This window comes from Gemmatimonadota bacterium, from assembly GCA_040882465.1.
GTDB lineage: Bacteria > Gemmatimonadota > Gemmatimonadetes > Longimicrobiales > Gaopeijiaceae > JBBEBG01.
Genome location: JBBEBG010000026.1, coordinates 1 through 46,507 on the forward strand (window position 1 = coordinate 1; position 46,507 = coordinate 46,507).

The following is a 46,507-nucleotide window of genomic DNA, read 5'->3' on the forward strand; positions in this document are numbered from 1 at the left end:
GGGGGTGGGGTCATGCTCGTGAGAACCCTGGGGTCATCCTCGTGAGAAGTGACAGAGCTACGCGACCGCCATCGAACTCAGGCCCTGAATGACCTTCCGTCTAGCTACCTAACCAGCGCGTGAACCTGGCGATGTGAGCATCTGGGAAACACCTTAAGAGCTTCGTACGCAGGTTATGCGCAAAGACGTTACGCCGAAGCGAAGTCGGGAGGGCGTCATGAGTGATGCGCTGGAGGCAGCGAAGCTGAAAGCGGAGAAGACCTACAACGCTGCCGTAGACAAGTTCGACGCTGAGCCGTTGGCTTTCTGGGACCGATATGGCCGTCGGACAGTCGAACGCCTGAAGCTACGAAGCGGTGTCACTTCCTGGACGTGTGTTGCGGAACGGGCGCATCTGCAATGCCCGCTGCGCAAGGCGTGGGTTCAGACGGGTCAGTCATTGCGGTGGATCTCGCCGAGGAGTTACTGAAGCTCGGCCGCGCAAAGGCGCAAGCGGCTGGGCTGGGAAGCTTAGAGTTTCGACGCGCGGATATGACGGCTCTGGGCTTTCCGGATCGGCACTTCGACGCGGTTATCTGCGTATTCGGTATCTTCTTCGTACCAGACATGGAGGCGGAGGTCGCAGAGCTGTGGCGGATGGTGCGGCCGGGCGGGCAACTGGCGATTACGACATGGGGACCGAATATTTTTGCGCCCGCGTACGAGGTCTGGCTATCCACCGTACGTCGGGTGCGTCCCGATCTCTACTCGGCATTCAACCCGTGGGACCGGATTACGACGCCGGACTCAGTCCGCAAGCTGTTCGTCGACGCGGGCGTTCGCCACGCCGAGGTCGTCGCCGAGGAGGGCTATCAGGTTCTACGCACGCCCGAGGACTTCTGGACCATCGCACTGGGCAGCGGCCTGCGATGGACGATCGATCAGATGGGCACCGACGCAGCGCGCGGCGTTAAGCAAGAGACTCTCAACACGCTGTCCGCGAGGGGCGTCGAACGCGTGGAAACGAATGTCATCTACGCAGTCGCACGGAAAGGATCGGGCTCGGTCTAACACTGGCTTGCACCGGACGGCCTTCGGCCGCCGGTGAAGCCAAACGCTAGCCGGCACATGAAAAGGGGGTCGGTGGAGCCGGCAATTCCCTCCGAGCTGTCTCAGGTCGTGCGAGCCGTGGACTGTCTCATACATCTGCGCCCTCATCTCCAAATGGACCTTGTCGCAGTGACGGGTGGCCTAGCGATCCACCTCCATCTGGAAAGGGAAGGCATTCTATCTCCTCGTCCAGTGCTGGACCTCGATCTCGTGGCGGTACGCCCCGACGCCGTTGCCCCGTCCGTGGTGTCGGACTTCTTGGTGAGTCATTACCATCTCCCTACTCAGAAAAAGCCCAAGTTCCTGATCCAGTTGGTAGACCCCACCTCACGTTGCCGAGTTGACGTGTTCCCGGATATGCACGGCAGCCTCACGCGCGCCGTCCCGGAGTCCTTCGGCGGCATCACGATCTGCGTTGTCCAAGCCGCCGACATCCTTGACCACAAGCTCCAGACCCTAAGGACCGCCAGTCGGGAGCGGCCGGTCGATCCCAAACACCATGAGCACGCGGTTGCGTTGGGCCGACTGCTCGGGCGGGACGTGCCGAGCGTTCCCGGCCAGGATCTCTCAATCGACCAGTACAGCTCAGAGTTGGAACAACGTTGTCGCCGCTGCGACGAGAGCCGCTCGACCGCGTTTCCACTGGCATCGAAGCAGGAGATCTTCGAGGTGTTGGGGTACGTGTAGGGTGACCGGTAACCAGTGCTTTCTAACCAGGATTTACTCCTGCAGGCGATACGCGAAGCTCAGGGGCCATGTGTCTTGCAACACATGCCCCCGGGCAGGCATGATTCTCCCGCAGTAGAAACCCAAAGTCGTTATGCCGGGCGCCGTGAGGGGACAGCTCCCAGGGCTAAGGCATTTGGCATCAATGCGGTTTCGAGAGGTGGTCCATGCCGAGAGCGGTCGGGGAGATCGGGTTCTGGTCCGGTGTTGCCGCGGGTGCGTTTGCCCTCGCTTACGACATTGTGCAGATCCTGCAGGTGATGGGTGTCCTCCGATTTCCGCTCGACGACGTTCTGATTTACGGCACATCCCTCTGCATTGTGGTCCCGTTCATTCTCGAGATGCTGGCTTTCCACCACCTAAGCCCGAGGGATCGGCAATTCTGGACGCATGCGGCCCTGATCTTCGCCATCGTCTACGCAGTCTTTGTCACGGCTAACTACGTAGTTCAACTCGCGACGGTAATCCCGGCGAGGTTGGCCGGGACGTCAGAGGCGATCCGAGTCCTGGAGCAAGCACCGCATTCGCTCTTCTGGGATTACGATGCGATCGGTTACATCGCGATGGGGTTGGCGACGCTGCTGGCCCTTCCTGCCTTGGGCAACACCGGGTTTGAGCGGTGGGTGCGGAGATCCTTCATCGCTCACGCTCTCGTCACGATTCCGATCAGCGTCGTGTACTTCTACCCCACGTACTCGCAGAACTTGCTATTCCTGGGTTTTCCATGGGCGCTTACGGCACCGCTCTTCATGCTGTTGCTCGCGATCCTGTTGAGGAAGAAGGGGAATGATGGTGGCGTGGAGGCGCCAAGTAGCGCGGGGGCCTGCCTAACGGGCGCGTGAAGCTGGCGCGGTCGCCATTCCGGTGGGAATCTTCAACCCATCTTCGCGCAGCTTACGCGCCGAAACGCTATGTGCATGTAGAACCGCAGGGGGGACGAAGACCATGAGAAAGCTGGTTGTGGGAACCTTCCTGACTCTGGACGGCGTCATGCAGGCGCCCGGCGGCCCTAACGAGGACCGCGAAGGCGGCTTCCGGCACGGCGGCTGGTTAGTTCCCTATTTTGACGAGAAGTTTGGCGAAATCATGACTGAGTGGACCAAGCGAGCCGGTGCTTTCCTTCTCGGCCGCAAGACCTATGAGATCTTCGCGGGTTCTTGGCCCAAGTCCACCGACCCGGCGGACGAGATCGCTGGGGCCCTCAACACGCGACCGAAGTTCGTTGCTTCGCGCACGCTCGATAAAGTTACCTGGAACAATTCCCACCTGCTCAAAGGCGACGTAGCCGAGGAGGTAGCAAAGCTCAAGGCACAGGAAGGTGGCGAGATTCAGGTCCACGGCAGCAGCGACCTCCTTCAAACCCTGCTCAAGCACAATCTGATCGACACGCTTCGTATTTGGCACTTCCCTGTTGTTGTCGGCACCGGCAAGCGCCTCTTCGGCGACGGCACAATCCCAGGCAGCTTCCGGCTTTTCGACACACAGCAGACCGCTGCCGGTGCTGTCCTGCACGTGTACGAGCGTACTGGCGGCCTCAAGTACGGCGAAGTAGAAGTCGGCCAGGAGACCGTGATCTTCGATTCGGATACGGCACATAAGTAACGCATCACCAGCGCCCAACTGTCGGTTGCAGCGGACGGGCCGCTGAACCGAGGCGTTAGACGGCGGGGAGAAGGGCCGGGATCGACCGGGGCAGTTTCTTTCCTGGAGTCAAGCGATGCGACTCGATCCTATTCTCCGATCCCGCGCATACATAAAAGTTGAGCGACCTCCCGAGTTGTGGAAGGCCGGCACCGAGGACTCTCGGTTCCTGCCGCTGCTGGGCGAGGCCATCGCGGCCGCTCTCGCCAGCGGCGCTCCACTCCGCGAGCTCACTCGGCACGCGTCAGACAGCGTGGTGGAGTTCCCCGAGGACGGCGATGATTTGGTGGCCCCTCAGCCCGCAGAGTACGTCGCCATCACGGTTCGCGCGCCGACCGATCTCGGACCAGACGACAAGTGGCATCCCACGTCACCCTGCCGACGCGGCCTCCTCTTTACCCAGTTCGGAGAGTAACTCGCCGTTCAGCCGACCTACGCGCGGAGCCTCGTGCCCGCCTCTGGATTCACCACTAGCCCAACCGGGAACACGTCATGGACGAGAAAGAGCTCTTCACCAAGTTCTGGACTGACGAAGCGAAGGCCACGCGAAACGTGCTCGCGCGAATTCCTGAGGGATCCGCCACAGATGCCCGCGACCATGCGCGAGATTCTTCAGGCGTATGAAGAACAGGGAGCCACCCTGGCAAGCCGGTGGCACGCGCTGCCGTCCGAGCGCTGGAACGGCATGCTCGAATTCTTCGGAAGCCAACGACCCGCGGCACCCATGGCATGGAGCTTCCTCTTCGATATCGTTCACCACCGTGGTCAGATCACGACGTACCCGCGCCCAATGGGATCCACGGTGCCGCAGATCTACGGGCCCAGCGCTGACGAGCCCTAACCACGAGTCACGCTTCGATGGCGTCTCGCTCTCTTCCCGAATGGACCCGCAGTCATGCTTTCGGATGACCTGAACCGCAGCCTCCCGTCACTCCTCAGTGAGCTTGTGAACGGCGCTCCAGAAGCGGGTTCCTTTGTGCTCAATCGAGGTGATCGGGGATTGTTGGCGTCCCTGGATGGATTGTCTGCTGCCGCGGCGTCCGCGTCACGCGGTGGCGGTGCCACCATCGCGGCGCACGTTGATCACCTCCGCTATGGACTGTCCCTGATGAATCGATGGGCAGCGGGCGAAAACCCGTTCCCCGATGCGGACTGGTCCTTATCCTGGAAAACAGTGTCGGTGTCTGAAGAAGAATGGCTCGACCTGCGTGCGGGATTGCGCGACGAGGCGGAAAGATGGCATTTGGCGCTCCAATCCCAGCGCCAGGTCCGTGGCGTCGAGTTGGACGGTGTGGTGGGAAGCATCGCTCACCTGGCTTACCACCTGGGAGCGATCCGCCAGATCGATGCCACGCTACGAGGCCCCAAGGAATGACGACACTCCTTGGCCCGTTGGGATGCATCGTGCCGACGGAATGAAGCGATGGATGTTCTAAACAGCGTGGCGCTTGGAATCTGCCTCAGTGCTGCCTGTGGGTTTCGCGTTTTTGCGCCGCTTCTGGTTCTGAGCGCCGCGGGGCTCTCGGGCCACTTCACACCGGCTGAGAACCTTGCGTGGATCTCATCGTGGCCCGCACTCACCCTCTTCGGGACGGCCACCTTCGTCGAGATTTTCGCGTACTACATTCCTTGGGCAGACAACGCCCTGGACGCGATCGCAACACCCGCGGCCTTGATCGCCGGTGCTCTCGCTGCCGCCTCCGTCTTCGGCGATCTCCCACCCGCTTTACAGTGGTTCTTGGCTGCCGTGGCGGGCGGCGGTTCAGCTGGCCTGGTGCAAGCCGGCACGGTCATCCTGAGAGGCACATCATCGGTCGCGACCGGAGGCACCGGCAATTTCGCGGTGGCATCTCTCGAGAACACCCTCTCGCTCGTAACGGCCGTCCTCGCCCTGATTATGCCCTTGATCATGGTGGTGGTGCTTGCAGCGAGCGGCCTCTAGGCCTGGCGGTATGTGCTGAGGCAACGGATGAAGCCCAGGCCCGTGGAGGACTGAGGGGCCACCTGTGGGAGTGCGCCGCCTAGGAATCGAACCTAGAACCTACGGATTAAGAGTCCGTTGCTCTGCCAGTTGAGCTAGCGGCGCGGACTTCCGAGGCCTTGGCCCCGGAGCGGTTGAAGCTACCGACCCGACTCCACGCGTCAACCCCCGATCAGAAGGCCGAGAGCCCGGTTACCGTCTGGCCGAGAATCAGGCCATGCACGTCATGCGTTCCCTCATAGGTATACACGGACTCGAGGTTCGCCATGTGACGCATCGCCGCGTATTCGACGAGGATCCCGTTCGCTCCGAGGAGCCGGCGGGCCTCACGCGCGACGTTGCACGCCATGTCCACATTGGCCCGCTTGGCGAGCGACACCTGCTGCGGCGTCATCGTCTTTCTGTCCTTGAGGCGGCCCAGTTGAAGGGTGAGGAGCTGGCCCTGCGTGATCCCCGTGAGCATGTCTGCCAGCCGCACCTGTTGGATCTGCTTTCCACCGATCGGTCCGTCGAAGGCGACGCGTTCCACCGAATACCGCCGCGCCTCCTCGTAACACGCCATCGCCGCCCCCACCGCGCCCCAGGCGATCCCGTAACGAGCCTGCGTCAGGCACATGAGGGGACTCTTGAGCCCGGACGTTCCGGGAAGGAGCGCCGAGGCGGGAACCTCGACGTCTTCCAAGTGAAGCTCGCTCGTGTCCGAAGCGAGAAGGGAGAGCTTCCCCTTTTGATCGCGCGCGGTGAATCCCGGCGTGTTCGTTGGAACGAGAAATCCGCGGATCCCCGACGCATCCCCGGCATCCCCGGTCTGCGCCCAAACGAGGGCCACGTCGGCCATCGAGCCGTTCGTGATCCACATCTTCGTCCCGTTCAGCAGCCATCCCCCCATCGTCTGCTTCGCGGTCGTGATCATCCCGGCAGGATTGGAGCCGTAGTCGGGCTCGGTGAGCCCGAAGCAGCCGATCTTTTCGCCGGAGGCGAGCCTGGGTAGCCACTCGGTGCGATGCGCGTCGCTCCCGAAGGCGAAGATCGGGTACATGACGAGGGCGCCCTGCACCGAAGCGAAAGAGCGGATCCCCGAATCGCCTCGCTCGAGCTCCTGCATGATAAGCCCGTACGCGACGTTGTTCAGTCCCGCGCAGCCGTGATCTTCTGGAAGATTCGCGCCGAGGATTCCGAGCTCGCCCATCTCGGGAATGAGCTCCTTCGGAAAGTACCTCCCAGCATAGGCTTCACGAATGACGGGGAGAACGCGCGATTCCACCCAGTCGCGGATCGTGTCCCGCACCATCCGCTCTTCTTCGGAGAGGAGGGAATCCACGTCATAGAAGTCCACGCCCTCGTAAGCCGACGCCATGAATGATCACTCCTTGGGGGTGGGGGGCACGGCCTCCGCGGCCGGGTGGTTGCGGGCGCGGTCGAGTCCATAGAGCAACTCGCGCGTGACTCGCGCTCCGAGGTAGAAGGCGATGAGGAGAGTCGCCGCCCATGCGGCGGGGATCAGGGAAAGATCCGGCTGAATCACGAACCAGATGTACAGCGCGAGAAGCAGAGTGAACACCCCACCGGCAATCCATCCCCGCGTCGCCGCACGCCGCCGAGCCTTCGTGACGCACTCGTCGCACCAGAGGAGCCGGTCGAGGTTCCGCGCGGGCCTCGGCTGGAGACACCGGACGCAGGTGAAGTCCTCGAGGGAGTCGCGACTGCGATCGGACGGGCGGTTCATGGGCGACCGCTCATGAGAGATTCCGGGTCACCGCCGCCGTGAAGGGAGCCGTCCCGAGTGGGCCCCCTACGTCCCCCGTGCGGAGGGCGGGGTCGGCGAGAGTCTGCCGAAGCGCACCCCGGATACGCTTTGCGGGCTCCGGCTGCCCCACGTGGTCGAGCATCATGGCGCCTGCAAGCATGAGGGCCGTCGGATTCGCGATCCCCCGCCCCGCGATGTCGGGCGCCGAACCGTGCACCGCTTCGAACATCGCCGCGTCTTCTCCGATGTTTCCCGCAGGAGCCATCCCGAGCCCCCCGACAAGCCCGGCCATGAGATCGCTCAGAATGTCCCCGAACATGTTCTCCATCACGAGGACGTCGAAGCCGTAAGGATTCTTGACGAGGTGCATGGCCGTCGCGTCGATGATCCGATCCTCGAACGCCACCCGTCCCTCATACTCTGCGGCGATCTGGCGTCCGACGTCCAGAAAAAGTCCCTGCGTGTATTTCAGAATGTTCGCCTTGTGCGCGAGCGTGACCTTCCTGCGGCCGTTTTTTACGGCGTATTCGAAAGCATATCGGACAATTCGCTCCGACCCGAAGCGTGTGATGATCATCACCGACTCGGCCGCGGCGCGCGCGTCCCCGCCGAGGCCGATGTAGTGCTCCACCCCCACGTAAAGCCCCTCGGTATTTTCACGAATGAGGACGAGATCAATGTCTTCGTACCTCTGGCCCGGGACGAGGGTGAGCGCCGGACGGACATTCGCGTAGAGGTCGAATTCCTTTCGGATCGCGACGTTGATCGAGCGAAACCCGGAGCCGAGCGGCGTGGTGAGAGGACCCTTCAGGGCCACCCCGTTCCTCCGGATCGAGTCGAGTGTGGCCGCAGGGAGAGGATCCTGGACCGCCTCGAGGGCGGCGATCCCGGCCAGCTGGACTTCGAAGTCGAGATCCGCTCCCGCCTCCCGCAGAAGCTGGAGCGTGGCGTTCATCACTTCGGGCCCGATCCCATCCCCCGGGATCACGGTGATCGTTTTTGGCATCGGGCCCCGGTGCGTCTCCGCGGAGCAGGGGTGAAATTCACCCGGAAGGGCTCCGCAACGCGAATGGTGAGGCTACGGAGCTCCGGGAACGTACTCCGGATTATACTGAAAATCCGTATGGTCCTCACCCCAGCTCACCAGATCCCGCATGTACCCGGGGCTCTGCGTTCCCTGGGTCCTCGCGCGCCCCGCCACGTTAAGGGCGCGGTCCCACCCAACGGAGTTGAGGGTGGAGCGCTCCAGGAGCGCCTGTCCCACCATCGCCCCATTGTGATAGTTCACGATGACGCGCACGCCGCCGAGCCCAGCGTGCGTCTCGAAGGCATCCCGTGTCGCCGGAGAGAAGAGAAAGACATGGGGAGCCGCGCGCGCCCAGAGCTCGCCGCCCATGCGGAACTGTTCACGGTCGATCGTCACGCTGATCTGGGCCACGTTCCCCCTCATCTCGACTTCGAGATCACCTTCGAAGGTATAATGCGAAGCGACCTCCTCCGCCGAGGGCGGGTCGGGAGACGCGTCCTCCGGTAAGCACCCCAGGGCGGGAAAGAGCACCGCCGCACCGGTCAGCGCGAATCCCCGCGCAAGAGTGGATGGCATGGTCATCCCGATACCCGCCGGGCCAGCACCTCGGCCGCCGAAGCCGAGGTGGCGAGCGCTCCCGGGCTCCCCGGAGCCCCTTCCACCACTCCGTACCAGACGACGCTCCCGGTTCGAACGTCGAGGAGCGCGGCGGACAGCTCGATCGCTTCGGCGGCCCCCTCCATGCGCGCCTTCGCCTCGACTGGCAATAGGGCCCAGGAGGCCCCCACAAGCGCCCCGAGTCTGTAGAGGTCCCCGAAAAGCGGATCGCCCACGCGGAGAAGCTCCCCCGCGAGGAAGGGCCGGACCGGGAGCTGGTCTATCAGGATTCCCGTACCGGGGCTCCGCGCGAGGACCTGCCGGATCGCCTCGGGCGCCACCCAATCCGTGCCCCCGGGACGCTGGCGGAGGGCGTACTCGAGCTCCCGATCGAAATCGGAGTGCCCCCCGGTCCTCAGCTGAAGCGGGAGGAGGAGAACCCGGGCGCCCCGCAGCTCCGGCATCCCTCCCCGCTCGTATCCGGGGGATGGCGGCGCCGACGACCGTCCCGCGCACGCGGAAAGGAGGAGGAGCAAGAGGGCGGCCACCGCGAGGTCCCGGCGCATCTACTTCGATTCCGGATCGTGCCGAAGGGCCGCCGAGTTGATGCAGTAACGAAGTCCCGTCGGTGCCGGCCCATCCGCGAAGACATGCCCGAGGTGTGCGTCGCAGGCCGCGCAGAGGACCTCCGTGCGGCGCGCGAACAGCGAGTGGTCTTCCTCTTCCTTGATTCCTTGGGGATCCACGGCGCTGTGGAAGGAGGGCCACCCCGTCCCGGAGTCGTATTTGGTCTCGGAGGAAAAGAGGGGAGCATCGCAGCAAACGCACCGGAACATCCCCGGTTCCTTGTTGTCCCAATATTCCCCCGTGAAGGCGCGCTCCGTCCCCTTTTTGCGCGTCACTTCGTACTGCTCGGAGGTGAGCTTCTCCCGCCACTCCGCGTCGCTCTTTTCGACTTTCGCCGGGCCCTTCGCACTCATGAGGGTGCCTCCACCGAGACTTTCTCTATGACGATCTGGGTGACCGGGCGGTCTCCCCGGTCCGTCTTTGTGGCTCCGATCTCCCGGATGACCTCCATTCCCCCTACGACGCTCCCGAAGACGGCGTGTTTTCCGTCGAGCCACCCGGTGGCCGCGAGGGTGATGAAAAACTGCGATCCGCCCGTGTTCGGCCCCGCGTTGGCCATCGAAAGGACGCCCGCTCCGCCGTGACGGAGCTCAGGGTGAATTTCGTCCTTGATTTTGTACCCCGGCCCCCCCCTTCCCGTCCCTTCCGGGCATCCGCCCTGAATCATGAACCCTTCGATGACCCGGTGGAAGATGGTTCCGTCGTAAAACCCCTTCTCCACAAGAGAGAGGAAGTTCGTAGTCGTCCCCGGCGCCTGAGCTTCGAAGAGCTCCACGCGAAAGTCGCCCTGGGTCGTCTGGAAATGGACCACGCGGTTCGCCATGGGTATCCGATGTCGTGAGGAGAAGAGGCGGCCCGACGGCCGGGGTCGGAGTTTTACCGCGAGCGGCCCTCTCGGTTCCAGAACGAGGACGTTACGAGCCGATCCTCGCACCGCACTTCGAAGAAGGGATATATTCGGCGCCATGAGCGACCACATCCTCGTCGTGGACGATGAGCCGGACATCTCCGCCCTCGTGGCGTATCACCTGGCGCGGGAGTCTTACCGGGTTCGTACGGTGTCGGACGGACAGGAGGCACTGGAGGCGGTGGAGCGGGAACGCCCCGACCTCATCGTGCTGGATCTCATGCTCCCGGGAATGCCGGGGCTCGATGTCCTGCGCGAGCTGCGTCGCCGCCCCGAGCTTGAAAACATTCCGGTCATTCTCCTCACTGCCCGGCGAGAGGAAGACGATCGAGTCGAGGGGCTCCGGCTGGGAGCGGATGACTACCTCTCGAAGCCCTTTTCTCCCCAGGAGCTCGTTCTCCGGGTCGGTGCGGTGCTCCGGCGGGTCCGCCAGCATCCGCCCGGGAGCCCCGGCGGCCAGCTCCTCCGGGGCGGTCCGGTCACCATAGATACCGGGGCGGCGCAGGTCGAAGTGAATGGCAAGCCTCTCGTTCTCACGCCGACCGAATACAGGCTCCTGCTCGTCCTCGTGGAGCGTCGCGGAAGAGTTCAGTCGCGGAGGCAGCTCCTCGAAGCCGTGTGGGAGACGACGGCGCGGATCACCACGCGAACCGTGGACATGCATGTGCAGCGCCTTCGGGCCAAGCTCGGCGAGGCGTCCGACTGGCTGGAGACGGTCCGGGGCTTCGGGTATCGCTTCAGGTCGGAATAGCCCATGCGGCTTCGGGCCCACCACAAGCTCTTCCTCAGTTACGCGCTACTGGTCGCGGGAGTCGTTGTCGCCCTGATCCTCGGCGTGGACGCGGCCCTTCGCGAGCCCCTCCTCGAACAGGCGGGCGACGAGCTCGAACGCGAGCTGGCCCTCGGCCGCGAGCTGTACGCACAAAATGCCGGAGCCGAACCGGACTCCCTGGCCCGGTACCTCGGACGGGTCACCGGTCACCGCGTCTCGATCATCGCACCGAACGGTGCCCTCGTCGCCGACTCCCGGCTGGATGCCGGTGAGTTGGCCGAAGCCGAGAGCCATCTGGACCGCCCGGAGGTCATCGCCGCCTTCGCCGAAGCCACGGGGCGGGCCGTTCGTCTTAGCACAACGACGGACGCCGAGATCCTCTACGCCGCGACCCTCACCTCCGACGGCATTGTCCTGCGATTCGGGGTCGGGATCGACGAGATCGAGACCGCCGTGGCGCGGGCCCGCCGTCAGATCATCCAGGCCGGGATCCTCGCCCTCCTCGTCGCCGCAGCCTTTTCCTTTGCGTTCAGCATCTGGTTTACGCGCCCCCTTCGCCGGCTTCGCGACATCGCCGCGTCCATGGGGGGCGAGGCCATCGGTGCGCGACTCCGTGGGTCGCGCGAAGACGAGTTGGGAGAGCTTGGTTCGGCGCTCCAGGGCCTCGCGGAAGAGCTCCAGCAGAGGCTCGCCCAGCTCGAGGGCGAACGGGAGGAGATGAACGCCCTCATCGATTCGATGGCGGAGGGTGTGCTGGCCATCGGCCCGGACGGAGCCCTCCGGCGCGCCAATCCAGCCGCCCGGGTGATGTTCGACCTCGGACGCGAGGTCGGCGGGATCCCGCCCGAGGCGATCGCTCGCCGCAAACCTTTTCTCGAGCTCGTGAGCCGGGTCCTCGACGGCACCTCGGTTCCTCCCACCGAGCTCACCCACGACGAAAAATACCTTGTGGCCACGGCCCAGCCGCTCCCACGCGGAGGAGCGGTCCTCGTCTTCCTCGATACCTCGGAGCTCCGCCGTCTGGAGGGGGTCCGGCGCGACTTCGTGGCGAACGCCTCTCACGAGCTGAAAACACCCCTCACCGTGATCCGAGGGCACGCGGAGACCCTCCTCGACGAGGACCTCCCACCGGCGCTTCGAGCCCAGTTCGGGGACAGTCTCCGCGCGAACGTGGACCGGCTCCAATCCATTCTCGACGATCTTCTCGACCTGTCCAGGATCGAGTCGGGAGGTTGGAAATTGACGCCGGAATCCCTCGACCTGAGGGAGACCATCGAGGAAAGCTGGCGGTCCTTCGCCTCGGCTGCCTCAGAGCGCCGCGTCGCGTTCGGGATGACCCTCGGTGCGGGTGCGGAGGAAGTCGAGGCCGACCCCGAAGCCCTCCATCAAATTTTCACGAATCTCTTCAGCAACGCGCTGCGGTACACGCCGGCGGGGGGTCGGATCGATGTCGTGGCCACTCCCATGCACGAAGGCGGCGTGCAGATCGAGGTCCGGGACACGGGAAGCGGGATTCCCGCTCCGCACCTGAGCCGGATCTTCGAACGGTTCTATCGTGTGGATCCGGCCCGCTCGCGGTCCGAAGGGGGAACCGGCCTCGGCCTTTCGATCGTCCGGCACCTGATCGAGCGGCATGGGGGGCGCGTCGAAGCCGAGAGCGAAGTCGGGCGCGGCACGACGATCCGATTCTCCCTCCCACCCGAGCAGTCACCTATCGCATCCCCGCAGGATCCCGCCTCGACCCCCACTTTGTAACGGCACCGTTACAAAGGCGTTACGCTTCGGCGACCACCCGTCACTAAGGTGAAACATCGCCGGAGGACAGTCCCCCGAAGGACCGCGGATCCCGGCGGTCGGGGAAAGGCCGGGACCCCACCCAGAGTCTCTACATGGCGAGGTGACGATGACGCGTGCGTTGCGAGGGTCGGGAGTGGGTTTAGCCTGTGCCCTATCCGTTCTGGGGGCGGCCACCCCGGCGGAGGCGCTGCAGGAACCGGAAGATCCCCCTTTTACGATGTCGCCCGGCGCGCGTGTTCAGGTCCGTTACACGGGGACCGAACCCGAAGGGCCGGAAGACGGGACGAACACTTTCCGCGTTCAGCGGGCCCGGCTCTCCCTCTCGGGGGAAGCATACGAGCGATTCAGCTACGGAATCCAGGCCGATCTCTCCGGTTCGGGCGGGACCCTCCTCGACGCGTACATCCGCTTGGCTGCGACCGACGCACTCACCGTCTGGTTCGGCCAGGGAAAGGCCTATTTCGGGCGCCAGTGGTTGAATTCCTCTGCCAATCTCCAGTTCGTGGACCGCACGATCGTACACAGTCGCTTTAATGCGGACCGCCAGCAGGGCGTCGCTCTCCTCGGGCGGGCCGCCGAGAACCGAGTCGAGGTGAACCTGGGTCTTTACAACGGTGAAGGAATCGGACGGTCCGTAAACTCGGACAACCGCTTCATGACCGTGGGACGAATCGTGTTCACGCCGTGGGGTTCTTACTCACCCGTGGAGAGCGCGCACGACTACCCCGAGGACCCACGCCTCGCCATTGGCGTCGCCGGGCTGCGAAACACCACCGGCGGGGAGGAGGAAGAAGAGGTCCAGATCACCCGGTTCAATACGGAGATCGCCTTCAAGCTGCGAGGTTTCAGCGCCACGGCCGAAGTCTTCGGGGAGTGGGTGGATCCCGTGGGAGGGGTGGAGGAGACCGCGAGCGGGTGGTACGTCCAGGGCGGGATCCTCTTCCCGGGCCTCCACCACGAGGTGGCGGCGCGCGTGGCGGGAGTCCAACCCGACGCCCCGAACGCCGACCGGACCGAGCTCGGGCTCGCTTACAGCTATTACATCCGCGCCCACAACGCCAAGATCCAGGCCGACATCCGGAACATCCACGAAGACGGGACCGATTTGGACACTCGTGAGCTCCGCGTTCAGTTTCAGCTCGCCCTGTAAGCGGCCCCGTTGAACGGGAAATCCGATCGTTACGAGAGGAAGATGCGTTCGTTACCTGAACCTGATCGAACCCACCAACTTTAGATGCACTTTAGAGAGCTTGAAACCACGGGAGAGGGTCAATGAACCGAGCGAACGGACGTATCATGCGGTCCCTGTTAGGCGTGGTTTTCCTCTTGGGAGTCGCGGGGTGTGGAGGCGGGAGCGGCACGGAGGGACGAGCGCCGACGCTCACGGGCGCGGGTGCCACCTTCCCGATGCCCCTCATCACCCTCTGGAGCAGCGAATACGAGACGGCCACGGGCGGCCGGGTGAACTACAATTCGATCGGCTCCGGCGGCGGGATCCGCGCGCACACCGACAAGACGGTGGACTTCGGTGCCTCCGAGGCACCGCTCACGGCGGAGCAGTTCGCGACGGCGGCCGGCACGTTGACGCTCCCCTTCACGATCGGGACCGTGACCGTCGCCTACAACCTTCCCGGAAACCCTGAGCTCCGGCTCACCCCGGACGTTCTGGCTGACATCTATCTCGGCCGAGTCACGCGGTGGAACGACCCGCGGCTCCTCGAGGTCAACCCGGGCGCCACTCTCCCCGACGAAGCCATCGTGGTCGTGCACCGATCCGACGGCTCCGGGACGACCTACGTCTTCACGGATTACCTGAGCAAGGTGAGCCCCGCCTGGAGCGAATCGGTGGGATTCGCGACCTCGGTCGCCTGGCCTCTCGGAATTGGAGGAAATGGGAACGAGGGTGTGGCGGGCGCGATCCAGAACAACCCTCACTCGCTCGGCTACATCGAGCTCTCCTACGCGAGCAGCCTCGGCCTCCCGACCGCCGCGATCCGCAATCAGGCGGGGAACTTCATCAAGCCCTCGCTCGAAGCCGGAACCGCCGCCGCGGCCTCGGCGGTAAACATCCTTCCCGCCGGCCATGAGGCCTGGAGCGAGGTGTCTTTCACGGATGCGGTGGGGCCCGATTCCTATCCGATTTCCTCCTTTTCATACTTCCTGGTCTACGAGGACCTCGGGGTCATGGGAAACCAGATGACTCCGGCGCGAGCCGAGGCGATCGTCCGCTGGCTGGAGTGGGCGGTGACCGAGGGACAGGCGTACAATAATGACGTGAACAACGCCACTCTCCCCGAAAACGTACGGGCGCTCAATCTCGAGACGCTCGACCGGATCCACCTGAATGGCGAACGCGTGAGAAGCTGGTGACGGAAGCGGGAGGCGGAGGGTTCCGCAGGCATTGGTTCCGTTATGTGACGGGTGCCCTCGCGGCGCTCGTCGTTCTCGTGACGATCCTCATCGTTTTCCGACTCGTGCTGGATTCGCGTCCCACCTGGAGCGAGTGGGGACTTGCCTTCGTCACGCGAACGGAGTGGGATCCGGTCCGGGGGGACTTCGGAGCGCTTCCCTTCATCGTGGGCACGCTTCTCACGAGCCTGATGGCGCTGGTCATTGCACTCCCGATCAGCCTCGGCATCGCGATCCTCCTGTCCGAATACGCGCCGCGGCAGCTCCGCGACCCGCTGATCTTCGTGGTCGAGCTCCTCGCGGCGGTCCCGTCCGTCGTTTTCGGCCTCTGGGGGATCTTCGTCCTAGCCCCCCTCGTCCAGCAGCATGTCGTGCCCCTCATCGCCTCGAGCCCACTCGGCTTCTTCCCCTTCTTCGGGGAACCCGGCCCGGGCTACAACCTGTTCACCGCCAGCCTGATCCTCGCGATCATGATCATCCCGATCATCGCCTCCCTCAGCCGCGAGGTCCTGATGGCCGTCCCCCGCGAGCAAAAGGAGGGCGCTCTCGCCCTCGGCGCGACCCGGTGGGAAGCGGTGCGCCACGTGGTCCTCGCCTATGGGCGACCGGGGATCTTCAGCGCCGCCGTGCTCGGGCTCGGGCGTGCGCTGGGCGAGACGATGGCCACGACGATGACGATCGGGAACAGTCTCGGATTGACCTTCGACTACTTCCAGCCCGGGAACTCGATGACGGCCATCATCGCGAACGAGCTCCGCGAAGCCGCATCGCGCCTGCACGTGAGCTCGCTCGTCGCGATCGGCCTCATCCTCTTCGCCGTCTCGTTCCTCTTGAACACGATGGGACGGTTGATCCTCATGCGGGTTCAGGCGAGAGGCGTATGAGCTCGCACCCCATTGCCGCGGCCGAGTCCATGCCGACGCGCCTGCGGCTCCGACTCCTTCGGGACCACATCCTCGTCGCCCTCTGTATCGCGGCCCTCCTCTGCGCCGTGGTCCCTCTCGTGTGGGTCCTCTGGGAAGTCATCGCTGTCGGCGCCGCGCATATCTCGTTCGAATTCCTGACGGCCCTTCCCGCTCCCCCGACGGTCGGAGGCGGGGGCTGGGGCAACGCGATTGTGGGATCGGTCGTCGTCGTGGGGATGGCCATGCTGATTGGCGTCCCCGTGGGAGTCGGGACCGGGATTTACATGAGCGAGTTCGGAAACAACGCCCTCGGAAGAAGTGCGCGTTTCCTTTCCGAAGTGATGGCGGGGATTCCCTCAATCATCGCCGGCATTGTCGCATACGGTCTCATCGTGGTGACCATGGGACGGTTCAGCGCCATGTCGGGCGGTGTCGCGCTCGCGGTCCTCTTTATCCCGGTGGTCGCGATCACGACGCAGGAAGCGCTCCGGCTCGTCCCGGTGGACCAGCGCGAAGCCTCCTTCGCCCTCGGGGTCGCCGACGCCCCGACGACGCTTCGCGTCGTTCTCCCGGCCGCGATGGGAAATGTCCTGACCGGGATCATGCTCGCGACCGCGCGGATCGCCGGCGAAACGGCCCCCCTCCTCTTTACGGCATTCAACAGCCGCTACTGGATGGAAGGGCTCGACCAGCCGACGGCCACGATGCCGGTGAACATCTATTCGTATGCGATCAGCCCGTTCGAGCACTGGCACGAGCAGGCCTGGGCCGGCGCCCTCGTTCTTGTGGCGATGGTGTTGCTCACGAACGTGGTGGCCCGGACATTGTGGGCGCGCCGTGCCCGCTTCATTGCCGGCCGCTGATCCGCCGGAAAAAAGGGAGAATCGAGCCGTGGCCGAGGCCATCACCACACGTTCGCTGAGCGTCTCCTTCGGGGGACGCCCGGCAGTGAACAACGTGGATATGAGCATCGCGGCGAGAAACGTCACCGCCATCATCGGTCCGAGCGGATGTGGGAAGACGACCTTCCTGCGCTCGATCAACCGGATGCATGACTACGCCCCCACTGCCCGCGTCACGGGGAGCGTTTTTCTCGGAGACCAGGACATCTACGCGAACGGGATGGATCCGGTGCAACTCCGGACCAAGGTCGGGATGGTCTTCCAGCGGCCGAATCCATTCCCCACGATGAGCATCCGAGACAACATTCTCTTCGCACCGAAGCGGCACGGAATCGTGAAGGGCCCCGAGATGGACGCGATGGTCGAGCGAGTCCTTCGGCATGCGGCTCTTTGGGACGAGGTGAAGGACCGCCTCCACCACAGCGCGACGAGCCTCTCCGGGGGGCAACAGCAGCGCCTCTGCATCGCTCGGGCGCTCGCAGTTCGTCCCCAGGTGCTCCTCATGGACGAGCCGGCGAGCGCCCTCGATCCGACCGCGACGCAGAAAATCGAAGACCTGATCTACGAGCTGAAGCAGGACTACACGATCGTGATCGTGACGCATAACATGCAGCAGGCGGCGCGTGTCTCCGACTTCACGGCCTTTTTCTACCTCGGCGAGCTCGTGGAATTCGGGGAGACGAATTCCCTCTTTACGAATCCACGCGAGGAGCGGACCGAAGCCTACATCACGGGGAGATTTGGATGAGCCCTACCAGCGGCGCCCGCCACCTTTCCGACGACCTCGAGACCCTCAAGGCCCGGCTCCTGGAGATGTCGGTCATGGTCGAGGACCTCCTTCGCATCGCGGTGGAGTCCCTCGCCGAACGCGACGAGGTCAAGGCGCGCAGCGTGGAAGAGGGAGACCGGTCGGTGGACGCGATCGAGCTCGAGCTCGACGAGGCCTCGATCAATATGCTCGCGCTCCATCAGCCTGTGGCTCGGGACCTTCGCCTGATCACGATGGCGATGCGGATCTCGAGCGACCTCGAGCGGATCGGGGATCACGCGGTCAATGTCGCTCAGGCGGTGAAACATGTCGGGAAATATCCAACCCTTGGGCGATTTCCCGAGCTCGGCGAAATGGCGCGCCTGACGCGCCAGATGCTGACGGACGCCCTGGACGCCTTCACGCGGGGAGACGCGGCCCTCGCCAGAGACGTGCGCCGCCGTGACGACCGGGTGGATGCGCTTCAGGATTCGCTGATCCGGATCCTCCTCACGCACATGATGGAAGATCCCCGCCGAATCGGTTCCGCGATCTCGCTCCTCCTGGTGAGTCGCAACCTCGAACGGGTGGCCGATCTCGCGACGAACATCTCCGAGGACGTCGTCTTCATGGTGGAGGGGCGCTTCATTAAACACGGGGGACCGGCCGCCGCCGGAAAAGACGCGGCAGATCAGAGCCCACCCGTGGCGGAAGGTCCGGTAAGCTGACGGGACGCCGGACGCGAAACCGCCGTATAGGCCCGAGCGGCCTCACGGCTCAGTCGGGAAGCGCGGCCCCGGGCACCCTCAGGCGGTAACCGAACCCCCGGACGGTTTCGACGCAGTTCCCCATCTCGCCCAGCTTGGCCCGGAGTCGGTGGATGTGCATGTCCACCGTTCTCGTCTGAAGGCGTTCCGCCACGGTCGAATTCACATCCCAAACCCGCTCGAGGAGCCGACGCCGACTCTGCGTTCGTCCGCGTCCCTCCATCAGGGTGCGGAGGAGACGAAACTCGGTCGGAGTGAGGTCGAGCCCCTCGCCGTGTATCGTGACGCCGTGGGCCACGTCGTCGAGGACCAGCGGTCCTATCCCCAGGAGCCGCCCGCCCGACTCGCCCCCCCCCAGCTCCGACCTCCGCAGAATGGAACGCACCCGGAGCACCAGCTCGCGGGGGGAGAATGGCTTCGTGAGGTAGTCGTCGGCACCGAGCTCGAGCCCCTGGATCCGGTCTTCCTCTCCGCGTTTGGCGGTGAGGATGAGGACGGGGAGGAGGCGGGTGTTCAACTCGGTCCGGAGCGTGCGTAGGATCTCGTCCCCTGACATCCCAGGGAGCATGCGGTCGAGCACGACCAGGTCGGGAACTTCCCGGCCGATCGCCGCGAGCGCCTCCGCACCGGTCAGCGCCGTCTCTACGCGGAAACCCTCCCGGGTGAGCTGATAGGCGACGAGCGCGGCGATGTCGGGCTCGTCTTCCACGACGAGCACTCGCGCGGAGGAATGAACCCCGGAGCTTCTCGCTTCGGTCACTGCCCTGGCGGTCACGTCGAACATCTCCTGGACTCCGTCTACGGTGCGGGGCGGAAGCAGGGATCCATCCCGGTTTCACCGGTGACGCCCCGTGTCACCTGCCGCGTCATCGTACGGTAGGGCGCTCCCGTAACGGTGGCGGAAAGTCCAGGTCACAAGCTCGTAACTCACGCTCCGTGCCGGGTGTCACGGCAACGTGATTCGGGCACTACACAACCGTTACACGAGCGCCCGTGGGACTGTGACAGTGCCCCCAGATCTTCCTTCCCTCGGCATGGAGGACTCCACGTCGGTCGCGTGGAGCAGCGAAGAAACCAGAGGGAGCCAGCCAAATGAAGCTTTTCACGCGATTAGCCTCGATCACTTTCGCCCTGGCGCTGACGGTGACTCACGCCGCGGCAGTCCAAGCGCAACAAGAAGGCCCCGCTCGTGGCCGGATCATGGGACAGGTCAAGAGCCAAGAGACCGGCGCCTCGTTGTCCGGCGCGCAAATCCAGATCGAGGGCTCACCGAGAGGGACGCTCTCGGGGATTGAAGGGCGGTATCAGATGGACGACCTCCCGGTCGGCCCCCTCTCTCTCCGGGTCACCTATCTCGGATACGCCGCCAAGGTGATTTCCGGGGTCGAGATCGTGGCGGGCCAGACCGCTCGGCTCGACGTGACGCTCGAGCGGCAGGCGGTTGAGATGGCTGCGATCACCGTGACGGCCCAGCAGGAGCGGGGGAGCTCGGTGACCCTGATCGGGGCGCAGCGGAGCGCCATCTCGCTGGTGAGCGCGATCTCCGCGGAGCAGATCGGCCGGTCCCCGGATGGGGACGCGGCCGCGGCGATGCAGCGGGTCAGCGGCGTGACGGTGCAGGACGGGAAGTTCGTGCAGGTTCGCGGAATGGGTCAGCGGTATACCACCAGCTCGCTCAACGGATTGCGAATTCCGAGTCCGGATCCCGAGCGGAAGACGGTCCCTCTCGATCTCTTCCCCTCCGGCCTGATTCAATCCATCTCCACGAGCAAGACCTTCACGCCCGATCAGCCGGGCGACTTCTCGGGTGGATCCGTGGACATTCGGACACCCGACTTCCCCACGCGCCGCACGTATTCCCTCTCGATCGGAAGCGGATATCACCCGGACGTGGTGGGAAACACCCTCCTCGTGGCGCCGTCGGCCGGAACCGAATGGCTGGCGTCGGGCGCGAACGCGAGATCCCTCCCGGCCGCCGCGCGCAATTTCTCGGGCACGGAAACGAGGGGGCCCGAAGTCAACTCCATCGTCAACTCCTTCCGGAACGCATGGAGCGTCAGGGAAAAATCCGGACGGCTTCCGGCATCTCTTTCGGCTTCGATCGGCGGCTCGGGGGACTTCATGGGCCGGACGATCGGCTACCTGGGCTCGGCGAGTTACTCGAACAGCCAGGAAGTGAAGCTCGAGCAACGCCGTGCTCGCTGGGCCGCAGGCGACTCGGAGGTGGACCGATACGACGGCGAAGCAAGCGCAGGCACGGTGTCCATGGGCGCTCTCCTCAATCTCAGCCTCCTCTTCGGTTCCCACTCGCAGGTCCACCTGAACAACACGATGAGTCGGAGCGCCGACGACCAGGCGCGGCGCGAGATCGGTTTCGATGAGAACTCCGCCTCGACCGTTCAGGTCGAGCGGCTCTCCTACGTCGAGCGGACGGTGCGATCCCACCAGCTCCAGGGAGAGCACCAACTCGGGCTCCGACATCGCCTGGACTGGTTGGTCTCGAACTCCGCGGTGTCCAGGTCGGAGCCGGATCGCTCGGAATTCGTGACCTGGCTCGACCCTGAACAGCCGATCTGGCTCAAGAACTTCGAGGGCGCGGTGCGCACCTTCGGTTCCCTCGACGAATCGGCCTTGGAGGGATCGGCGCGTTACGCGTTCACGTTCGGAGGCAATCCGGGGCAGCCGAACCGAATCAACATAGGCGTCGGACACCGCCGGGTCGGGAGGGACGCGGAGAGCATCGGCTTTCGGATCCAGCCCTTCTTCTGGTCGCCGAGCGATGAGCGGTGGCAGATGGCGCCGGAAGAGATCTTCGACGGCCGCTTCGCTCAGGAAGGAGACTCGATTTTCATCCTCGCTCCGGAACAGGCGGGAGGGTCCTACGACGCGGACGATCGGCTCTATTCCGGCTTCCTGATGGGTGAGGTGAACGTCACGGAGCGACTCCGTCTGATCGGTGGAGTGCGCGTCGAGAATTACGAGCTGGACTTGAACGCCGTAAACGCGGTGGGAGTTTCCAGTGACGTCACGAGGAGCTACACGGACTTCCTGCCCGCCCTCTCCGCTCTCATCCAGCTCCCGGGTGAACAGCAAGTTCGGCTGTCGGCATCGCAAACGCTCGCTCGCCCCGAGTATCGCGAGCTCGCGCCGATCAACTACCGGGAGGTGTTAGGTGGAGAACAGGTTCGCGGCGACGCGAATCTCGAGCGAACCCTCATCCGCAACCTGGACCTGCGGTGGGAGTGGTACCCGCGCGTCGGCGAGGTCATCTCGGTGGGTATCTTCGGGAAGTGGTTCGAGAACCCGATCGAGGAGCGATACATCGGGGGATCGGGCACGAGTACGCGAACCTTCGCGAACGCCGAAAGCGCGGCGAACTTCGGGGTGGAGTTGGACGTCAATCGGAGCCTCGACTGGATTCATCCGGCTCTCGAGCCGCTCTCCGTGTTCGGCAACCTGACCCTGATGAAGAGTGAGGTGGACACGGGCCAGGAGGGCGAAGAGGCACGCGCCCTCGTCGGGCAGGCACCCTACGTGGTGAACTCGGGGCTCACCTACTTCAATGCCCTTCGAGGCCTCAGCGCCACGGTCCTTTTCAACGTCGTGGGCGACCGAGTCCTGAACGCCCGTGCGGTAGGGGCAACCTACGAGGACGTGGTCGAGCGTCCTCGCCCTCTCGTGGACCTCTCGTTTCGGTTTCCGGTGATCGGAGCCGCCTCGGGAAAGCTGGACCTCAAGAACATCCTCGACTCCCCGTATGAGGTCCTCCAGGGACCCATCGTACGAGACTATCACCGGAGTGGGCGCAGCGTCTCCTTCGGACTCTCGTGGCAGTGGTAACGCGACGCATGACGCGGACCGGAAAACTCAACCTCAGGAATGCGAGATCATGAGAACCAGCGCAGGCAAGCTCGTCGGACTCTTGGCCCTCGTCACGCTTCTCGTGGCGTGCGACAGTAGCCACCCGGTGGACCCGGGACCGCCTTCTAATTGTGACCCGGGCGTCCTCTGCGAGAACGTCACCCAAAACCGCACCCTTCACGCCGACACCGTCTATACGATCTCCGGATTCATCCAGGTCACGAACGGCGCCCAGCTGACGATCCAGGTCGGCACACGAATCGAGGGCGACTTCGATATACCCGGGTCTTCTCTATTCATCACGCGCGGATCACGGATCGTGGCCAACGGTACGGCCATGAACCCGATCGTCTTCACCTCGTCGCGCCCGGTTGGACAGCGGCGTCCGGGCGACTGGGGCGGTCTCATCCTCGTCGGGAATGGGATCATCAATCGGGGCAGCCCCTCCATCATCGAAGGCACCGGGACGAGCGAGGCGAATCCGGAACAGAATTATGCCGGGGGTACGGATAACAATGACAATTCCGGCACCCTCCGGTACGTCCGGGTCGAGTTCGCCGGTTTCCCGGCGGCCGAAAACCAGGAGCTGAACGCGCTCACGATGGCGGCGGTGGGAAGCGGCACGACGATCGAATTCGTGCAGGTTCTCCTCGGGCTGGACGACTCGTTCGAGTGGTTCGGAGGCGCCGTGAACGCACGCAACCTCATCTCATACGAAGCCGGCGACGACCACTTCGACGCGTCCGAGGGCTACGCCGGGAACGTGCAGTACATGATCGCTTTCCAGTCCTTCCAGCCGGAACCGCGTGCGGGGATCGCCGGCGGGGTCGCGAGCGACCCGCAGGGATTTGAGAACGACGGGTGCGCGGCCGGGACCTGCAATGGTGGGAACAACAACGAAAACGCTCAGCCCTTCACCGTGCCGGTATTTGCGAACTTCACCCTGATCGGTGCCCCGCTGGGAGCGTGGGAATCGAGCTCCGGAAATATCGGAATGATGCTCCGCCGGGGAGTGGGCGGGCTCTACGTGAACGGTGTGGTGGCCCGTTACAGCCGCGCGGGAATCTCAATCCGGGGCGACAACACGAATCAGCGGCGGGTGGACAACCTCCTCGCCGTTCGAAACGTCTACCTGACGGAAGTGACCAGCACCTTCCAGGGCGGCCCAGCCCCCGGGTCGGGCACGGGCGCGCAGCACTCCCTGGATCTGGGCGCCAACGCCATCGAAGCCGGGGTCGCGGCTTCACTGGGCCTTTTCATGGCCGTGCCCGCGAACACGGTGGGCGCCACGGCGGCGAACTTCGACTGGCGGCCGGCGGCTGGCTCTCCGATCGCGACGGGCGGGTTGAACAGCTTCGCCGGCCTTTCGGCGGCCCTCCAGGCAGCAGCCGCGGGCGTAGTGCCGACGACGTATCGCGGCGCCGCGGCACCCGGTGGTGACCAGTGGTGGGCCGGCTGGACCCATTACGCCCGCAACTGACCGTTCAGAGCACTCGGGGATCCCAGCCGCTTCGTGCGACCGGGATCCCCGAGAGGCTCACCTCTCCTATCCTGACGTCGGGAATCGACGCTCCCCTCGCTCCGCTTCGAGATGCTTACCCGTTCGTTCAAGCCTTCCGTGATCGTGATGACCGGGCTCGTCGCCTGCGTGACCGTCGCCTGCGACGTCCCCGAAGCCGGCTCGGCTACCTCCACGGACCTCAGGCCCTGGTGGGAACAAGAGGGCCTTCCTCCTCCTTCGCACGTGGACAGTCTCTTCTCGATCGAGGAGGAGTTGCGCCGCTTTCGCATGGGACTGGGGGAGGTCGCCGAGCTCGCCGGAGGTGCCCCGTCTCGAGATGGTCTCGTGGACACGTTTATTGAAGCCCTCGAGTCCGCGAACGCCTTTAGGCTCGCTGGGCTTGTTATGACGCGTGCCGAGTTCGCATGGGTCTACTATCCACATAGTTGGAACACCCAGCCCCCTTACGACCTTCCTCCCGATCTTCTCTGGTCGCACCAGCAGAACTACAGCTCCCGCGGTCTCTCCCGACTGCTCCAGAGATACGGCGGTCGAACGCTTCATTCCACGGGGCACCGATGTCCCGATGAAGACGGCGAGCCTCTGGGACCCGGAAGGATCTGGACCGGCTGCACCGTGATTGGAAAGCTTCCCACCGGCGAAGAGGTCGAGGAGCGCCTCTTCGGCGGCATCGTCGAGTTCGGCGGACGCTTCAAGCTCCTCTCCTTCGCGAACCAGCTGTAGCGGGCCCGAGCTGCCGCGGGCATCCTCCCCCACCGCGAGATCATTGCCGTCAGAGCCCTTTTTTGATTAGACTGGTCTTAGACTAGTCTCTAATTTTCTTCCGACGCGGCCCTGCTTCCGGGATACGAGTCGATGGAAGGTCTGACCAAGAGCGAAGTGGGTGCCTACGAGGCAAAGACGCGCCTCGCGGAGCTCCTCGATCGCGTGGAATCGGGAGAGCGGGTCACGATCACCCGGCACGGGCGTCCGGTCGCGCAGCTCATCCCCATCCCGGGTGGGGCGGAAGAAACGGTGGACGAGGCGGTGAAGGCGCTCCTCGCTTTCCGCGCGGGGCATTCGCTCGGACCCAACCTCTCCGTCGGCGACCTGATTCGAGAAGGGCGGAAGGGGTGAGCTTCGTCCTCGACGCGACGGTCGCCCTCGCGTGGTGTTTCGGACAGGAGACGGGGACCGGACCCGACGATGGCAGCTACGCGGGACGCGTGTTGGAGGCGCTCCGGACACAGAACGCGGTCGTGGCCCCGCTCTGGACACTGGAGGTGGCCAACGGACTCCTCACCGCGGAGCGGCGCGGTCGGGTCCGGGCGGACGAAGCCATCCGGGCGACACGGCTCCTCCTCGCTCTCCCCCTCTCGCTGGAGCCGGTGGAGCGATCCCGGGCCGGCGCGGCCATCTTCCGCCTGGCCCGGACCCGCGCGCTCAGCGCCTATGACGCCGCTTACCTGGAACTGGCGATCCGCCTCGGCCTACCGATCGCGACGCTCGACCGGAACCTCCGGATCGCTGCGGGGACGGAGGGTGTGGAGCTCTTTCGGCCGGGCCGCAGCCGGTAGATGAGGAGGTCATCCTTCGCCCCGCACCTCGGAAAACGCCCCCACATTCACCTGGCCACGCATGCGGGCGACGAGGGAGCCCGGTCCGATCATCGAATTCTCCAGGCGACTTCCTCGCACCACGGCGCCCTCCCCGACGATGCAGTGAGAAAGTGTCGAGTCTTCCACGACGGCGTCCGCCTCCACGGTGACGTTTGGACCGAGCGCCACCGTGCGGAGCTTCGCGCCGGCTTCGATCCGGACCGGCTCCATGATGTCGGTGTCCTCGAGAGAGGCGTCCGGAGAAATCCCGCCGCGAGTCGTGGCGAGAAGGTGATGATTGGTTCCGAGGAGGGTCTCCATTTTTCCGCAATCGTACCACCCCCCGACCGCGGCCGTCCGGATCTTCGCGCCCTTGTCCACCATGTACTGGAACGCGTCGGTGAGGAACCACTCCCCCCCCGGCCCGGGCGGCGCATCAATCACGTGGTGAATCCCTTCGAAGAGGAGCTTCCAGTCGCGAATGTAGTAGAGGCCGATGTTCGCGAGCTTCGAGACCGGCTCCGTCGGCTTCTCGATGATCTTCCGCATGGATCCGTCTTCCCCGGTGACGATCACGCCGAATCGCTGGTAGTCCTCAACCTCTTTCGCCCAGATCACTCCAGCCCAATCCGAAGGCAGAGTCTTCGCCAGCGAGAGGTCGGCGTCGAAGAGGGTATCCACGAACACGATCAGGACCTCGTCGTCCGCAAAGGGCTCGGCGAGCCTGATCGCTCCCGCGGTCCCGTCCTGCACCTCCTGGAGGACGTAGTGCGCGACGATCCCCGGATACTCGCGGGCGATGTATTCCTCGATCACCTCGCGAAGGTAGCCGACGATGAACACGAATTCCTCGATCCCGAGGGCGATGAGGTCGTCCATGATGTAGCTCATCACGGGACGCCCGCCCACCTTCACGAGGGGCTTCGGCGTGGTGAGGGTGTGGGGACGGAGCCGCGTGCCCTTCCCTGCGAGGGGGATGATCGCTTTCATGGCGGGAGGTCGGTCGGGAGAGGCGCCGAGGCGCGCGAGAAGGGCCGGTCAGCCGGCGGACGGAGAAGGATAGGACGCCCCGAATCGGCTTTCAACCCGGGGAACCGATGGGGCACGCAACCGATACTAGGGAGCGGATGGACCAAGTCCCGAGTCCCTCCCCCCCGGACCACGGAGCGCCCCATGAGCTCGCCATGCCCGCATCACTTCTCAGCTGCCCTCGTCCTCGTCGCCATGCTTTTCCTACCGGCACCCGCCACATCCCAACAGGAGGACGATGACGGCTCCCACTTGACCGTCACGGGAATAGGCCAGATTGACGCTTCGCCGGATCGGGTTCGCATCTTTTTCGCGGTCGAGTCCGAGGGGGCGACGGCCCGGGAAGCGGGCGAAAAAAACGCGACTCTCATGACGGCCGTGACGGCGGCGGTGCGGGAGGCCGGCTCGGGGCTCCCGGGCTTTCGCCTCGAGACCTCCGGGTACAATCTCTTCCCCCGGTACGGCCCGGCTCGAGCCAATCTCCCGCAGGAGATCGTGGGCTACGTGGCACGCAACACGGTCGCCGTCGCCGCGGACGACGTGGAAGGCGCGGGCCCCCTCATTGATGCCGCGCTGGGCGCGGGCGCCAACCGCGTCTCCGGGCTCCGCTTCGAGGTGAGTGAACCCGAGCCCCACCGGCACGCGGCGGTTCAGGAGGCCGTGGCCTCTGCACGGGCCGAGGCGGAGGTCATGGCCGCGGCGCTGGGGATGCGGCTCGGGCCTCCGGTGGACGTCCAGGGAGGCGCCGACACTTATTACCCGGTGCCGATGATGGAAATGGCCGTACGCTCCATGGACATGGCGCAGGCGCCACCGACCCCGATCGAAGCCGGGGAGCAGACGGTGACCGCGCGAGTGACGATCCGTTTTCGGCTGGACCCCGTGCCTTGACGGCCCGCCGGCGCCCGGGGGAGCGAACCCGCCCGAACCATCCGAATCCGGAGCTTCGGGGGCGCCGGTACGCGATTCCCTTCGACAGGGTCTGGGCGGCCGCCCTGAAGCTGATCGAGGATGGAGGGCGGCGCTGGATGCTCCTGGAGGCGAACGACCAGGCCGGCTTCATCCGTGCCGAGGCCCAGACCCTCCTCTTTCGTTTCACCGACGACGTGCTCGTCCAGATCGGACTCGACGTGGACGCGCAGACCCGGGTGGACGTAACTTCCCGCTCCCGTAAGGGGAAGACCGACCTGGGGACGAATGGCCGCCGGATCCGCAAGTTCCTGCGCGCACTCGATCGGGCCCTCGACGCGCGGCCCGAGCTGGTTCTCCCTCCCGAGGACGGACTGCCGGTAACATTTCCCGAATGACGGGCTCGGCGACTTCCCCCCAACCGGAGCCCGGACCGATGGACCAAGAAGCACCAAGGCCCTGGTATCGTCGCCTGCATTGGCAGGTCCTGATCGCGATGGGCCTGGGCATCGCGGCGGGAGCGCTTTTCGGCCCGTCGCTCGCCGATCGGATCGGATGGATCGGGGACCTCTTCATGCAACTCCTCCGCATGATCATCGTCCCCCTCGTATTGGCCTCGATCGTTTCGGGAGTCGCCTCGCTCGGCGGGGGGCGCGACCTCGGCCGCCTCTTCGGAAAGACGCTCGGCTACTACGTCTTTTCGAGCCTTCTCGCCATTCTGGTGGGCCTCGTCTTCGTGAACCTGATCCGTCCCGGGGTCGGGTCGGACCTCGCGGGACTCGCCGAAAACGAGCTTCCCGTCCTGGCCACACCGGGGTCGCCGGTGGAGCTCATCCTCGACGTCGTTCCGACGAATGTGATCGCTGCGGCCGCAAACGCGGACATGCTGGCGCTCATCTTCTTCGCGATCGTCTTCGGGGTCGCGATCACCGCGCTCCCCGGGCGTTCGCGGACCGTGTTGACCGACCTCTTCGAGGCGCTCTTCGCCGCGATGATGCGGCTCACGGAGGGGATCATCCTCTTCCTCCCGATCGGCGTGTTCGCGCTGATCACCCGGATGGTCGCGAGCACCGGCTTCGAGGGATTCCGCGCGCTGGCGCTCTACATGGCCACCATCGCGACGGGGCTTACCTTCCACCTCTTCGTGAGTCTTCCGCTCCTCCTGATCCTCCTCGGCCGGATTTCGCCGAAGATCCACTTCGCGAACATGCGGGAGGCGCTCCTCGTCGCCTTTTCGACGAGCTCATCCGGCGCCACGCTCCCCGTCACGATGAATGTGGTGGAGACGAAAGTCGGAGTGTCCAACCGGGTTGGGGCCTTCGTCCTCCCGATGGGTGCGACCATAAACATGGACGGGACGGCGCTCTTCGAGTGCGTCGGCGCACTCTTCATCGCGCAGGTGCTCGGGTTCGACCTCACCATCGTCCAGCAGGCGATCGTGGTGATAACCGCCCTTCTCGCTTCCATCGGGGCTGCTGCCGTCCCCTCCGCCGGGCTGGTGGTGATCTTCATCGTCCTCGAGGCGATCAACCTCCGGGGTCCCGAGGTGAATCTCGTCGTGGGTGCGATGCTCGCGATCGATCGTCCCCTCGACATGTTCCGCACGGCGGTGAACGTCTTCAGCGACTCGTGCGGCGCCGCGATCATCGCCCGTTCCGAGGGGGAAGAGGGCGTGGACACGGAGATCCGGTAGCCCCGTGCGCTCGTCCGTCGTGGCGTTTCTCATCCTCGTGGCATCGGCCGCCGTGGGATGCGGGGGCAGTGACACATCCACGCCCGACTCCGCGGCCGCGGAAGGAAACGGTTCGGCTCCAGGCGACACGGGGTCCCCGCCCGTCGAGCAGATCTTCGACCGAGAGTTTCTCTTCGCCGGTGCCGCACCTGATTCCCTCGTCCACATCCCCTGGTTCTTCCAGGCACGGGTCCGGCCAGACGGCGTGCGCCGGGAGATTCACGCCTGGCTCGCGCGAGAAGGAGGGTGGGAGGCTTTAGCGCACGAAGAGAGTGGCGGCCCTTTCGCTCGAGCACCCTGGCGCATTCTCCCGGGCGAACATGTGCGGCTGACCGTCGGCGAAGGCGACCGGATCGATGCGATTCGGCTGCGCGATCCGGGCCGTGAGGTCGAGACGCGAATCGGCGAATTCATTACCGACTGGACCCGGCCAGGGTCCGATCCGGCGCGACTGTTCGCAGGCGAAGCGCTTTTTCCTTCCGGCCGCGTGCGAGGGTTCGTCCTCGAGGTGAATCGGAGGTGGGAATCCCCTGGTGAAGCGCCGGGCGACTGGGTCTTTCTCCACGGCGGAGGCCTCTTTCAACTTTTCCTCGAAGAGCTGGCCCCGCTCGGGAACCCCCGCTCGCCGGGAAACTACCGGGGATGGAGCCGAATTGCCTTCCAGAACGCGCTTTGGAACGAGATCGAAGTTTCGTGGGAGGAGTTTCGCCCCTTTGAGCCGGCGCGCCGGGACATCCCGCATGCCTGGGTCCTCAACACGGAAGGCGGCGAGGTCACCGGCCTTCTCCAGGCGGTGAGCTCGCATCTCACGGCCGGGGAGGGGGCGAGTCCAATCCTTCCCCTCTCGGGCTTCTTCGAAGTCCAGGGAGAGGTGACGGTTCGTGGCGAGATCTTTTCGGTGAACGGAGTCGTTCGCCACCGGCAGTACTGAGCAGTGCGCCCCGAGGTCGTTCAGGCACTCGTCACGATCCTCTTCGGCGCGCTCGCCGGTGGACTCACGAACACGGTCGCAGTATGGATGCTCTTTCACCCGTACGATGCGCCGCGCATCGGACGGCTCCGCCTGAGCTTTCTCCACGGAGCCATCCCCAAGAATCAGGGGCGGCTCGCGGATGCGATCGGGCGTGTGGTGGGAAGTCGCCTCCTGACGCAGGAGGATCTCACGGGCATCCTCTCCAGTCCGGAGTTTCGAGAGGCTTTCGACCGACGCCTCCAGTCCTTTCTACAGGAGGTGCTGGAGCGCGACCGGGGTCCGCTCCGGGAAATTCTTCCCGCCGAGGCACGCGAGGAAGTGGACCGGCTCCTCGAGGACGCGGCAGGGCTCCTGGCCGGGCGCCTCGAAACCTGGCTCGACTCATCCGCCTTCGAAGCGTCGGTGGAGAGCCGTGTCGGGGAGTTACTGGTGCGGGTGGCCGACCATCCGGTTTCCGAGATCCTCACTCCGGCGCGGGAAGCCGCGCTAGCCACCACGGTGGACGAATGGCTCACGCTCGTCTCAGAACGGGAGGGGTTCCGCGCGGCGGTGGATGACTACCTCGATCGGGCGATCGTGACCTTTCTTCGGGAGGATCGGACTTTCGAGGAAGTTCTTCCCGCGGGGCTCGTCGCATCTTTCGAAAAGGCGCTCGCCGGCTACCTCCCCCTCGCGGTCAAGAAGCTGGGCGGAATCCTGGAGGACCCCGAGGCGCGAGAGCGCCTGGAGACAACCGTACGCGATCTCTTCCAGCGGTTCCTCGGCGACCTGCGATTCCACCAGCGGCTGATGGCCCGGATCCTCGTAACCGAGGAGACGCTCGACCGAGTCCTCGCGACGCTCCAGGCGGAGGGGGCTCACCGCCTCTCGGAGATGCTCCGAGATCCCACGATCCAGGAGGCGATGGCCGCGAAGGTCAACGACGCGGTTCTCGAATTCCTCCGGCGCCCGGTGACGGCGGTCCTCGGACATCCGGGCGACGAAAACGTGAGCAACGCGCGCGATACCGTCGCCTCCTGGGTGCTCGGCGCGGCACGCGACCCGGCGACGCGCGACTTTCTCGTGGGAAAACTGCGCCAGGGGCTCGGAACGGCGGCGAGCGGAAGCTGGGGGGAGCTCCTTCGCCAGCTTCCCGAAGACCAGATTGCTCGGGGGCTCGTCGCCGCGGCGCGGAGCGAACCGGCCCGCCGGGCCTATCGGGAAGCCGTAACGCGGGCGCTCGTCGGTGTGCTCGACCGGCCGATCGGGCGGCCGGCCGACTGGCTCCCCCCCGGCTCCACGGAGCGGCTCCAGCGCGCCCTCTCGGAACCGCTCTGGGGATGGCTCCAAGGGCAGAGTCCGCACGTCGTGAAGACCCTCGACGTGGGGCGGCGGGTGCAGGAAAAGGTGAGCGCCTACCCGATGGAGAAGCTGGAGGAGCTGGTTCGGCGCGTAACTGACCGGGAACTCCGATTGATCGTCCGACTGGGGTACGTCCTCGGGGCGATCATCGGCGGAGCACTCGTCGCCGTGGATATGCTGCTGACCTGAGGGCTCGAAAGCCCGTTCAGCGAAGATCGAAGGGGCGGCGGGCGCTCCCGCGTCGCCGCCGGTGGGATCCCCGCTCGACGTTTTTCTGCAGAAGATTCAGGAAGGTAAAGTGCCGCTTGACCGTCTGGTGCTCCCCTTCTTCGGACAGGCGCTCCTCGATCTCCTCGAGCGGTTGTTCGTACCGCCTCGGCATTCCCAGCCAGATTCCGTACGCGAGCGCCGCGACCAGCGAGGCCCCGATGAGCCAATCCATCGTTTCAGTCCTTCCTGAATTTCTCCAGGAGAAAGACGCCGAGCCCGGCGCTGAGGAGAATCGGGATCAGATTCGTCCCCACGGCGACCAGGGCAACGACGACCCAGAACACCAAGTGGATGAAATCATACCCTCCAGGAAGCATTTCGGTCTCCGGATGTCGGGTGGGGCGGGCTCGGGTGCGACGCCTTGAGGCGCGGCGCGATGGTTCGCCTTTCGTTCGAGGAAATATGCCGCCCTCCCGCACCCCTGTCGAGGTCGAGGGGCCGTACTCGGGAAGTCCCCCTAGGCGCCGTCGCCGACGAAGACTTCGCCCTCCCGGATGCGCTTCGCGCCCGCCTTCAGCGAGACCGCAACGACAAGCAGGGTGAGAACCACGGCGCCTCCCATTCCCGCGAGAAGGGGGAGGAGGCCGGCCTCCCGAACGTCGTCCCCACCCAGCCGCGCCTGGAGAAACCGGCTCATCGGCCACGCCTCGAGGACAATCACGACCCCGAGATAGACCACCGCCGACATCATGAAAAGGAGACCGCCGAAGGAGGTGGGGATCTCCGCGGGGTTTTCAGTCTCGTGGTTCGGATAAAACGCACCGAGCGCGAGAGCCATCCCCGTGAAGGCGAAGGTGATCCCCATCATCGTCAACGTGGAGACGAGCATCAGGAAGGGAGCGACCCCGAGAAAAAGGTTCGTCACCAGGATGAGGGGGAGAGCCACGAAAAGAAGTGGGATCGTGCCGACCCAATACTTCACCCAGAATAGCTTGGCCGCTTCGAGAGGCGAGGATCGGAGGAGCCAAGTCATCTTCCCCTCGAGAGACATCGCGGGAAAGACGAAGCGGGCGGCGACGGCGGCGACCACGAAGCCCGCGAGGCCGAGGTTCAGGAATGCGAGAAGATTCACGAGGAAAAAAGAGAGCTGGCCCGAGCTCATCACGGGGAGGACCCGAATGTTGTAGACGTAAACCACGACGAGGACCCCGAGGAGGATGAGCTGGGACCACTGCGTCGTGTCACGAACGAAGACGCGCACCTCCTTGAGAACGAGCTCGCGGGTGGGGAGGCCGAATCCGGCGAAGAGCCTCTCCCAAGGACCTTTACGCGCCCGCCCTTCCCGGCGCTCCGTACCCTCCTGCGCCCGTGAAAAGCCGTCCGGGTAAAACCGCAGGTGGAGCCAGGCGCCGACCACCACGAAAGCGGCGGAGGTTCCGAACAGAAGAAGAAGGGGAAAGACGTCGAAGCGACCGGTGAGCCAGGAGATGAGCGTCCCGGAGGCCCACTCGGAAGGGAGCCAGGGAGAGGTCGGGGTACGGAGCGTCGCCATGAAGTCCACGATGCTCCGAAATTCCTCGGGGCGGACCAGCCGCTCCGGGCGGACGAGACGGATCAGGAGAACCACGGCGGCGACGGCGAAGATTCCGACGAGAGCGAGGAGATCACGAGCGCGACGCGCGGGAAAAGTGTTCACGAGAACGAGGGTCACCGCCGTTCCGGCCACCGCCGGGAGAACGAAATAGGGGATCGTAACGGCCGCCGTGAGGAGGTAGAATCCAGGCCCCGCCCCGTATATCGCCCCGTAGGCCGCGAAGAGCGGAACGACCATGAGCACCACCATCCAGGACGAGTTCACCGCTGTCTCGGTAAGCCGCGCGAGGTAGAGGTGGACGGGGTCCGCGGGCGAGGCGACGAGGAGCTCGAGGTCGCGTGCGAGGAAAAAAGTGGAGAGGGCGGCGATGACGTTCGAGAGGAGGAGGATCATCAGGAAAGTCAGAAGCGCCATCCCGAGGAGCTTCCCGGCGAGAAGCTCCCCGATCCCCTCCGCGCTCCGGAAGTAGATCAGGACCCGGAAGATGAGGGTGAAGGTGAGCCCCCAGAAGACGGCTGTCGCCCCTCCGAGGACAAGGAATTTCGTGAGGCGCCGCTCCCCCTGGAGCGCCTTGTTCACTTTTCCGAGGAGTTTGGGTCGGAGAAGGGACGCAACCCCGACCCGGACCGCTCCATCCGCCACGGACGCGGTCATCTCCTCAACACGTCCTGGAGGTTTTGCACGAGGTCCGCGACCTCGTCCCCTCCGGTCACCTTGAGGAAGATCTCCTCGAGGTGGGCGCCTCCCGCGCCGGCCTGGGCGCGGAGCTCGTCCATCGTGCCCAGTGCGATCACCTTTCCGGCGGCGATGATCGCGATCCGGTCGCAGAGCGCTTCCGCGACCTCCAGCGTGTGCGTGGAGAGGAAGACGGCCCCGCCCTTCTCGACGAAGCCGAGGAGGAGGTCTTTCAGGATCCGCGCGGAGCGGGGATCGAGCCCTACCATCGGTTCGTCCACGACGATGAGATCCGGATCGTGGAGCAGGGCCGAAGAGATGAGGAGCTTCTGCCGCATTCCATGGGAGTAGCTCTCGAGAAGCTCGTCCTTCCAGTCCCAGAGGGAAAAGAGGCGGAGATAGCGCTCGGCCCGCGCTTCGATCTCGGGACCCTCCATCCCCCAGAGTCCCGCGACGAAACGAAGAAACTCGGCTCCGGAGAGCTTTTCGTAGAGGAAGGGGCGGTCCGGGATGTAACCGATCCGCCGCTTCGCCGACCCAGGGGACTCGGCCAGGTCGTCGCCTCCCACCCGGATCGTACCCGCGGAGGGAACCAGCACTCCGGCGATCATCCGGATCATCGTGGTTTTCCCCGCACCGTTTGGGCCGAGGAAGCCGAAGATCTCCCCGCGGTGGACGGCGAGGTCCACCCCGGCGACTGCGGTGAAGGAGCCGTAGCGCTTGACGACTTCCCGGAGCTCGAGGACGGCCGGAGACCCGCTCATGCGGGGGGAACGACCTCGATCGAGAGCGCGCCGATCAAGCGGGCGATCTCGACCTGTTGAGCGAGGCTTCCCGTCGTGAAGCGAAGATGCGTGGCATCGGCCGGAGTCTGACCGAAGGTTGGATCCACGGCGACCCAATCGCCCAGCCAGACCTCGGGCCAAGCGTGGTAAAAGAAACTCCCGTCGAGGTACACGAGCCCGGCGGCCACCCGCGCCGGAAGACCGAGCGATCGGGCGAGCGCCACGAAAAACACCGTGTGTTCATTGCAGTCGCCACGCCCGGACTCAAAGACCTGAAGTGCGCTCGGGAGGGTGAAGGAGACTTCCTTCTCGAGCGCCCGGAAGACGAACATGGTGAGCCTGTCCGCGGTCGTCCTGGGGTTCGCGGACCCTCCGCGGCCCGAGGTCACCTGCCGCGCGAGCCCGGCGATCCGTGGGTCTCCGCTCTGGATGAGTGGCTCGGGCTCCAGCGCCTCGCGGAGGTCCATCCGTGGGTAGGGGAGGGAATAACCCGGATCGATCGTGTCCCATCGCTCCCGGCGCACAATCAGGGTGTCCCCTCTGAGCTCCTGCCTTCCCCCATCGAGGTGAAAGCCCTGGAGCTCGACCCCCGAGAGAACGAAGCGCAACTCGTCGTGGTCGGTGGGAAAGTGCAGGACCACGTTGGAGGCGATCGCGGTCGCGAGGATGACGTCCCGATCGGAAGCGGCGGCCCCGTCGATAACGCGCCCGTCGTCGCGGGCCTGGAGCGCGAGCTCGTAGGGAGTCCGCTCGATCGAAAAGCCCATCGCCGCCGACGACTCGATCATTCGGCCATCCTCATCAATCCAGCTCTCGACGCTCACCCCGCCGAAGGTCTCACGAAGCCGCCAGGCCGTCACGGGCGAAGATTCTCCCGGCTCCCAGCGCCCGCTCGCGGGATCGAGAACGGCGGAATCTGGGAGCATCAGGACCACCTCTTCGAGCACCTCGACATCCACGGCCCGGAGGGAGACGGTGGAAGGATCAAAGACGGAAAGGCGGATCGTCCTCCCTTCCCGGAGCTCCCCCCCCTTTGCGAGGCGGATCGGAAGGGCCGATGCGAGGAGAGGTGCTTCGGGAATTCGGAAGTCGAGCCGTTCCGTGCCTCCCCCGCCATCGATCCGGACGTGGAGGAGAGAGTCCCCCTCGACTTCTCCCGACGCGGCGAAGCTCCCCGCGTCAGAGTCGAGCGAGAAGGAAAACTCCTGCATCGTGAGGGTACGGCTCAGGACGACCCGGGACCTCGCCACGATCCCGCCGGACTGGCCCAGTGCCTGAAGCTCGAGGTTCATCTGATCCTCGAGGAGGAACCCTTCCGGAACGGTGTCGAGCCGCGAGGAGGAAAGCCCGATCGCCTGACTGCCCATCCGGAGCGAGTAGAAATGTGTTCCGGGCGCGAGGGTCAGGGTCGCTGCGGCGAGCCTGGCCAGCTCGGGCTCGAAGTACTCCCGCCGCACGTGCCAGGCGACGAGAAGCCCCCACGCGACCAGGATCCCGGTCGCGAGCGCCCTCCGGTTCACGGGACTTCAGGTGCGGGAAAGACTCGTGCCACTTCCCTGGACAGCGCTTCTTCCCCGTAGGCGTTCATGGCGATGAAATAGAGCTCGTTAGGGAATTCCGCGGACGATGTGTGCTCCCGGACTACTGCACAAAGGATGCCAGCCGCGACTTCGGCGTCGAGGTTGCCCGCTCCGGTGCCCAGCGGCGGGATCACAACTCGCGTCAGCTCCCATTCGGCGGCGTGACGAAGGCCGTTCCTGAGCGCCTTCCGGAGGCGCTCGCCCGAGACGGGCTCCTCGTGCGAACGGAGGACGAGATGGATCAGAAATGGAAAGAGTAGATTCCCTCCGGGGGTTACGAGGGCGCTCCCCACCGGGACCTCCCCGAAGGCCCGAAGGCGAGCGAGGACCGCCGGCCCCGCACCTGCGCCCACCCGCTCGTCCAGCGCAGTGCACGCTTCGAAGTCCGCCCCTACGGACCGGAAGAGCGCATCGGCCTCGACGGCCATCGGGTCGCCGAGGAGGACGCGGATCACCGGACCGAGAGCTCCCGTGCCCGCCGATACATCACCGCGGCCTCCTGATGGAGGTGCTTCTTGTCGTAGAGGACACCGAGAAGGAAGTAGATCCGGGGGTTGTCCGGGCGGATCTCCCGCGCGCGGTCGAGGACGGCGAGGGCCTCATCGACACGCCCCAGGCGGTTCAGCGCCTCACCCCGATAGAAGAGTGCCGTCGCATGCACCGGGTCGCGCTCGCAGACTCGCTGGAGCTCTCCCTCGGCCTGGAGGTAAAGCCCCCTCCGAAAGAAAAGGATCCCGAGGTTCGCGTGCGCGTCGATCGCCGTCGGGTCCGCGCGCAGGACGAGGCGGAGCTTGTGCTCCGCTTCGTCGTACTTGCCGAGCCCCGCGAGCGCGGCGCTCATGTTGGTGAGGAGCTCGGCATTTTCGGGGGCCGACTCCAGAGCGTTCCGGAACTGCACGACCGCAGCGTCGTGGTCGCCCGCGGCGTCCAGGAGGACTCCGAGGTTGTTCCGCGCCTTGAGGTTGCCGGGGTCCAGCGAGAGGGCGAGACGATATAGCGCCATGGCCCGGTCGGTCGCGTTGGTCCGGGCCGCGGCGGCGGCGGCGGCGAGAATCCCCTCCAGGTCGGAAGGCTCCTTCATCTCCTCCCGCGGCGTGGACTCGGTCCGGGCGCGCCGCGGCTTCCTTTGGGGCGACGTCGCCGAAGCCTCCACCTCTCCGAACTCGAAAAGCGCGGGCGTGCGGGCGGCCCGGGGAGCGGGAGCGGTGGAGGGAAGTACAGGAGAGGGGCCGGCCGGCCGGGGCGGGACGTCGGCGCCGGTCGGCGTGGGCACGGGGGGCTCCCGGGGACTCACCGGCGCCGCGGATTCCGCGGACGGCACCGACGGGACCGCGGGGGACGCGGGCTCCCCCGCCGGAGGGGTGGCCACCTGTTCGGCCTCCCCATCCCCCAGCGCGAGCTCGGGAGCTTCGTCGTCCCGAGAAGAGCGATTACGGACCATCGGTTCGTCTCAGGATTCGGGCTCGGTGGACCGGCCCACCCATTCCAGGTATTCCGGGTGACCCGCCACAACTGGGAGGGCCAGGATCTCCGGCACGTCGTACGGATGGAGCTCCGCGACCCTCCGCAGGAGCCGGGGAAGCACATCGTCCCCGGTCTTCAGGATGACGAGCTGCTCGGTCTCTTCCTTCGTTTTCCCTTGCCACCGGTAGATCGAAGTCACACCCGGAACGACGTTTCCGCAAGCGACCAACCGTTCTTCGAGGAGCGCGCGGCAGAGCTGGGCGGCCACTTCTCCGTCCGGAACCGTCACCAAGACGACTCGCGCCTCCCTCATTGGATCGCCGCCTCTTCACCAGGGGGTGAAAAAAGTCCCCGCCTCGGCCTCGTCCTCGTAAAGCGCGTCCACGACCTGTTGGTAACGCTTTTCGACGACTCGCCGCTTGACTTTCTGCGTCGGCGTCAGCGACCCATCCTCGATCGTGAAGGGAGTATCGAGCAAGACGACCTTCTTGGGACGTTCTACTCGGGACACGCCTGCGAGCTCTCGCTCCAATTCGCCTTCCAGGAGCGCATGCACCTTCGGCGAAGTGAGGAGCTCGCGGTGGTCCTTCGCGGCGATACCGTTCGCGCGGGCCCACTCCTCGAGGTTTGAAAACTCAGGCACGAGGAGCATCGAGATGAACTTGCGCCGGTCCCCCAGAAGGACGGCCTGATCCACGAAACGGTTCTGCTTGAGGACGTTTTCGATGGGCTGGGGCGCGATGTTTTTCCCTCCGGCCGTCACGATAATGTCCTTCTTGCGATCCGTGATCCGGAGGAAACCGTCGGCGTCGATCTCCCCGACGTCCCCCGTGAGGAACCAGCCGTCTTCGGTGATCGCCTCGCGTGTCGCCTCGGGATTTTCGAAGTACCCTTTCATGACCTGCGGGCCTCGCACCAGGATCTCACCGTCGGAGGCGATTCGGATCTCCGTCCCCGCGACCGGCTTTCCCACCGTACCGATGCGAAAGTTCGCGGGGAAGTCGAGCGCGCTGTTCACGTTCGTGACGGGACTGGTCTCGGTGAGCCCATACCCCTCGAGAATCAAGATTCCCGCGGAGAAGAAAAACTTGTTGATCTCGGGGGAGAGGGGGGCACCCCCACTCACGAAGAATTTCAGCTTTCCCCCGACCCCCGCGTAAACCTTTCCAAAGACGAGGCGCCGGGCGATGCCATAGGCGAACGAGGTGAATAACCCAGGCTCTCGCCCCGCGAGCCTGTCGTCCGCCCAACGGGCCCCGACCCTCCGCGCCCAGGAGACGAGGGCGCCCTGTATCCCCCCCGCGTCCGTGATTCGCGCGTAAACTTTCTCGTAGAGGCGGGGCACGGAGACGACGATCGTGGGACGGACGGCCTTCAGGTCCTCCGCGACCGCATCCAGTCCACGCCCGTAGGCGATCGCCGCCCCGGAGCTGAAGAGGAGATAATCCACCATCCTCTGGAAGACGTGCGAGAGAGGGAGGAAGGAGAGCGTCGAGTCTTCGTGGGTCACCGGAATCGCGCGGAGAGCGGCGAGCACGTTCGAGTGGAGATTGTTGTGGGTCAGCATGACCCCCTTCGGGTCCCCGGTGGTTCCGGACGTATAGAGAATCGTGGCCGTATCCTCGGGACGGGCGGAGCCGGCGTCCGCCCGGAACTCCTCTTCGGTGCTCCGTGTCCGCTCCCCCTCCCCACGCCCGAGGAACTCGCTCCACTCGATCGCGTCGCCGCGCGAGTTGGGGGGCGGAGTGAAGACCACGACCCCCTCGAGCGCCGGACACTTCGCCCGGATCTCCTCGATCTTCGCCAGCTGGTCCACATCCGACACGAAGATGAGGCGCGCACCGCAATTTGCGAGGATGTACGCGATCTGGTTCGGTGTGAGGCTCGCATAGATCGGGATATCGATCACCCCGGCCGTGAGGCATCCGTAGTCCGCGAGTGCCCATTCGGGACGATTCGGCGAGAGGATGGCGGCCCGATCTCCCCGTTCGAGTCCGAGCGCCCGGAGCCCCGTCGCCACCTTCCAGACGGTCCTCAGCACCACGGTGTAGGAGATGTCCGTCCACCCGCTCCTCGTGTGGAACTGGAAGGCTGGAGCCTCCCCGAACCGGTCCACGGCTCCGAAGAAGAGATCCACAAGGGTCCCCTTCGGAAGCTCCGCGGGATTGCTGGCTTCGTCGCGGGTTACCATGGGGTGGGCTCCTCACCTCTCGCGAAGGGGTCCCGGCGCAGATTCCCCGAGCGCCAGGGGTCGCGGAAGCCGCTCCGCGGCGCCCGCCGGGGGGCCGTCCCTCGGCCTACGCGAGGGAGGCCGAGATCCGCACGTCCATGTCGGAACGGAGTGTGTGGAAGACGCTGCAGTATTTGTCCCGAGAAAGCTGCACGGCGCGCTCGAGCTTCGGGAGGTCCTTCTCCGTCGGCCCTTTGACCTTGAAGGCGAGCTCGATCGAGATGAAGCGTCTCGGGGGCTCCGGAGCCCGATCCCCCGCCATCTCGACCACGATCTCTTCCACGGCGATCCGACTCTTTTCAAGGATCACCTTCACGTCGATGGCCATGCACCCGGCAATGCTCATCAGGAGTGTTTCCGTGGGCGACGGCCCCGCCTTCGATACGCTGTCCATCAGAATCGAACCGGAGGTCGGGGTCTTCCCCTCGAAGACGAGGTCGCGGCCGGTCCAACGCACCGTCGCTTTCCTCCGATCGCCCATGGTGCCCTTACCTCCCCGGCTCCGGAAAGAGCGAGTCGGACTCCCCCCTGAGCTGGCCCAACGTGGCGCGGGCGTGCGCGACGTGCTCCCCTGCCTCCGGACCACGAGGAGGGTTGGCCAGAAAGGCTTCGAGGTGCTGGACCGCCTCCTTGTCCTCCCCGCGCCTGAGAAGGAGATACGCGAGGCCGTAATGGGCACCGGCCGCGCCGGGATCCTTCTGGAGGACATGGCGATAGGTCTTCGAGGCTTCTTCGGTCATGCCAATCCGCGTATAGGAGATCGCGATCTGCTGGAGGACCACGATGTCGCCGGGGGCCTCCTTCAGGGCGAGGCGGAACGAGGTCAGTGCCTCATGGAAACGCCCCTCCCGCAGGAGTGCGAGGCCTTCCTCGTAATAGTCCACCTTCTCGGAGTCGTCCCCGCCTCCGAGGAGCTTATTCCACCAGGCCATGGCGTCCGGAGCGATGGGGAGCTGATCCTGAGGCCGCTCGAAACTAGTGGAGCGCCCTGGGGCCACGCAACGTAGGTGTCACGGGCCAGAACTTGCGGCTTGCCAACTACTTCAGGGCTCCCACGAGGGCGCTTTTGTCCCCTGCGAGGACCTGGAGGCCGGCCCCCTCCATTGCACCCCTCCCCTCCGAGGGAGGATCGAGGAGGACGAGGCGGGAGCCGGGGGCCAGGACCCTCCCTCCTTCATCGAGAACCTCCATCCCGGCGCGACCCTCCAGGACGACCCCCCGGAGCGAGCGGGTTCGGAACGGGAAGCGGGCACCGATTGCCATCCGGCTGACCCCTTCGAAGCCGGCGGAATCCTCCAATCGGGGGTGGGCCGCGAGAATCTCGAATCCGTCTCCCATCCCTGAGAGGGCTTCCGCGTTGCCGACGGAGCGCCCCGTCAGAAGGATGAACCCGGATCCGACGGTGAGTCCGAGGAGGGCGGCCAGGGCGAGGGCGGCCTCGGGGTCGGACGCGCTCTCCGGCGTCCCTCCCTCCGCGGCCACACCCCGCCCCCCACCTCCCGGAGCGGGGCGGAGGTCGCCGAACCCTTCCCGGACGGGATAACGCGCTTGGCAGTTTGCGCAACCGAAAAAGCCCTCGAGAACCCGTCGGTTTTCCAGGCGGTCAGCGACCAGGACGAGGCCAAAATCGGGCCCGCAGTGGGGACAGGCGAGCCGCTCCGTGACCAGAAGGTGCATGCGGGCCGCGGCCTCCGGCGAGGCCTCCTCAGGTTCCGGTCGGATCGGGAGTGCGGGGAGCCGGAACCGGAGCCGAGGGAGCGCCAAACTGCGCCCACTGGGTCGGAGTCTCCCAGACGCGGGCGTAGAGGAGCCCTCCCGCGATCTCGCCGGGGAGCCTGGCTTTCAGCGATTCGTAGAAATATCGGGCCTGGTTTTCGGCGCTCGTCTCGACATCGCGAAATTGCGGGAGGTCGTTCAGGTTCTGGTGGTCGAGTCCTTCGGCGAGCTCGCGAAGGTGGCGCTTCAGCTCCACGAAGTCGAAGGCGATCCCGGCGCGGTTCAACGTCGGGGTCTGGAGCGCGACCTCCACGATGTAGCGATGTCCATGAAGGCGCTCGCACTTTCCTTTGTAGTTCCGGAGAAAGTGCGCCGAATCGTAATGGGCCTGCACGCTGACCGTATACATCGTCCGTCTTCGCTTTCGTGCTGGTGACGAGGATTCTCGGTCGGGGTCATTTCCCCGATCAGGCTCGCTCGATCGGTAGGTAGGGGATCTGCACTTCGGGCGGCCGGGTCGCGACGAAGACGACGGCCTCGGCGACGTCCTCCGGACGCAACATCTCGCTCCGGCTGGGAAGCTTCGGATTTTCGTCCGGATCGAGCGGATCCCAGATCGGAGTGTCCGTCGCGGCCGGTTCGAGGAGTGTTGCCCGAACGCCGCTTCCCTTGAGCTCCGCGAGGAGGACTTCGTGGAATCCCCGAAGCCCGAACTTCGAGGCGGCATACGCCGCGTTCCCGCGAAGTCCCTTTCGGCCCCCGACCGAACCGATCAGGACGAGGGTACCCCGCCCGGCCCGCAGAAGTCCCGGGAGAACTTCGCGCGCCGTCAAGATCGCCCCACGGAGGTTCACGTCGAGGTGGCGGTCGAGCTCCCCTACCGTGAGAGCATCCGCCCGCTCGAGCGAAAAAACCCCTGCGGAAGCCACCACGAGATCCGGCGGGCCCTCGGCGAGCTCCTCAAAGCGCGCCACCGATCGCCGGAGGGCCCCCGCGTCGGTCACGTCGCAGGGAAGCGCCCAACCCCCGATCTCCTCGACGAGAGCCGCGAGATCCGCCTCGCTCCGGCTCACGGCCCCGACGCGCACGCCGGACCGCGCGAGGGCGACGGCGACGGCTCGTCCTATCCCCTTGGACGCGCCCGTCACGAGCGCCGAGCTCCCCGCCAGGGCATCTTCTCGTCGCGACACGGTCGTCAGCTGAGCGGGTGGTGCTCGCTCTGGCAGAGGCGGAGAAACTCGTCCCGCGTCCGCGCATCGTTCAGAAAAGACCCCCGCATCGCCGAAGTGATCGTGTAGGAGTTTTGCTTCTGGACACCCCGCATCATCATGCAGAGGTGATAGGCCTCGATTACGACCCCTACGCCCTGCGGTTCCGCAACATCCCAGAGGCTTTGGGCGATCTCCTCGGTGAGGCGCTCCTGCACCTGGAGACGCCGCGAAAAGAGGTCCACCAAGCGCGCGGTCTTCGAGAGGCCGAGGATCCGGCCGTTCGGGATGTACGCGACATGCACCTTCCCGAAGAAGGGGAGCATGTGGTGCTCGCAGAGCGAATACATCTCGATGTCCTTCACGATCACCATGTTGTGATGGCGCTCCTCGAAGAGCGCATCCCCGATGACTCCCCGCGGTGACTGCTCGTATCCCTGCGTGAGGAAGCGGAGCGCTTCCTCCACCCGCTGGGGGGTCTTCAGGAGCCCGGGGCGTTCGGGATCGTCCCCGAGCTTCAGGATCACCTCGCGGATCAACTCCGCGATCGGGACGTCGGCGAGCCTGTGCTCGGTGGAAACCACTTCAGTCGCCTTCATATTCGGCTCGGTTCCTCGGAGTCTCGCGCAGTGTGAGGCGCTTCAGAGCCACCCCCTCCGGAAGCTCCGGGAGGAGTCGGTTCCAGATCGCCACGACCAGATTTTCGCTCGTCGGATTGATCCCCTTCATCCAGGGAACATCCACGTTCAGGTTTCGGTGATCCAGATCCCGGATGACGTGCTCCTCCGCGATCCGCTTGAGCTCCTTCAGGTCCACGACGTACCCCGTCTCGGGATCCACCTCCCTCTCCACCGTCACGTCGAGCTCGTAGTTGTGTCCGTGCCAGTTCGCGTGCGCACACTCGCCGAACACCTCGAGATTGCGCTCGTCGCTCCAGTCGTCCCGGCGGAGCCGGTGCGCGGCCGAAAAGTGCAGCGTTCGGGTCACCTGGACTCGAGGCATCCGGCCTCCGTCGGGGGAAGTCGGTGGAGAAGGGCCCGGCGATACCCCTGCCGGGCGCGATCGGTCCGGCGAACGAGGCCGCGCCGAGTGAACCGCCGGACCAGGCAGCAGGCCCCCACCCTCGACAAAAAAGGCCGGCACCCTGTGGGATGCCGGCCCAAGCCGTCTGCATCGGGGGGGTAAAATTGAAGCCCGGGTCGTACTTCTGGTGACCTCCCCTCGACTTCCGAAGTCCCCTTTCGGGGCGGGACGTCCGTCTCGGGAGTCAGTCCCGGCTTCTAGTGCGTTGGCTCAATTCTCGAGCCCCCCGACACATCCGGACCGGCAATATAGGGGGGTCGGGGGTGAAGCGTAAAGGATGGAAAGCGGACCCGGTCATCCCGATCGCCGGAAGCTCCTGAGCAAGGCGAGATTTTCGAGGTCGAAGGTCACGAGGTCCTCGCTCTTCGGCGTCTCCAGGATCTTCGGGACGCCGGCGAAACGATCGTCCGTCATGAGGCGCCGAAATGGTCCCTCGCCCAGCGTCCCCTTCCCGATGTGCTCGTGCCGGTCCTTCCTGGACCCGAGCGGATGTTTCGAGTCGTTCATGTGAATCAGGCCGAGGCGAGGGAATCCGAGAACGGAGGCGAATTTGTCCCATACGCCGTCGAAGTCGTTCACGAGATCATAACCCGCGGCGTAGGCGTGGCAGGTGTCCACGCAGACGCCGACCCGCTTCCGTTGCTTCGCCGGAATCCCCGCGAGAATCGCCGCGAGTCCCTCGAAGCTCCCCCCGACCGAGGTCCCCGATCCCGCCGTCAGCTCGAGGAGAACACGCGTGGGCCCGTCCACCGCCTCCAATGCCCGGGTCACCCCTTCAGCGTTCCGCGCCCACCCGCTCTCCATCTCCCTGTCGGTCGCGTTCCCCGGATGGGTCACGAGGAAGTCGAGCTCGAGCGCCGCGCAGCGGGCGAGCTCCTTTTGGAAGGACTCGCAACTCCGCTCCCAGAGCTGGGAATCGGGGCTCGAGAGGTTGATCAGGTAGGAGTCGTGCGAGCCGGCCACTTCAATCGTCCACTGCGCGCGGGCGACGTGAAAGGCGGCGGCGCGCTCCTCCGCGATCTCGGGCTCCTGCCACCGGTTGGGTTGCTTCGTGAAGAGCTGGAGGTTGACCGCCTGGATGTCCCGCGCCCGCTGGGGTGCGAGCTCGACGCCGCCCGCGGTGGAGATGTGCGCCCCTAGCTCGTCCACGACGACCGGTTTCGGCATCGTTTATTCTCCCCGCCCGCCGGGGAAACCCGGCTCGGTCATCTCCCGCACGTTCAGGGCTTCGTCCACGGTCGCCGGATCGAGGAGCCCGAGCTCGAGCACGACATCGCGTACCGACCGCCCCTCGCGCGCCGCCCGCTTCGCGACCTCCGCGGCCCGGTCGTACCCGATGTGGAGGTTCAGGGCGGTGGCGATCGCGGGATTCCGCTCGAGGAGCTCCTTCGCACGGGCCTCGTTCGCCCTGATCCCGCGGACGCAGCGGGCCGTGAAGGCCCGGCACGCACCCGCGAGAAGGGCGGCAGACTCGAGAAAGGTCTGTGCCATGACGGGCATCATGACGTTCAGCTCGAAGTTTCCGCGCCCGCCCGCCAAGGTGATGGTCGTCTGGTTTCCGGCGACCCGCACCGCCGCCATCATCAGCGCTTCCGCCAGCACGGGGTTCACTTTCCCCGGCATGATCGAGCTCCCCGGCTGGATCGCGGGAAGGAGGATCTCCCCGATCCCGGAAGTCGGGCCCGAGGCCATCCACCGGATGTCGTCGGCGATCTTGAGGAGGCTCGCGGCGACGGTGTTGAGGGCGCCATGTGCCTGGACGAGCCCGTCCCGGGCGCCCTGCGCCTCGAAGTGATTCACGGCTTCACGGAAGGTGAGCCCGGTCTGCTTCGAGATCCGCGCGATCGTCTCTTTCGCGAAGCCCGGAGCGGTATTGATCCCGGTTCCGGTTGCCGTTCCGCCGAGCGCCACCTCGGCGAGCTCCTCCGATCCGGCGCGGACCCGCGCGATCCCCAGCTCGACCTGGCGGGCGTAGCCGCCGAACTCCTGGCCGAGGCGGACCGGCGTCGCGTCCATGAGGTGGGTCCGACCCGACTTGAGCACATGGCCGAGCTCGGCGGCCTTCTCGAGGAGGGCGGCGTGGAGCTCCTCGAGCGCCGGGACGAGATCCTCCTCGAGAGTAAGGCGGGCCGCTAGGTGGATGGCGGTCGGAATCACGTCGTTCGACGACTGCGCGAAGTTCACATGGTCGTTGGGGTGAACCTTCCCCGCCTTTCCGTCGAGCGCGAAGGTAGCGAGCCGCGCAATCACCTCGTTCGCGTTCATGTTGGACGAGGTCCCCGACCCCGTCTGGTAGACGTCCACCACGAACTCGGCGTCCCATTTCCCTTCCGCCACCTCGCGCGCGGCGGCGGCGCTCGCCGCCGCGCCCGGCCC

General features: G+C 65.4%; 52 protein-coding genes and 1 tRNA gene. 25 read left to right on the plus strand and 28 right to left on the minus strand.

The genetic code is table 11. The features are described 5' to 3' along the window. Positions 1–399 precede the first annotated feature (399 nt). The 7 genes from WEG36_07860 (at position 400) to WEG36_07890 (ending at position 5,398) form a co-directional block, all read left to right on the plus strand. Complete coding sequence (locus tag WEG36_07860) at positions 400–1,050, plus strand: class I SAM-dependent methyltransferase (protein MEX1257516.1); 651 nt, start codon at positions 400–402, stop codon at positions 1,048–1,050. Between the two features lie 168 nt (positions 1,051–1,218). Next, positions 1,219–1,776: a hypothetical protein gene (locus WEG36_07865; GenBank protein MEX1257517.1), complete on the plus strand. Its 558-nt coding sequence runs from the start codon at positions 1,219–1,221 to the stop codon at positions 1,774–1,776. A gap of 206 nt (positions 1,777–1,982) precedes the next feature. Further along, on the plus strand, positions 1,983–2,657 hold the full coding sequence (locus WEG36_07870; protein ID MEX1257518.1) for a hypothetical protein: 675 nt from the start codon (positions 1,983–1,985) through the stop codon (positions 2,655–2,657). Positions 2,658–2,760: 103 nt separating this feature from the next. Further along, the gene (locus tag WEG36_07875) at positions 2,761–3,417 is read left to right on the plus strand and encodes a dihydrofolate reductase family protein (protein ID MEX1257519.1); all 657 of its coding nucleotides are present in this window, start codon (positions 2,761–2,763) and stop codon (positions 3,415–3,417) included. Between the two features lie 625 nt (positions 3,418–4,042). After that, a complete protein-coding gene (locus WEG36_07880) occupies positions 4,043–4,297 on the plus strand; it encodes a DinB family protein (protein MEX1257520.1) in 255 nt (84 codons plus the stop codon). Between the two features lie 54 nt (positions 4,298–4,351). After that, positions 4,352–4,831 (plus strand): DinB family protein, encoded by a 480-nt coding sequence (locus WEG36_07885; GenBank protein ID MEX1257521.1) that lies wholly within the window; start codon positions 4,352–4,354, stop codon positions 4,829–4,831. Positions 4,832–4,879: 48 nt separating this feature from the next. Further along, a complete protein-coding gene (locus tag WEG36_07890; protein ID MEX1257522.1) occupies positions 4,880–5,398 on the plus strand; it encodes a DUF4126 domain-containing protein in 519 nt (172 codons plus the stop codon). 71 nt (positions 5,399–5,469) lie between these two features. Here WEG36_07890 and WEG36_07895 read toward each other — a convergent pair. The 8 genes from WEG36_07895 to WEG36_07930 form a co-directional block, all read right to left on the minus strand. Next, positions 5,470–5,542 (minus strand) — tRNA-Lys (locus tag WEG36_07895). A 67-nt stretch (positions 5,543–5,609) separates the two neighbouring features. Continuing rightward, positions 5,610–6,794: an acyl-CoA dehydrogenase family protein gene (locus WEG36_07900; protein ID MEX1257523.1), complete on the minus strand. Its 1,185-nt coding sequence runs from the start codon at positions 6,792–6,794 to the stop codon at positions 5,610–5,612. Between the two features lie 6 nt (positions 6,795–6,800). Continuing rightward, positions 6,801–7,163 carry a hypothetical protein gene (locus tag WEG36_07905; GenBank protein MEX1257524.1) on the minus strand — a complete coding sequence of 121 codons (363 nt, stop codon included), beginning with the start codon at positions 7,161–7,163 and terminating at the stop codon, positions 6,801–6,803. A 10-nt stretch (positions 7,164–7,173) separates the two neighbouring features. Continuing rightward, entirely contained in the window at positions 7,174–8,190 is a 1,017-nt protein-coding gene (locus tag WEG36_07910) for an isocitrate/isopropylmalate family dehydrogenase (protein MEX1257525.1), read from the minus strand. Positions 8,191–8,262: 72 nt separating this feature from the next. Then, on the minus strand, positions 8,263–8,787 hold the full coding sequence (locus tag WEG36_07915; protein MEX1257526.1) for a hypothetical protein: 525 nt from the start codon (positions 8,785–8,787) through the stop codon (positions 8,263–8,265). A gap of 2 nt (positions 8,788–8,789) precedes the next feature. Next, the gene (locus WEG36_07920; protein ID MEX1257527.1) at positions 8,790–9,374 is read right to left on the minus strand and encodes a hypothetical protein; all 585 of its coding nucleotides are present in this window, start codon (positions 9,372–9,374) and stop codon (positions 8,790–8,792) included. Then, positions 9,375–9,788, minus strand: coding sequence for a peptide-methionine (R)-S-oxide reductase MsrB (gene msrB, locus WEG36_07925; GenBank protein MEX1257528.1), 414 nt, complete (start codon positions 9,786–9,788; stop codon positions 9,375–9,377). Next, entirely contained in the window at positions 9,785–10,258 is a 474-nt protein-coding gene (locus WEG36_07930; protein ID MEX1257529.1) for a peptidylprolyl isomerase, read from the minus strand. The genes msrB and WEG36_07930 overlap by 4 nt, the downstream gene beginning before the upstream one ends. A gap of 142 nt (positions 10,259–10,400) precedes the next feature. Between WEG36_07930 and WEG36_07935 the strand changes: the two genes are divergently transcribed. From WEG36_07935 to phoU, 8 genes are all read left to right on the plus strand, one after another. Continuing rightward, the gene (locus tag WEG36_07935) at positions 10,401–11,093 is read left to right on the plus strand and encodes a response regulator transcription factor (protein ID MEX1257530.1); all 693 of its coding nucleotides are present in this window, start codon (positions 10,401–10,403) and stop codon (positions 11,091–11,093) included. A gap of 3 nt (positions 11,094–11,096) precedes the next feature. Further along, positions 11,097–12,869 carry an ATP-binding protein gene (locus tag WEG36_07940; GenBank protein MEX1257531.1) on the plus strand — a complete coding sequence of 591 codons (1,773 nt, stop codon included), beginning with the start codon at positions 11,097–11,099 and terminating at the stop codon, positions 12,867–12,869. Positions 12,870–13,017: 148 nt separating this feature from the next. Next, positions 13,018–14,061: a porin gene (locus WEG36_07945; GenBank protein ID MEX1257532.1), complete on the plus strand. Its 1,044-nt coding sequence runs from the start codon at positions 13,018–13,020 to the stop codon at positions 14,059–14,061. A gap of 122 nt (positions 14,062–14,183) precedes the next feature. Beyond that, the gene (gene pstS, locus WEG36_07950; GenBank protein MEX1257533.1) at positions 14,184–15,281 is read left to right on the plus strand and encodes a phosphate ABC transporter substrate-binding protein PstS; all 1,098 of its coding nucleotides are present in this window, start codon (positions 14,184–14,186) and stop codon (positions 15,279–15,281) included. Further along, positions 15,278–16,204 carry a phosphate ABC transporter permease subunit PstC gene (gene pstC, locus WEG36_07955; protein ID MEX1257534.1) on the plus strand — a complete coding sequence of 309 codons (927 nt, stop codon included), beginning with the start codon at positions 15,278–15,280 and terminating at the stop codon, positions 16,202–16,204. Before pstS ends, pstC begins: the two co-directional genes overlap by 4 nt. Next, a complete protein-coding gene (gene pstA / locus WEG36_07960; protein ID MEX1257535.1) occupies positions 16,201–17,088 on the plus strand; it encodes a phosphate ABC transporter permease PstA in 888 nt (295 codons plus the stop codon). Before pstC ends, pstA begins: the two co-directional genes overlap by 4 nt. 28 nt (positions 17,089–17,116) lie before the next feature. Next, entirely contained in the window at positions 17,117–17,875 is a 759-nt protein-coding gene (pstB, locus tag WEG36_07965; protein MEX1257536.1) for a phosphate ABC transporter ATP-binding protein PstB, read from the plus strand. Further along, positions 17,872–18,603, plus strand: a complete 732-nt coding sequence (gene phoU / locus WEG36_07970) for a phosphate signaling complex protein PhoU (GenBank protein MEX1257537.1) — start codon at positions 17,872–17,874, stop codon at positions 18,601–18,603. Before pstB ends, phoU begins: the two co-directional genes overlap by 4 nt. A 49-nt stretch (positions 18,604–18,652) precedes the next feature. On the opposite strand, the gene WEG36_07975 is transcribed toward phoU, so the two are convergent. Continuing rightward, positions 18,653–19,417 (minus strand): response regulator transcription factor, encoded by a 765-nt coding sequence (locus WEG36_07975; protein ID MEX1257538.1) that lies wholly within the window; start codon positions 19,415–19,417, stop codon positions 18,653–18,655. A gap of 317 nt (positions 19,418–19,734) precedes the next feature. On the opposite strand from WEG36_07975, the gene WEG36_07980 reads away from it, so the two are divergent. The 5 genes from WEG36_07980 to WEG36_08000 all read left to right on the plus strand — a co-directional run bounded on the left by WEG36_07980 (position 19,735) and on the right by WEG36_08000 (position 25,581). Beyond that, positions 19,735–22,482 carry a TonB-dependent receptor gene (locus WEG36_07980; GenBank protein MEX1257539.1) on the plus strand — a complete coding sequence of 916 codons (2,748 nt, stop codon included), beginning with the start codon at positions 19,735–19,737 and terminating at the stop codon, positions 22,480–22,482. A 49-nt stretch (positions 22,483–22,531) separates the two neighbouring features. Continuing rightward, on the plus strand, positions 22,532–23,983 hold the full coding sequence (locus WEG36_07985) for a hypothetical protein (GenBank protein MEX1257540.1): 1,452 nt from the start codon (positions 22,532–22,534) through the stop codon (positions 23,981–23,983). Between the two features lie 111 nt (positions 23,984–24,094). Continuing rightward, positions 24,095–24,748: a hypothetical protein gene (locus tag WEG36_07990; protein MEX1257541.1), complete on the plus strand. Its 654-nt coding sequence runs from the start codon at positions 24,095–24,097 to the stop codon at positions 24,746–24,748. Positions 24,749–24,880: 132 nt separating this feature from the next. Next, complete coding sequence (locus tag WEG36_07995; protein ID MEX1257542.1) at positions 24,881–25,141, plus strand: type II toxin-antitoxin system prevent-host-death family antitoxin; 261 nt, start codon at positions 24,881–24,883, stop codon at positions 25,139–25,141. Then, entirely contained in the window at positions 25,138–25,581 is a 444-nt protein-coding gene (locus WEG36_08000) for a type II toxin-antitoxin system VapC family toxin (GenBank protein MEX1257543.1), read from the plus strand. The genes WEG36_07995 and WEG36_08000 overlap by 4 nt, the downstream gene beginning before the upstream one ends. A 9-nt stretch (positions 25,582–25,590) precedes the next feature. Here the strand turns inward: WEG36_08000 and WEG36_08005 are convergent, their stop codons facing one another. Beyond that, on the minus strand, positions 25,591–26,592 hold the full coding sequence (locus WEG36_08005; protein ID MEX1257544.1) for a sugar phosphate nucleotidyltransferase: 1,002 nt from the start codon (positions 26,590–26,592) through the stop codon (positions 25,591–25,593). 183 nt (positions 26,593–26,775) lie between these two features. On the opposite strand from WEG36_08005, the gene WEG36_08010 reads away from it, so the two are divergent. Genes WEG36_08010 through WEG36_08030 form a run of 5 tightly spaced genes read left to right on the plus strand, consistent with a single transcriptional unit; the run spans position 26,776 to position 31,775 of the window. Beyond that, the gene (locus tag WEG36_08010; GenBank protein MEX1257545.1) at positions 26,776–27,522 is read left to right on the plus strand and encodes an SIMPL domain-containing protein; all 747 of its coding nucleotides are present in this window, start codon (positions 26,776–26,778) and stop codon (positions 27,520–27,522) included. Beyond that, entirely contained in the window at positions 27,519–27,938 is a 420-nt protein-coding gene (locus WEG36_08015; GenBank protein MEX1257546.1) for a DUF1499 domain-containing protein, read from the plus strand. The genes WEG36_08010 and WEG36_08015 overlap by 4 nt, the downstream gene beginning before the upstream one ends. Before the next feature lie 38 nt (positions 27,939–27,976). Next, a complete protein-coding gene (locus tag WEG36_08020; protein MEX1257547.1) occupies positions 27,977–29,233 on the plus strand; it encodes a dicarboxylate/amino acid:cation symporter in 1,257 nt (418 codons plus the stop codon). Positions 29,234–29,237: 4 nt separating this feature from the next. Next, the gene (locus tag WEG36_08025) at positions 29,238–30,203 is read left to right on the plus strand and encodes a hypothetical protein (protein ID MEX1257548.1); all 966 of its coding nucleotides are present in this window, start codon (positions 29,238–29,240) and stop codon (positions 30,201–30,203) included. A 3-nt stretch (positions 30,204–30,206) separates the two neighbouring features. Continuing rightward, positions 30,207–31,775, plus strand: coding sequence for a DUF445 family protein (locus WEG36_08030; GenBank protein MEX1257549.1), 1,569 nt, complete (start codon positions 30,207–30,209; stop codon positions 31,773–31,775). A 16-nt stretch (positions 31,776–31,791) separates the two neighbouring features. Here WEG36_08030 and WEG36_08035 read toward each other — a convergent pair whose 3' ends face one another. The 18 genes from WEG36_08035 to WEG36_08120 all read right to left on the minus strand — a co-directional run. Then, on the minus strand, positions 31,792–32,028 hold the full coding sequence (locus WEG36_08035; protein ID MEX1257550.1) for a hypothetical protein: 237 nt from the start codon (positions 32,026–32,028) through the stop codon (positions 31,792–31,794). 4 nt (positions 32,029–32,032) lie between these two features. Further along, positions 32,033–32,173 carry a hypothetical protein gene (locus WEG36_08040; protein ID MEX1257551.1) on the minus strand — a complete coding sequence of 47 codons (141 nt, stop codon included), beginning with the start codon at positions 32,171–32,173 and terminating at the stop codon, positions 32,033–32,035. A 140-nt stretch (positions 32,174–32,313) separates the two neighbouring features. Continuing rightward, positions 32,314–34,044: a hypothetical protein gene (locus tag WEG36_08045; protein MEX1257552.1), complete on the minus strand. Its 1,731-nt coding sequence runs from the start codon at positions 34,042–34,044 to the stop codon at positions 32,314–32,316. Then, the gene (locus tag WEG36_08050; GenBank protein ID MEX1257553.1) at positions 34,041–34,829 is read right to left on the minus strand and encodes an ABC transporter ATP-binding protein; all 789 of its coding nucleotides are present in this window, start codon (positions 34,827–34,829) and stop codon (positions 34,041–34,043) included. The genes WEG36_08045 and WEG36_08050 overlap by 4 nt, the downstream gene beginning before the upstream one ends. Beyond that, positions 34,826–36,370: a transglutaminase-like domain-containing protein gene (locus WEG36_08055; protein MEX1257554.1), complete on the minus strand. Its 1,545-nt coding sequence runs from the start codon at positions 36,368–36,370 to the stop codon at positions 34,826–34,828. The genes WEG36_08050 and WEG36_08055 overlap by 4 nt, the downstream gene beginning before the upstream one ends. Then, a complete protein-coding gene (locus WEG36_08060; protein MEX1257555.1) occupies positions 36,367–36,885 on the minus strand; it encodes a macro domain-containing protein in 519 nt (172 codons plus the stop codon). Before WEG36_08060 ends, WEG36_08055 begins: the two co-directional genes overlap by 4 nt. Then, positions 36,882–37,871: a tetratricopeptide repeat protein gene (locus WEG36_08065; GenBank protein MEX1257556.1), complete on the minus strand. Its 990-nt coding sequence runs from the start codon at positions 37,869–37,871 to the stop codon at positions 36,882–36,884. The genes WEG36_08060 and WEG36_08065 overlap by 4 nt, the downstream gene beginning before the upstream one ends. Positions 37,872–37,880: 9 nt before the next feature. After that, positions 37,881–38,207: a divalent-cation tolerance protein CutA gene (cutA, locus tag WEG36_08070; GenBank protein ID MEX1257557.1), complete on the minus strand. Its 327-nt coding sequence runs from the start codon at positions 38,205–38,207 to the stop codon at positions 37,881–37,883. Between the two features lie 15 nt (positions 38,208–38,222). Beyond that, positions 38,223–40,085 carry a long-chain fatty acid--CoA ligase gene (locus WEG36_08075; GenBank protein MEX1257558.1) on the minus strand — a complete coding sequence of 621 codons (1,863 nt, stop codon included), beginning with the start codon at positions 40,083–40,085 and terminating at the stop codon, positions 38,223–38,225. A 106-nt stretch (positions 40,086–40,191) separates the two neighbouring features. Beyond that, positions 40,192–40,605, minus strand: a complete 414-nt coding sequence (locus WEG36_08080) for an OsmC family protein (GenBank protein MEX1257559.1) — start codon at positions 40,603–40,605, stop codon at positions 40,192–40,194. Between the two features lie 7 nt (positions 40,606–40,612). Next, complete coding sequence (locus tag WEG36_08085; protein MEX1257560.1) at positions 40,613–41,056, minus strand: tetratricopeptide repeat protein; 444 nt, start codon at positions 41,054–41,056, stop codon at positions 40,613–40,615. Between the two features lie 106 nt (positions 41,057–41,162). Continuing rightward, on the minus strand, positions 41,163–41,801 hold the full coding sequence (locus tag WEG36_08090) for a hypothetical protein (protein MEX1257561.1): 639 nt from the start codon (positions 41,799–41,801) through the stop codon (positions 41,163–41,165). 28 nt (positions 41,802–41,829) lie between these two features. Then, the gene (gene queD / locus WEG36_08095; protein ID MEX1257562.1) at positions 41,830–42,249 is read right to left on the minus strand and encodes a 6-carboxytetrahydropterin synthase QueD; all 420 of its coding nucleotides are present in this window, start codon (positions 42,247–42,249) and stop codon (positions 41,830–41,832) included. Between the two features lie 58 nt (positions 42,250–42,307). Next, positions 42,308–43,030 (minus strand): SDR family oxidoreductase, encoded by a 723-nt coding sequence (locus tag WEG36_08100; protein ID MEX1257563.1) that lies wholly within the window; start codon positions 43,028–43,030, stop codon positions 42,308–42,310. Between the two features lie 5 nt (positions 43,031–43,035). Then, entirely contained in the window at positions 43,036–43,647 is a 612-nt protein-coding gene (gene folE, locus WEG36_08105) for a GTP cyclohydrolase I FolE (protein MEX1257564.1), read from the minus strand. Further along, a complete protein-coding gene (locus WEG36_08110) occupies positions 43,634–44,050 on the minus strand; it encodes a 6-carboxytetrahydropterin synthase (protein ID MEX1257565.1) in 417 nt (138 codons plus the stop codon). The genes folE and WEG36_08110 overlap by 14 nt, the downstream gene beginning before the upstream one ends. Before the next feature lie 375 nt (positions 44,051–44,425). Further along, on the minus strand, positions 44,426–45,298 hold the full coding sequence (locus tag WEG36_08115; protein ID MEX1257566.1) for a deoxyribonuclease IV: 873 nt from the start codon (positions 45,296–45,298) through the stop codon (positions 44,426–44,428). Between the two features lie 3 nt (positions 45,299–45,301). After that, positions 45,302–46,507 (minus strand): class II fumarate hydratase (locus WEG36_08120; protein MEX1257567.1); only part of this gene is annotated, 1,206 nt, incomplete at its 5' end.

Excerpts from the sequence above, each read along its gene's own strand:
- WEG36_07860 (MEX1257516.1), top strand. The coding sequence starts at position 400 with ATGCCCGCTGCGCAAGGCGTGGGTTCAGACGGGTCAGTCATTGCGGTG.
- WEG36_07870 (MEX1257518.1), top strand. The coding sequence starts at position 1,983 with ATGCCGAGAGCGGTCGGGGAGATCGGGTTCTGGTCCGGTGTTGCCGCG.
- WEG36_07875 (MEX1257519.1), top strand. The coding sequence starts at position 2,761 with ATGAGAAAGCTGGTTGTGGGAACCTTCCTGACTCTGGACGGCGTCATG.
- WEG36_07880 (MEX1257520.1), top strand. The coding sequence starts at position 4,043 with ATGCCCGCGACCATGCGCGAGATTCTTCAGGCGTATGAAGAACAGGGA.
- WEG36_07885 (MEX1257521.1), top strand. The coding sequence starts at position 4,352 with ATGCTTTCGGATGACCTGAACCGCAGCCTCCCGTCACTCCTCAGTGAG.
- WEG36_07890 (MEX1257522.1), top strand. The coding sequence starts at position 4,880 with ATGGATGTTCTAAACAGCGTGGCGCTTGGAATCTGCCTCAGTGCTGCC.
- WEG36_07900 (MEX1257523.1), bottom strand. The coding sequence starts at position 6,794 with ATGGCGTCGGCTTACGAGGGCGTGGACTTCTATGACGTGGATTCCCTC.
- WEG36_07905 (MEX1257524.1), bottom strand. The coding sequence starts at position 7,163 with ATGAACCGCCCGTCCGATCGCAGTCGCGACTCCCTCGAGGACTTCACC.
- WEG36_07910 (MEX1257525.1), bottom strand. The coding sequence starts at position 8,190 with ATGCCAAAAACGATCACCGTGATCCCGGGGGATGGGATCGGGCCCGAA.
- WEG36_07915 (MEX1257526.1), bottom strand. The coding sequence starts at position 8,787 with ATGCCATCCACTCTTGCGCGGGGATTCGCGCTGACCGGTGCGGCGGTG.
- WEG36_07920 (MEX1257527.1), bottom strand. The coding sequence starts at position 9,374 with ATGCGCCGGGACCTCGCGGTGGCCGCCCTCTTGCTCCTCCTCCTTTCC.
- msrB (MEX1257528.1), bottom strand. The coding sequence starts at position 9,788 with ATGAGTGCGAAGGGCCCGGCGAAAGTCGAAAAGAGCGACGCGGAGTGG.
- WEG36_07930 (MEX1257529.1), bottom strand. The coding sequence starts at position 10,258 with ATGGCGAACCGCGTGGTCCATTTCCAGACGACCCAGGGCGACTTTCGC.
- WEG36_07935 (MEX1257530.1), top strand. The coding sequence starts at position 10,401 with ATGAGCGACCACATCCTCGTCGTGGACGATGAGCCGGACATCTCCGCC.
- WEG36_07940 (MEX1257531.1), top strand. The coding sequence starts at position 11,097 with ATGCGGCTTCGGGCCCACCACAAGCTCTTCCTCAGTTACGCGCTACTG.
- WEG36_07945 (MEX1257532.1), top strand. The coding sequence starts at position 13,018 with ATGACGCGTGCGTTGCGAGGGTCGGGAGTGGGTTTAGCCTGTGCCCTA.
- pstS (MEX1257533.1), top strand. The coding sequence starts at position 14,184 with ATGAACCGAGCGAACGGACGTATCATGCGGTCCCTGTTAGGCGTGGTT.
- pstA (MEX1257535.1), top strand. The coding sequence starts at position 16,201 with ATGAGCTCGCACCCCATTGCCGCGGCCGAGTCCATGCCGACGCGCCTG.
- phoU (MEX1257537.1), top strand. The coding sequence starts at position 17,872 with ATGAGCCCTACCAGCGGCGCCCGCCACCTTTCCGACGACCTCGAGACC.
- WEG36_07980 (MEX1257539.1), top strand. The coding sequence starts at position 19,735 with ATGAAGCTTTTCACGCGATTAGCCTCGATCACTTTCGCCCTGGCGCTG.
- WEG36_07985 (MEX1257540.1), top strand. The coding sequence starts at position 22,532 with ATGAGAACCAGCGCAGGCAAGCTCGTCGGACTCTTGGCCCTCGTCACG.
- WEG36_07990 (MEX1257541.1), top strand. The coding sequence starts at position 24,095 with ATGCTTACCCGTTCGTTCAAGCCTTCCGTGATCGTGATGACCGGGCTC.
- WEG36_07995 (MEX1257542.1), top strand. The coding sequence starts at position 24,881 with ATGGAAGGTCTGACCAAGAGCGAAGTGGGTGCCTACGAGGCAAAGACG.
- WEG36_08005 (MEX1257544.1), bottom strand. The coding sequence starts at position 26,592 with ATGAAAGCGATCATCCCCCTCGCAGGGAAGGGCACGCGGCTCCGTCCC.
- WEG36_08010 (MEX1257545.1), top strand. The coding sequence starts at position 26,776 with ATGAGCTCGCCATGCCCGCATCACTTCTCAGCTGCCCTCGTCCTCGTC.
- WEG36_08020 (MEX1257547.1), top strand. The coding sequence starts at position 27,977 with ATGGACCAAGAAGCACCAAGGCCCTGGTATCGTCGCCTGCATTGGCAG.
- WEG36_08035 (MEX1257550.1), bottom strand. The coding sequence starts at position 32,028 with ATGGATTGGCTCATCGGGGCCTCGCTGGTCGCGGCGCTCGCGTACGGA.
- WEG36_08040 (MEX1257551.1), bottom strand. The coding sequence starts at position 32,173 with ATGCTTCCTGGAGGGTATGATTTCATCCACTTGGTGTTCTGGGTCGTC.
- WEG36_08045 (MEX1257552.1), bottom strand. The coding sequence starts at position 34,044 with ATGACCGCGTCCGTGGCGGATGGAGCGGTCCGGGTCGGGGTTGCGTCC.
- WEG36_08050 (MEX1257553.1), bottom strand. The coding sequence starts at position 34,829 with ATGAGCGGGTCTCCGGCCGTCCTCGAGCTCCGGGAAGTCGTCAAGCGC.
- WEG36_08065 (MEX1257556.1), bottom strand. The coding sequence starts at position 37,871 with ATGGTCCGTAATCGCTCTTCTCGGGACGACGAAGCTCCCGAGCTCGCG.
- cutA (MEX1257557.1), bottom strand. The coding sequence starts at position 38,207 with ATGAGGGAGGCGCGAGTCGTCTTGGTGACGGTTCCGGACGGAGAAGTG.
- WEG36_08075 (MEX1257558.1), bottom strand. The coding sequence starts at position 40,085 with ATGGTAACCCGCGACGAAGCCAGCAATCCCGCGGAGCTTCCGAAGGGG.
- WEG36_08080 (MEX1257559.1), bottom strand. The coding sequence starts at position 40,605 with ATGGGCGATCGGAGGAAAGCGACGGTGCGTTGGACCGGCCGCGACCTC.
- WEG36_08085 (MEX1257560.1), bottom strand. The coding sequence starts at position 41,056 with ATGGCCTGGTGGAATAAGCTCCTCGGAGGCGGGGACGACTCCGAGAAG.
- WEG36_08090 (MEX1257561.1), bottom strand. The coding sequence starts at position 41,801 with ATGCACCTTCTGGTCACGGAGCGGCTCGCCTGTCCCCACTGCGGGCCC.
- queD (MEX1257562.1), bottom strand. The coding sequence starts at position 42,249 with ATGTATACGGTCAGCGTGCAGGCCCATTACGATTCGGCGCACTTTCTC.
- folE (MEX1257564.1), bottom strand. The coding sequence starts at position 43,647 with ATGAAGGCGACTGAAGTGGTTTCCACCGAGCACAGGCTCGCCGACGTC.
- WEG36_08110 (MEX1257565.1), bottom strand. The coding sequence starts at position 44,050 with ATGCCTCGAGTCCAGGTGACCCGAACGCTGCACTTTTCGGCCGCGCAC.
- WEG36_08115 (MEX1257566.1), bottom strand. The coding sequence starts at position 45,298 with ATGCCGAAACCGGTCGTCGTGGACGAGCTAGGGGCGCACATCTCCACC.